General features: G+C 66.8%; 29 protein-coding genes (2 of these 29 cut by a window edge). 5 read left to right on the plus strand and 24 right to left on the minus strand.

Annotated features, from left to right (window positions below; genetic code table 11):
* The 6 genes from ACIBK2_RS16495 to ACIBK2_RS16520 all read right to left on the minus strand — a co-directional run.
* On the minus strand, positions 1–26951 hold the 5' portion of the coding sequence (locus tag ACIBK2_RS16495; protein ID WP_396967996.1) for a C2 family cysteine protease. It extends 1765 nt beyond the left edge of the window; only the first 26951 of its 28716 coding nucleotides appear in the window; it begins with the start codon at positions 26949–26951; its stop codon lies beyond the left edge, outside the window.
* Positions 26951–28153 (minus strand): hypothetical protein, encoded by a 1203-nt coding sequence (locus ACIBK2_RS16500; RefSeq protein WP_396967998.1) that lies wholly within the window; start codon positions 28151–28153, stop codon positions 26951–26953. The genes ACIBK2_RS16495 and ACIBK2_RS16500 overlap by 1 nt, the downstream gene beginning before the upstream one ends.
* A 655-nt stretch (positions 28154–28808) precedes the next feature.
* Positions 28809–30224: a sensor histidine kinase gene (locus tag ACIBK2_RS16505; RefSeq protein WP_396968000.1), complete on the minus strand. Its 1416-nt coding sequence runs from the start codon at positions 30222–30224 to the stop codon at positions 28809–28811.
* A 9-nt stretch (positions 30225–30233) separates the two neighbouring features.
* Complete coding sequence (locus ACIBK2_RS16510; RefSeq protein WP_396968002.1) at positions 30234–30893, minus strand: response regulator transcription factor; 660 nt, start codon at positions 30891–30893, stop codon at positions 30234–30236.
* A 102-nt stretch (positions 30894–30995) separates the two neighbouring features.
* Entirely contained in the window at positions 30996–31283 is a 288-nt protein-coding gene (locus ACIBK2_RS16515; protein ID WP_396968004.1) for a hypothetical protein, read from the minus strand.
* Positions 31284–31722: 439 nt separating this feature from the next.
* On the minus strand, positions 31723–33306 hold the full coding sequence (locus tag ACIBK2_RS16520; protein WP_396968006.1) for an MFS transporter: 1584 nt from the start codon (positions 33304–33306) through the stop codon (positions 31723–31725).
* Between the two features lie 285 nt (positions 33307–33591).
* Between ACIBK2_RS16520 and ACIBK2_RS16525 the strand changes: the two genes are divergently transcribed.
* Genes ACIBK2_RS16525 through ACIBK2_RS16535 form a run of 3 tightly spaced genes read left to right on the plus strand, consistent with a single transcriptional unit; the run spans position 33592 to position 38282 of the window.
* Entirely contained in the window at positions 33592–33930 is a 339-nt protein-coding gene (locus ACIBK2_RS16525; protein ID WP_396968008.1) for a hypothetical protein, read from the plus strand.
* A 6-nt stretch (positions 33931–33936) separates the two neighbouring features.
* Complete coding sequence (locus ACIBK2_RS16530; RefSeq protein ID WP_396968010.1) at positions 33937–37104, plus strand: hypothetical protein; 3168 nt, start codon at positions 33937–33939, stop codon at positions 37102–37104.
* Entirely contained in the window at positions 37101–38282 is a 1182-nt protein-coding gene (locus ACIBK2_RS16535) for a hypothetical protein (protein ID WP_396968012.1), read from the plus strand. The genes ACIBK2_RS16530 and ACIBK2_RS16535 overlap by 4 nt, the downstream gene beginning before the upstream one ends.
* A 6-nt stretch (positions 38283–38288) precedes the next feature.
* Here ACIBK2_RS16535 and ACIBK2_RS16540 read toward each other — a convergent pair whose 3' ends face one another.
* From ACIBK2_RS16540 to eccB, 4 genes are all read right to left on the minus strand, one after another.
* Positions 38289–38660 (minus strand): YbaB/EbfC family nucleoid-associated protein, encoded by a 372-nt coding sequence (locus tag ACIBK2_RS16540; protein ID WP_396968014.1) that lies wholly within the window; start codon positions 38658–38660, stop codon positions 38289–38291.
* Positions 38653–39117, minus strand: coding sequence for a YbaB/EbfC family nucleoid-associated protein (locus ACIBK2_RS16545; RefSeq protein WP_396968016.1), 465 nt, complete (start codon positions 39115–39117; stop codon positions 38653–38655). Before ACIBK2_RS16545 ends, ACIBK2_RS16540 begins: the two co-directional genes overlap by 8 nt.
* Positions 39114–40208: a hypothetical protein gene (locus ACIBK2_RS16550; protein WP_396968018.1), complete on the minus strand. Its 1095-nt coding sequence runs from the start codon at positions 40206–40208 to the stop codon at positions 39114–39116. Before ACIBK2_RS16550 ends, ACIBK2_RS16545 begins: the two co-directional genes overlap by 4 nt.
* A 164-nt stretch (positions 40209–40372) precedes the next feature.
* On the minus strand, positions 40373–41794 hold the full coding sequence (gene eccB / locus ACIBK2_RS16555) for a type VII secretion protein EccB (protein ID WP_396968020.1): 1422 nt from the start codon (positions 41792–41794) through the stop codon (positions 40373–40375).
* Between the two features lie 62 nt (positions 41795–41856).
* On the opposite strand from eccB, the gene eccE reads away from it, so the two are divergent.
* Complete coding sequence (eccE, locus tag ACIBK2_RS16560) at positions 41857–43593, plus strand: type VII secretion protein EccE (protein WP_396968022.1); 1737 nt, start codon at positions 41857–41859, stop codon at positions 43591–43593.
* Positions 43594–43652: 59 nt separating this feature from the next.
* On the opposite strand, the gene ACIBK2_RS16565 is transcribed toward eccE, so the two are convergent.
* The 14 genes from ACIBK2_RS16565 to ACIBK2_RS16630 all read right to left on the minus strand — a co-directional run bounded on the left by ACIBK2_RS16565 (position 43653) and on the right by ACIBK2_RS16630 (position 55335).
* On the minus strand, positions 43653–43949 hold the full coding sequence (locus ACIBK2_RS16565; RefSeq protein WP_357391615.1) for a WXG100 family type VII secretion target: 297 nt from the start codon (positions 43947–43949) through the stop codon (positions 43653–43655).
* A 42-nt stretch (positions 43950–43991) separates the two neighbouring features.
* The gene (locus tag ACIBK2_RS16570; protein ID WP_357391614.1) at positions 43992–44309 is read right to left on the minus strand and encodes a WXG100 family type VII secretion target; all 318 of its coding nucleotides are present in this window, start codon (positions 44307–44309) and stop codon (positions 43992–43994) included.
* A 93-nt stretch (positions 44310–44402) separates the two neighbouring features.
* Positions 44403–45227, minus strand: a complete 825-nt coding sequence (locus ACIBK2_RS16575; RefSeq protein WP_396968026.1) for an ESX secretion-associated protein EspG — start codon at positions 45225–45227, stop codon at positions 44403–44405.
* Between the two features lie 10 nt (positions 45228–45237).
* On the minus strand, positions 45238–46251 hold the full coding sequence (locus ACIBK2_RS16580; protein WP_396968028.1) for a PPE domain-containing protein: 1014 nt from the start codon (positions 46249–46251) through the stop codon (positions 45238–45240).
* Positions 46252–46294: 43 nt separating this feature from the next.
* Positions 46295–46594 carry a PE family protein gene (locus ACIBK2_RS16585; protein ID WP_396968030.1) on the minus strand — a complete coding sequence of 100 codons (300 nt, stop codon included), beginning with the start codon at positions 46592–46594 and terminating at the stop codon, positions 46295–46297.
* 10 nt (positions 46595–46604) lie between these two features.
* On the minus strand, positions 46605–47948 hold the full coding sequence (locus ACIBK2_RS16590; protein WP_396968032.1) for a hypothetical protein: 1344 nt from the start codon (positions 47946–47948) through the stop codon (positions 46605–46607).
* A complete protein-coding gene (locus tag ACIBK2_RS16595) occupies positions 47948–48265 on the minus strand; it encodes a type VII secretion target (RefSeq protein WP_396968034.1) in 318 nt (105 codons plus the stop codon). The genes ACIBK2_RS16590 and ACIBK2_RS16595 overlap by 1 nt, the downstream gene beginning before the upstream one ends.
* Positions 48266–48503: 238 nt before the next feature.
* Complete coding sequence (locus ACIBK2_RS16600) at positions 48504–48800, minus strand: YbaB/EbfC family nucleoid-associated protein (RefSeq protein ID WP_396968036.1); 297 nt, start codon at positions 48798–48800, stop codon at positions 48504–48506.
* Positions 48797–49306 (minus strand): hypothetical protein, encoded by a 510-nt coding sequence (locus tag ACIBK2_RS16605; RefSeq protein ID WP_396968038.1) that lies wholly within the window; start codon positions 49304–49306, stop codon positions 48797–48799. Before ACIBK2_RS16605 ends, ACIBK2_RS16600 begins: the two co-directional genes overlap by 4 nt.
* Complete coding sequence (locus tag ACIBK2_RS16610) at positions 49290–50072, minus strand: ESX secretion-associated protein EspG (protein ID WP_396968040.1); 783 nt, start codon at positions 50070–50072, stop codon at positions 49290–49292. Before ACIBK2_RS16610 ends, ACIBK2_RS16605 begins: the two co-directional genes overlap by 17 nt.
* Complete coding sequence (locus tag ACIBK2_RS16615; protein WP_396968042.1) at positions 50069–51745, minus strand: hypothetical protein; 1677 nt, start codon at positions 51743–51745, stop codon at positions 50069–50071. The genes ACIBK2_RS16610 and ACIBK2_RS16615 overlap by 4 nt, the downstream gene beginning before the upstream one ends.
* A 42-nt stretch (positions 51746–51787) precedes the next feature.
* Positions 51788–52624, minus strand: a complete 837-nt coding sequence (locus ACIBK2_RS16620) for a YbaB/EbfC family nucleoid-associated protein (RefSeq protein ID WP_396968044.1) — start codon at positions 52622–52624, stop codon at positions 51788–51790.
* A gap of 42 nt (positions 52625–52666) precedes the next feature.
* The gene (locus ACIBK2_RS16625) at positions 52667–53488 is read right to left on the minus strand and encodes a hypothetical protein (protein ID WP_396968046.1); all 822 of its coding nucleotides are present in this window, start codon (positions 53486–53488) and stop codon (positions 52667–52669) included.
* Positions 53488–55335, minus strand: coding sequence for a hypothetical protein (locus ACIBK2_RS16630; protein WP_396968048.1), 1848 nt, complete (start codon positions 55333–55335; stop codon positions 53488–53490). The genes ACIBK2_RS16625 and ACIBK2_RS16630 overlap by 1 nt, the downstream gene beginning before the upstream one ends.
* A 459-nt stretch (positions 55336–55794) precedes the next feature.
* Between ACIBK2_RS16630 and ACIBK2_RS16635 the strand changes: the two genes are divergently transcribed.
* Positions 55795–57671, plus strand: partial view of a hypothetical protein gene (locus ACIBK2_RS16635; RefSeq protein ID WP_396968050.1) — the 5' portion only. The gene runs 46 nt beyond the window's last position; the window shows 1877 of its 1923 coding nt (coding positions 1–1877); the start codon lies at positions 55795–55797; its stop codon lies off the right edge, out of view.

Genomic DNA, 57671 nt, shown 5'->3' on the forward strand with positions numbered 1-57671 from the left:
CCGCGGTGTGGCCGCAGCAGCTGACTGACCCTGGCCAAGTTGCCACCGATGACCGCTCGAATGTCGATGATGGCCGGTCTCGGCAGCTGCCTCAGGTCGTTGATCAAGTCGTGGCCGGTCCGAGTGAGTCCGCCCCACAGGGGGCCGTCGAGCACCCGGGGACGCCGCACTCCCAATTCCACGGCCGCGCGCGGGTCTACCCATACCGACGCACCGTTTTCGCGGGACACCAGGATGGCACCGCGGATATTGACGCGGGGCTCGACGGTAACTCGTTCACCGACGTCGAATGTCACGGGGCCACTGAGGCCCGGCACCGTCACGGAATCGATGCTGGAGAGCTGATACCCCGAGACGGTAGTCGTTCCCAGGGTCGCGGTGGCCGGTCGATAACCGACCCGACTCAGTGTCTCCTCAGCCACATATCCGACGGCACCAGCTGCCCCCTGGACCAATCGATAGAATTTCATTTTCCCGTTGGACTCGAATTGCCGCCGAGAATCGTGCATATTTACCGGGTTCATGAAGAAGTTGCCAGGGTGCGGCTGTATGAGTCGATTGTTGTGGGCGACAACAGCTCCGGACGGCCGGATCTGTCGCTCCCACCGGCGTGACATCACGTCGTTGTCTTGCCACGAAAAAGCCTGCTCGAGCACGTTCAGCGGTCGTATTCCACCTTGCGGCTCGACCTGCGCTGGGCCACTCGAACCCGGAGCGGGACGCAACCCCACCGCAGCGGCGGCCTCGGCGGTCACCGACCACGCCAGGTCACCCTGACGCAACCACACCCATGTCCCACTCGAATCACCGTAAACCGGTTCGACGACGAACCGCATGCCCTCCTGTAGCACCAACTCTTGGTAGGCACCGCCATCCCGAGCACGGACAATCAACGTCGTCGGCGCACCGCCGGGCAATCGAACAACGTCTTCGGGATCGAGCACTGCCCGCGGCTCGGGCGCCTCGTCATGGACGAGCGCATCCAGCCTGAAGAAGTCCGGCTCGGTGGGCGATGCCTCCGCTCCTGACAAATCAATCCTGTGCGGGTCGGCGGCGCCGGCCCCAGCCGGTTCGTGCGACTCTGCCGCCGGAGTGACAGTCGCAGACACCGTTTTCTCTTCGCCGTAAGCGAACTGCGTACCGGTACCGCCCAGTCCGAGCAGAAAGAACTTGTTCAAGTGCTCGAAACCGACCCGCACAAGACCGCCGGGACCATACTCGACACCGGCTTCCGGACTCAGTACGACCGGATTTCGTCCCCATGGATTCTCCAGCTTCAAGGCGAGACTGCCATCGGCCCGGTTGTCGACACCGAGCAGCGAATACACATGATTTCCCACCAGACCCGGATAGGTGTCCACATCCTCCGACTCGGCCCCGAAGCGACGGGTGGTGATGGACAAGGTGTCACCGCGATCGAGGAGGAACCTGATCAAGTCCGCCAGGTGTCGCTGCACAGTGGTATCGGCAAGCGGAGTCGCGATATCGAAAACCCCGAAATAATAACCCTGCACCGCAGCTATTTCATGAATCCACAGCCGCTGCTCGACATCGGTGAGATTCTTGCTGAGGAATTTTTGGAACATGACCGGACTGTCGGTCACCCCGCGCTGTAGTTCCTGCTGCCATTGCGATTCCAGACCGCCCAACCGTACGGCGAACCCTGGATCCGCGGCAACAGCACCGGCGAGTACCGGATCCGCCGCGATACGGGCGGCAACCAGCTCGTGCAATGTGTCGGCACCGAACGTCATCGGATGCAGAAACTCCGAGCTGATACTGCGCACCGGCTGGTGCAGACTATCGAATCCACCCGGCTCGAAAGGCGGCAGCAACTCCGCCAATGCCCGCCCGGCATTGCCACCGTCGATATCGGCAAAGTTGCCGCCCTTCCATACGGCGTACGCTTTCTCGATCAGAGCGGGCCATGCCGCATGCGTCGCATCGTGAGCCGCGTAGATCATCGTGCCGTTCGCATTGATGTACAACTCCCGGGTGATCCGCACCCAGCGCGGCCTGCCATTCTCGAAGAATCGCACCGAAACCGTGCCGTCCGGATTCTCGCGGATCATCTCTCGAATCCTCGCGGGATTACGCGCGGCAATACTCCGCAACGGCGCAAGCAGATAACAATCGCCGGCCCGGCCCTGGGCCACGTCCTTCTGGACAGGCCCCTTCGGGCCGAACAATGGACCGGCCGCCCGACCGACCGTCGCGGTGGACACGTTCGATGCCGGCATCGTCGACACCGCAATCGAACCCGGATCAACCGGCGGTCCGAACGGGCGCACCGACACCACCGACTCGCCTCCGAGGCCCTCGGTCAGAATCGAATACGCCTTATGCACCAGTGCGGGCCACAGCGCCTCGCCTGCCGCGTGGCCGATGTACAACGGCTCCCCCGACACCTGATCGTGAACCAAATCGCGATCGACCCGCACCCACCTCGGCGCACCATCCACAAAGAACCGCACCCCGACCGTTCCGTCGGAGTACTCGTGCATCATCGCCACCAGAGTCTGCGGATCCTCCGCGGCGATGCCGCGCAAGGCGGACACCAGCGCGCCGTGCACCCCAGCAGCCCCAATCCTCGGATCATCCACGCTCGGCGTCGGCCGATCGTCCGTTGTCGAGAACAACGGGCCCGCGTGCGTTCGCACCGGCAGGCTCATACCAAGCGCGCGGCCAGCGGCCGCGGGGACGACGATCGAGCCCGTCTCGTACTCGATCTCCCACCTGTCGACGGCGATCGGACGGATAAACACCCCGGTGCTCTCGAACAGCTGTTTCGCGTTTCCGCTCGCGTCGGCGAACAACAGCTGACTGAGCACCGGTTCGGATTCCTGATCTTCGGATTCCTGATCTTCGAGATCACGCGCCGGTGTGCCGACCCGCGAGCCATCCGGCTGAACTTCCCAATCGAAGAAGGCGACGAGACTCGCATTCACCCGGTGCACGGGGCCCGAACCCGAACTCAGTTGGAGCGAGTACCCCTGCGCACCATCGGAATCCGGGTTCAGCCACCGCACGGTGTGACCGGGCTCGATCACCAGGGCCGCACCGACCTCATCGATCACCACGATATTCTCGGTGGCACCGATCATGCTCGGACGTTGTTCCACTCTCGTGTACTGCACCACCAGGTCGGCGGGCACCGCCGAAGAGAACCTCATACGCCCGGCATAAGGATCTCCCGTGTGCACCGGCACTGTCGCATCGTCGAACAAAGAACGCAGTCCGCTCTCATGCCACGGTTCCCCGTTGCCATCGAGCTCGGCGAAATACCCAGGACCGGCGCCGTCGTCGTCCAGAGTATGCAGGTCACCGCCCTCGAAACTCTCGGCGAATACCTGCCCGGCCAAAGCCTCCATGGCGGCTCGCGAGTCATAGATGAACGTCGGGTCACCGGCTAGTTCGGCAAAGCGCGCCAAACCGGCGAAATCCACCACGACCGAATCCCGGCCCGGATCCGTGTCGGCCAGATCCGGATCGTGAACACGGAACATGCCACCCGGCAACACTATTGCGGCATATATGCGCGCCCTGCCCAATAGCCAAACCCGCATTCCGTGCGGATAGTCCGGTCCCTCGAGACCGAAAGCTGCCAGGTCATCGGCGACGTGCGCGGCGACCCCCAGCGAGCGCCGCATCAGCGCTACCTGTCTAGGCCGCAGTTGCCGCTCAGCGGCCAACCGCATTCCTTGCACCACCCGCTCGTCATCGGGTGCCATGGGGTACATCGAGGGAATCCCAGAACTCTGGTCACGCAACCAACGCCACGCTGCCGCGAACTGCCGAGCCGGGCCGGGCAGCAAGGACTGCGCTGTCTCCGCGCCGCCGGGCACCTGATGCTCCGAGCCCGGAGGAACCTGCGCCGACACCGGCCCGAGCTCGCGACCATCCGACGCACTCGCGCCATCGATCAGCTGCGGCCGATCAGCCCACGAACGTCCGGTAGTACGGGCCTGGTTCCCGCTGGAAGCACCGGTCGTCGGCTGCCCGCGGTCGAGCTGAACCGGGCGGTGCCCGCGTGCGGGTCGCAGGATCCGGCGTCCGAAGATTCTGTCGACGAGCCGCGACCCCGCGGCCCGTGCTGCGCGCGGCCTCGCCCAATGGCGGAATACCGTCAGCTCACGCGCTTGGAGCAGATCATGTAATGCCTGCTCCCCCACCGCGATTCGACCACCGCCGACTGTTTCGAGCAGTAGCCGATGCTCGAGCACTACGGAGAACAGGTGGCGGGCTGGGTCACCGAGCAGCACCGGCTGCCCGAGGTGCCCGGCCAGCCAGCGCAGCAGAGCGGGCACGCCGTCGATCTGGTCCGCGATATCGACCAGCACCGAATCCGGCCGGAGTCCGCGTGTGTCCGCCCAGCTCCGCCCTTCTGCCGCAGCGTAATTCGGTGGGTTGCCGACCTGATCTTCGTTGCCCGCAGGCTCGATGTGTGCGAGCTCGTCCGCGGGCTCGATGTGCGCGAACTCCTCGCCCGCAGGCTCGATGTGCGCCGACTGCTCGACGTCCGTCTCCGGCACCGGCGGTTCGTAGTGCGGCACCGCATCCTCGTCCGGCACGATCTCGGGCCGAGCGTCCATTCGACTGGCCCGATACTCGGTCAGCCGAAGCCGTCGGTACAGATCGACAATTCGGCCATTTTCTTGGTAGACAACGCGATTGTTCGAATCCACTACCCAAGTCCGGCCGTCCTCGCCCACGAACGCCGTGAGCCAGTGCTGACCGTCCGCTCCGAGCAGCAGCGCGCCGTCGACGGAATTCCACCTCAACCAGTCATCGAACCCGTCCGGATCGGTGGGACCGTCGAATTCCCGATGGAATCGCAACGACTGTTCCGCACGGTGCCACTCCACGCCCGCCACCGGGGGTTGGCCTGATTCGGCATCGGCCGATCGCGGCGCACCCACCACATACTCGGTCACGCCCTCGGTCCCGATCAGGTCGAGAAGGGTCCGACCCGTCATATCGACCGGTGCACCGGCGACATCGACGACTCGCAGGCTGCCATCCAATTCGTGTGCGGCCGTGTACAAATGGAGTTCTGTCGTCCCGAGCAACAACACTTCCGACCCGCGCAGATCCAACCAATCCGCCACCGGCGCGGTGTTGTACGCGACGGCGGAGGTGTCGGATATCGTCAGATCCCGGAAGTTCCCTTGCCGGTGCACCGTGCTCAGCAGCGACCAAGCGGATTCCCGCCACGACCGCCCGGTCGCCGGATAAGGCGTCAGGTCGAATTCCCCGAACGTGCTGTACGGGTCCGCCGCGTCGGCTCGCTCGGTATTGAAGTCGTCGCCGATCCGGAAGCCGCTGCCCGGGATCATGCCCCGGCCGAGCAGATGGGAAAGCACCACATCGGTCCGTGCGGCGCCGTTGAACGTGCCGGTATAACCATCGGCCCACACCCGCACCGCGCCCCGGCGGATCTCGGCGTAACCACTGGCCATGATCGGCCCGCCGCCGGCCAGCATGCCGAAGGTGACGGGGCCGGCCACGTCATCGACGATGCGCAGTTCGCCCGCACCGGTGAGCACCCAGAAACAACGGTCGAAATCGATGTGCCGGTTATCGACCGGTTCGAGCCATTCCGCGTCACGAAGCGGGTAGTACAACCCGCCGTTCGCGTGCACCCCGATGGCATATCGGCGCAGCCGGGCAACGTCGGGATGCGGCGCCGAGCCGCCCTCGAAGAGTATCGAGAACTGTTGCGGCACAAAATTTATCGGCTGGAAATCCGCCGAGCGGGGAACCGGCCAGAAGTCGTCGGAGATGTCCGCGCCGCCCTCGTCGAAAGGCCGGAACACGGTCGGGTTCGACGTCTCGATCAGCTCGCGCAGTCGCTGGCTGTCCACCTCGACCCGATGATCGATGATCCCCACGTCACCGGGTTCGATGTTCGCGACGAGGAGTCGGCCCCGGTGCCACGTCGCGGCGAACTGCCACCCGTCCTCGTCGCCGAGCAACAGCTCCCGGCTGGGCACGGCCAGCAGCCAAGCCTCGACAGCGGGGTGACCGTCGGCGTCCGGCGGGACGACGACCGGCCGTCCGACGGTGTCGCCCAGCATCGACCATTCGGATCTGGTCACCGTGGGACGCGCCAGCCCGGCACCCTCGGCAACGGACCGTGCCATTGCCCACGTCGTCACGCCGTCGGTGACGATCACGCCAGCCTCGTGGTCGGGATCCGTTCGGACGGTATAACTCTGTCCGGGAAGCAGATACCGCGTGCCGGTCGGCAGCTCGACCGCCATCGCACGCACCAAGCTGTCCGCCGCCCGATGTCCGGTGTGCTCGCCGATCGGTTCGAGGCTGCCGTCCGCCTGCCGCACGACGAATCCTTCTTCGCGCAGCACCTCGAAATCGAAACGCACCCAGCCGTACTCGCTGTCGCCGGTGGGTTCGTCGAGTCCGCTGACCAGAATGGAATCGTCGCTCCTGGAACCCTCGACGACACCCAGGCTCCGCCCGGCGTGCACCATCACCTCGCCGTCCCGGGTGGGCAGCCAACTTTCCGGCGCACTCAGCAATACCGAATACGGCGGGTCGAGGTCCGCCTGCACACCGTCGGTGGCGACTGCCTCGACAACGCCGACGGTTTCGGTGGTGGCGTCCGCCAACGGTACGGATTCGACCGTGGTCGCGACGGGCGGTGCGACCGGCGCCACGAGGTCGGGCCCCGGGGGGCGGAGGCGGGCGTCGCCGACCGGCAGCCGCTCGCCGCGCATGATCACCCGCGGCTGCCGGTTCGGAATCAGCTCCTGCCAATCCCTGGCATCGGCGGTCAGCCCGAGCTGGAAACGGCCGTCCGCCAGTTCGGTTGCCACCACCCAATCGCTGGGGCCGTAGAGGAATACGGCCATGTCCCCGGGCCGTATGTCCCGCGTGGCGAAGGCGTCGGGCGCGAAGGCTCGCGAGCGCTCGAACATCAACTGCAACCGATCGATCGACTGGCCGACCATCGATCGAATGCCTTCCGGCATCGGGATATTCGGATCCACCACATGCGATGGGCCGTCCGCCACCACGGTATTCGCGAGATTGTCGCCGGGTTGTGCCTGCGCGTCAGGGACGGTCTCGATCGGTGCGGCGTAGGTGCGGAAAACGGACAGGTTCGCACGCCGGATCAGGTCGCTCAGCTGCTGTCTGTCCACTTCGATCCAGCGATTGTCCAGCGCGGCGATCAGGGTTCGGTGCCCATCCCGCCGCACGACGAACATGCCGAGGGCAGTGTCGCCGAGGACCAGACGCTGTCCTGGATTGGTATTCAGCCAGCCCTCGATATTCGGACGGCGCAGCGGTCCATCGCCGATGGCCAGTTCCGACCCGAGGCCCAATTGACCTGCGGCGACCGGCCATTCGAGGCCCGGCGGAGTGGTGAGCCATTGTTCGACGACAGCGGCGGGATTCGACAAGCCCGCGGCCATGGCGGCGGATCGGTGCACTGTCCACCGCATGCCACCGTGCTCGACACGCACGAAGGACCGACTGCCCGGCTCCGGTGCGACGGTGTATTCCACGTCCGGCAGCAGGAACAGCGTCGGACCGTCCTCGGTCACCACCGGCACCGCGCGCACCAGGGTGTCGCCGACTCGGGGCCCGATCGTGGCGTTGAACTCCGCGAATCGCCCGTCCGGGTGCCGCACGACGAAACCACTCGATGCGAGTTCGTGCACGTCGACCCGGACCGGGCGGGCGGCGATTCCGGTGACCACGACGGAGCTGCCACGACGGGCGTCCTCGACGACCCGCAGCCGCCGGTCCGGCGCTAGGTGCACGGTCGAATCCCATGTCACGAGGGCGGTATCCGCCATGGCCACGGTCACCGAATACGGCTCGTCGACGACGTCCGGCGCGGCATCGTCCGGATGGTCGGAAACCACGCTGTACACAGATCCCCTCGGCGACGCCGGGATCATCGTCATCGGCTCGGCGAATTCGAGCATCTGCTCCGAGTCCGGATCCGAGTAGGGACCCGACTGAACATCCGGACTGTGCGAAAGTTCCTGGTACACCTCATTCCACGTGTGTGTCCTGGTCAGGCCCCTGGCGGTGACCAGCGCCGTCAACCGCTCGGCGTCCACCTCGTTCCATGGACCGTCGACGGTGCGCGCCAGCATTCGATCCGAGTGCGACACCACGGTGAACAACTGCTCTGTCTCGGTGCCGAGCAACAGCTCCCGGCCGGGGTTTTCGGCAAGCCAACGCAGGACGTTCGGGCGGCCATCCGGATGCGACCGGGAGATGCCGTCCAGTTGGTGGCCGACTCGTGGGGGCAGTTCGTCCCATGGCAGGCCAACCATCGGGCCGGCGCTGATCCAGCGGTGGTAGCCGGTCTCGGCGGGCACCAGTCCGAACCGCGCCGCCTCGGCCCGGTCAAGCGTCAATACTTGGCCCTGGTAGCCGATTTCGAGCAGTTCGGTGCTGTCGGCCACCGGTCGAACGGTGTACTCGAAGCCGCGCGGCAGATACCACCGGCCCTGGTTCACGGAGGTCACCGCCACGTCCAGGATCAGTCGATCACCGGCCGACGGTTCCTCTTGCCCGAAGGGCATCATGTGGCCGTCCGCACGTACCAGCGCGAAACCGTGCCGCAACAGCTCCGTTTCACCGATGACCGCGGCGCTGTCGCCGGCGAATCCGGAGATGGTGAACAGAGTCCCGTTCACCGCGTCGATCGTCAGGTCTGATTCCGTGGGCGCCGTGAATTGCCGACCGTCCACCGCGGTTACCCGTACCTCCGGTGCCAGCGGCACGACCGTGTACGACCCGTCTGCCTCCGACGGCACAGCACCGACCATGTCCTGCGGGGACACCGCGTCGGACTCCTGCGGACTCGCCTCGGTCGACAGCACCGCCGGTGCCGGAATCCCGTCCGCCAGTTGCACTTCCCGAGTTCGCACGACCGACAGGTTCCGGTCGATGATCAGCCGCCGCAGCTGGCTTTCGTCCAGCACGATCCAGCGGTCACCGGCCGAACGGGCCAGCATTCGATTCGCCTCGAGCACCACGCTGAACAGATACTCCGCCGAGTTGCCGAACAAGACCTCCTCGCCGCGGCTCAGCAATCCAAGCAGGCCGAAGCCGGTGAGGTCGTCGGTCACCGTGTCGTCGAACTCGACTGTCTGCCAGTCATTTCCGGCCATCGGCTGGGCACTGATCCAGTGCTGGTAGACGGCCTCGGGGGACAACAGCCCGGCCCGCGCGGCCTCGGCCGTGTCGAGCGTCCAGGACTGATCGCCGTGCTCGACCACCAGCAGGTCCGCGTTCGCCGCTGCCGGTCGAACGGCGTACCGCACGCCACGCACCGCGTAGAACACGCCACCGTCTTGCGTCCGCGCTGGCACCGCCTGCACCAAGGTGTCACCAGACCGGGCCGTTTCCTGGCCGAGGTCCGCGAAACCTCCGTCGGGCCGCCGCAGCACGAAACCGCTCTGCCGCAGCACATTCCGGTGCACGAACGCGCTCGCACCGCTGGCGAATCCGGCCACCAGGAGCGATTGGCCGCTCGCGGATACCGGGCCCACGCGCAGCGGCACGTTATCGAGCACCATGAAGTGCCGGTCGTCCAGCGCGGTGACCTCGATATCGAACGCGACCAACGCCACTCGGTATCGCGGCTCGTAGGTTCCCTCCCGTGCGACGCCGCCTCTGGCCTGCAACAGACCGTAGTCGCGAGCCAAACCCGGCAACCCGCGACCATCCATCTCGACCGGTCCGGACGCGGCGTCGACGACCTGGAGTCGATCGTCGCCATCGACAAACGCGGTGAACCAATGGTGGGTTGGGTTGCCGAGCAACAGGACTCGGCCGGAGTGGTCGGCCAGCCAGCTCGCGGCGGATCCGAGCGAGACCCGCTCCGTGCTCCGGTACGCCAATAGCGCGGTCTCGGCGTCCTGCCACAGCTCCCCTTGCGCGTGGGCCGGGGTGGTCTCGGCGAGATCGGGTTCGATCTCCGGCAGCACCTCGTCGTCGGCGGACAGCAGCGGCGACTCCACCATCGGCAGCACCGGCTCAGCACCGTGCGTGCTCTCCGATCGGAGCCTGCCGATCCGGAATTCGGTCAATTCGTTCCGGGCGATCAAGTGCTGTAGAAAACCGGAGTCCCAGTGCACCGGGAGACCGGTGTCGGAGCGAACGATCAGAATCGGCCCATAGGTCCCGAGAGACGCGGTATACCGATGGGTTCCGTCACTTCCGAGCAGCAACACCTCGTTGGGATCATTGATTTCCATCCACATGTTCCACGGGTGAACCTCGAACCTACCGTGCTGATCCAACGGGAAATGCCGCATGGCTCCTGGAACCAGCAACGTCCCCTCGGCTTCATCCCAGGTATGCCGATTTTCCGGAACCGCGACCCAGAAATGACCGTTGCCTGCCTCGTCCACCGAACGGAAGATTGTCCGCGCGGGCAGGTTCCCGCCGTAGCGCAGCTCGACCGACGTCCCGTTATGGAAATGAACGTTCACGTTCATATTCAGCATCCGCGCCGCCGCGGGCAACAGCCGATCCGCCGCTCGCTGGCTGTGCTGTCCGGGTTCCAGCAACTCAGCGAGTTCCAGCCGGAATTGCGCCTCTCGGTCCGATCCTGCGGCTTCCGGTTGATAGTCGCCCATATACGTCTGGATATCGGGCCCTTCCGGATCCGGATTCAAGATCCCGTTCACCACGCCACGCCGGAAGTCCAGGTGCGCTGCCTCATCCTCGACCGGCACATACAGCGCCCGCGCCAACGCGTACCACAGACAGTTGTTCCCGGTCCCGGGCTGTGACTCCCACACCGTGCCCGGCTGCAGCGCGGGCGCCCCCGGCAGCGTCGACTGGCGCTCACGACCATCCGACGGATGCACCCCGCCGCTCATCGGCAGTCGCGCGCCCTCGGAATCATCGGACTGATGCCCGGTGCCGGCGTGGAAGAATTCCCCTGCCCCCTCGAGATCATCGGCCACGGCTTGAATGAACTGCCCGTTGCCGTTCCCGACGTACCCTTCGCCAACCAATGCGTGCGATGAAACCCAGCCGGTCCCGAGTTCCCCTTCGACCTCGATATATAGCGGGCCGTTCGGAAGGAAGCGACGCGGGGTGGAGCCGAGGATCTGGCCCAGCGTGCCGCGCAGCGTCAAATCTTCCGGCTCAGCGGTGAGCAAGTTGTGATAGAGCATGTCGGTCAACGCATCAGCATTGAAGCCGTTTTCGATCTGATATTCCCCACCCTGGTCGAGGAGCCGCATCAACGCGCCCTGATGCACCACGATCTCGGCCGCCGCCGTCGCGCGACCACCGCCGAGCAACGACGCGTGCGTAATCGGCGCCTGAGTACTCGGCAGACGGTCCTCGTGAACAATCGCGAACATATTGCCGAACTCGTCCATCGCCAGCAGCGCAGGCCGGGTCGTCGAATTTCGACGCGAGTCGAAAAGGCCACCGTCATGAGCCCGATACAACAGCAGGTCCGGCCCCACGACTACGCGGAAAGCCGCACGATCCGCGTCGGACATGCGAGCAAAACGGTGCGCGCCACGCCACTCGGTAAATGGTGACCCGGAAAGGACATCCCTCGGCTCCGGCACCGCCACACCGGTACTTCCCATCATCGGCCGACCGCCGGGCACCGCGACCCCTGCGCCGGGCCGAAGGTGCCCCACCTCGTCAAAACGGCCGTTGTAGTCCTGGTGATCCACGGTGTGGTCGTATCCCTCGGCGGGAATACCGTCCTGCCACCGCTCGACCCGGCGCGCCAACTCGTCCTGCTGGGCCGCGGACCGGAACATCCGGTAGCTGCGCATGGTGATATTCGGGTCGTCGAAATCGGCGATGGCCAGCTGATCGGCGTTGGCCATATTCGGCGCCTGCGTCGCGGTGTACGCCTCGAGGACCAGGGCGGGCCAGATCGGATGGTCACCCCACCCCGAATCACCCAGCGGGCCAGGCAAATCGGTGTACCGCTCCACCCGTAGCCACTGCGGCCTGCCGTTCATCATGAGGTGCACATCGATGGCGCCGTCGGCGTTGCGACGCACCATATTCGTGATCGCACTCGCATCGTCGGCGACCAGGTTGCGCAGCTGTTCGACAGCGGGCGAATCAGGCAGATGAGCCAGGTCGGCGAGGACCGGGCCGGACGGTTCCGCCCACAACCGGTCACCGAGCGGGTTCGGGCGGCGCAGCCCCAACGCGGCGGCGGTCGCATCCTCGAATACCCGCACCTGATCCGTACCGCCGCGGCGATGCACCAGCACTGTCCCCGAACCTGCCCCGCCCCTGTCCACAACGACGCGTTCGTGTTCGAACAACTTCACGGTGCCGTCCGGACCTTGCACGGTCACCGACCGGACGAGCCGCCCGACATCCGACCTGACCTCGTACCCCGCGACAGCCAGTAGATCCTGGGAAACCCAGCCGACCCCGTTCGCGCCGGTCACCCGCAGGTAAGTAACACCGCCCACCTCGCGCTGAGTCGCGTTACTGCGCACGTAGTTCAAAACACCACCTGGCAGCGGTGTCAAAACCCAACCGCCGTCGGTGATCAGGTCCGGATCCGGCAAAGTTATCCGCGAACCCAAACGCCCCTGTACCCGAGCCGACCCCTTGTTCCGAGTGCCGGTCGGGACCACCGGAATCGGACCACCGACCGGCACCGGAGCAGCCGCACGCAGCGCAAGAAGGGTCGGCGCGACATCTTGCCTGTCCAGTAGCGCTGAAGTCCGATCGATATCCAGGTCGGGATTGGCTACAGCGGGCGTCACATGCCGGAAGTCGCGGTGTAGCGCCAGTCCGGCGGTCAGCAGATGGGCAAGAGCGCCGTCATTGAATCCTGGCCCGAGCCCATATTCCCCACCCCGGTCCGAGATGATCCGCAACGCGCCCTGATACACCTCGATCTCCGCCGCGGCGACCGCCGGGCCACCATGCAGGAGGGACGCATGCGTTATGCGCGAACCAGCTCGTTGGGCACTCTCCGGAATCGCGAACATGTTGCCGGACTGGTCCATAACCAGCAAGGCGCGCCGATTGCCCGGGTTTTGGTGCCACTGCCCCGCCGAATTCAGGTCCGGGTTGCCCGACCCCATCGGCGCGCCCCAGGTGGTGTCGAAAAGACCACCGTTTCGATACAACAGCCCGCCCGGCCCGACGACTATCCGGTAACGCTCGCGCCGGTCATCGGATAGTCGAACGAAAATCTGCTCGCCGGACAGGTGCGCGGTCGGCAGTGCCGAAAGGCCAGTTGTACCAATGGAACCCGACGCCTCGGACGGCTGCTCACGGGTGGACGGTGTGACCTCGACCTGAGCAACGCGCATCCGCCGAGTGCCGTGCCCATCCGCCGAGAAAACGACGAATTGGTTGAAATATCGCTGCGGCACTTCGACGGTGCGGCCGCGCGGATCGATCAGGTGCACGGCGGTCACCTCGCGGGTAGTCCCGTCGACCGTCACCTCCGACACTTCGTACCCGTAGTCGCCGAGCAATCCGGTATCCGATGGGCTCGTCACCCAGGTCGGGCGGGTTCCTACGATCAACCTTGCGCTGCGCTCCCACAGGTCCCCGATGTGCCTGCCAACCCATCGGGTGTGCGGGGAATCCTGCGCCGGTTGATCGGATTCCCACTGGGACATGGCATCGAACATCGGGCGCAACGAGTCCGCGAGTTCGTTGAATCGAGTCTCGCCCAACCGCTGCCGCAGGAACATCTTGAAGCCGTGGGCCGTGGCCACGTCGTGGCGCCGCAGCCATTCGGCGAAGTACGGCTGGGGATGGGGATCGGAGTTAGCCGCCTCAATGGCTTCGATGACCTCGGAAACGGTGCGCGACGCACCCCAATTCAACTCGATCAGGCGGACCCGCAGCCGCCGCAGCGGTTGGCTGAGATCGCGGTACCGTTCGCCGAACGCCTGCCACAGCATGGTGGCGAAACGCCCGTTGTCCTCGATGTTTCCGGCCTCGAGCCACCGCTGGAACTGCGCGACGGCCGCGCCGGGGTCGCGCGCACCGGCAAAGGCGGCGCGCGCGTCCTCCCAGAACCTGCGATCGTTCGACAGCCGCATCCGAACCTGCCAGGCGTTCGCGCAATTCGCCAACGCGTCCACGGCGGCCTGGTCAGCCAGCCAGCGATGCCAAACGTCGCGGCCCATCTTCATGGGGTGCGCGAAATTGCGGTCTCCGCCGCCACGGGTCGGCAGGAGTCGTCCCGATGGATTCCACAACCCCGCAGGCCGCAGCGCGGCGACAGCGCCGACGGGCTCGGGCTCACCCGCGTTGGTGCCGCGTTCACTGTCGGCACCGATATTCTCGCCGCGATATATCGCCCAAGCCTTTTCGATGACCGCGGGCCACAACGGCTGGCCCGGTATATGCGCTCCATACGCCATCGCACCGGCATAGGCATAGAACTGCCGGTCCACCGCGACCCGCACCACACCGCCATCCGGCTCGGTGAACCGCACCTCGAAATTGCCGTCCGAACGCTCGCGCACCAGCCGGCGGATCCACCCCGGCCGCTCGCCGGCCAAGGAGAGCAGATCGGCGTGCAGGTAATGGGTTCCGGCGCCGTCGACCGCATCGGCCCATGTCACATCCTCGACGCGGGGGATGCCATCGAGGCCGAACAAGTCGCCGTCGACCCGCTCGAGGGTCGGCAGCACCGCACCGAGACGCGCGGATCCCACTGCGTGCCAGCCCGTTTCGGTGTTCCGGTCGGCGAGATCGCGCACCCACACGTGGTCGGGCTTCGACTCGTGCGGGCGGATCGCGACGGTCACGCCGCGCGGCAGCGTTATCCGCTTGCCCTTGGATCTCGGCTCCTGGGAAGGGAACTCGATCCCGTCCTTGGTTATCAGCACCGAGGCGCGCGGCTGCGCCAGCTGCTGATTCAGCGGCTGGTCCAGGCGATGCCTACGCGGGCGGTCGAGCCTGTTGATCTCGGACTCCGTGTGCCACATAGCGTCGAACACCCCGACCCGGCGGACCCGCCCGCCGGCCGCGGCCCGATCGTGCGCGGCGTCGAACGCGCGCAACGCATCACGCAACCGGTGCGCGCCCGAGCGCCGTGGCGAGGGCAGCCAGCGGGTCGCCTTCGTCAGCGTCCCCGATTCGCTCGAGACGTCGTAGTCCAGCCACACCACGGCCGCCGTTGCCGCGTCCAGGTCCTCCTGCTTGGCCGCGGCATACAGATCCATGCCGCTGACCAGGCCGCTTCGCAGGGACGACGGCGACAGCTCGGCCGAGGGCACGTGCCAGGCCACCGAACCCGCGGTATCGGCATTCCCGAAACTCAGCACCGTCGAACCGCGCCCGTCGAACGCACCCGGCTCGAATTTCAACAGATAGACCGGTGGCACCGCGATCGCGGACAAATCCGCGACCAACCGGGCCTCGTCCGCGGCGGTGCGTAGCTCTCTGGTCAGCTGTCGCACGACGGAGAGCCGCTGCAGCTCACGGGAGTTCAGCGTTCGACCGCCCGCCTGGGCCGCCTCGAGCCTGGTCAGTTCGGCTCGGAGATAACTGCGATTCAACGTATCGCGAACCTCGGCGGGGATACCGTCGACCTTACGCAGCCGGTGGAATTTCGTCGTCAGCTGATATTGCGCTTCCGGTGCGAGACTCTCGAATCGGAGGTCGTGCCACCACTGCCGACCGGAGTCGCGCCACCACTGCGCCACCACACTGGCTCTTGCGGCGGAATCCACCGATGAGCCGGGTGTCGTCAATGTCTTCGGGAAATGTGGTGGAGTGAGCTGATCGGGCAATGCGAAAGTAGGGGCGATCGGCTCTCCGTGCCCGTTATCCGCGCCGCCGCGCAACGCCGGATGTCCCGAACCCACCACCTCGGAAACCCGCAACCGAGGCCGATAACCAGCGACCTCCCCATCCTTACCAACCGCAACCCAGTAGTGCCCATCATCATCACCAACACCCGCACGGAACACCGCGAACGCCTGCTGCCCCGGCCCACCGAAAGGAAAATGCTCAACAGATCCATTCTCGAAATAAACGTCCAGATTCAACGCCCAAGCCTCCGCCGCCACCGGCAACAACCGATCCGCAGCGGGAAGCAAATTATCAACCGCGGGGCGATCCGCCTCGCCGACAACCAACAATCTGTTCAACTGCCCGACAAACGCGGCAACACGCACATCCATCGACGGTTCCGCACCCATGAACCCGCCGATATATTTCTCCGGAGCCGCGAGCATCGCCCGCACCACACCATCACGGAAATCCCGATGCGCCCCACCATCATCGACACCGATATCAAGGACACGCGCCAACGCATGCCACAGACAATTGTTCCCCACCCCCGGCTGCGACTCCCACAGCGCACCCGCCACCGGCGGACGCATCCCCGCCAACAACTCCCGCACCTCACGACCATCCGACGCACCCGAACCAGCGTTCATCAACGGCCGATCAGCCGCCGAATCACTGGACGTCTCCTCGGATATCGCCGCTTCGAGCGATGGGCTGATTTCCCCGAAATCGACGGACCGACGCCAGGCTTCGATGCGGCCGAGCTGTGCCGCGGCCACGATTTCGTCGCCCCGCATAAAGGGATAGCGAGCGGTGTCGTAGGCGCGCTTGATCAGGAAGGGCCAAATCGGCTGATTCGCGCCGATCGTCGGGTGACCGTCCGGTCCCGGATAGCTCCGGCGGTCGACCTCGAACCAGGCGGGGCCTTCGTCGTCGACCAGCAATACGAAGTACTGTTCGGCGTCGTACCAGGGTCGTCCGTCGACGATGTTCCGGATCATGCCGGTCACCGCGGCCGGCTCCCGAATCACCAGGTTGCGCAGTGCCGCAACCAATTCGGGATCGCCGAGGTCGTCCGGAACGTCCTCCGGCTTCGGTGCGCCGGACCACGGCGGCCCCGCCATGCGCGACGGCAGGTGTAATCCCGCGGCAGCGGCGTGCTCCGGGCTCGCGAACCGAACGTCGTCACCGTGGTGAACGCGTACCTCCCCGGAGGCGTCCAGCACGACGTCGTAACGCTCGCCGTCGATCAGATCGAGCGGCTCCTGCGCGGCCATCGGCATCCGGCGAACCCGGATGAACTCGGCGGGGATGTCCGCGGCCGCGTCGATCGGCTGATAGCCGTTCATCGCTCGGTCCCAGTACCTGAACTCGGCCGCCGTCAACGCTGCCGCGCTCACCACGCCGGTGATGCCCTCCGCTCCCAGCACCTCGAAGAGCCCGGGTGCCGGGGAACGGAGCACCCGCAGCACCCGGTCGGCGAAGGCGCGGATCCGCTGCCCGGCCACGTCCGTGACTTCGGCTGGGCCCAACCGCAATCGGTGCGGAATCGGCCATGTTCGCTCCACCCTGGCGGCTCGTGTTCCGGCCGGGGCCAGGAAATCGAGCAGCGGATCCGACGCGACCATGTCGTCGTGCGCGGCCGAGGCGATCGCTGTCGGCGGCAACGACCTCGGCACCGTGACATCGTCGGCCCGGCCGGTTTCGACCGGCGCACCGTCGGCGCCGTACCACCGCCCGTCGGCGCCGATGATGATCTCGGCCGCCCGGAGGTCGATTTCGGGGCTCGACGGTACTGCCACGGTCGCCGCGCCGCGATCGTCTTCGACTCCGTGCTCGCCCTGGAACTTGAACGTGGACAAGCCATGTCGAGCAATCAGCTGCCCCCATTGCGCAATGTCCAGCCCGATCCAATGATCGGCCTCGGTCCGGACCAGGATCCGGTCCGCCTGCGCCACAGCGGTGAACCGGTGTTGCAACGCGTCTCCGAGCAACAACTCGCGCCCGGGATTGTCAATCAACCATCGCCATGCCTCGAGCGAACCGGTGGCCTCCCCCGGATCCGAACTGTCCACGGTGCCAACATCACTGAGCGCAGCCGCGGCTCCCGCCAGATGATGGGTCTCGCCCATCTCACCCCACTCGGGCCCGTCGATCCGCGACGACTCCATCCAGCGTGCGTAGAGCTCGCCCGGGTGCGCCAGACCAGCCCGCTCCGCGTCGGCGCGGGCCACCTGCCAGGACACCGAGTCGTACTCGACCTCGAGCAGACCCGGATTCTCGGGCACCGGACGGACCAAGTATTCGACGCCACGAACCACGTACCGCTGCGTGCCACCGGTGTCGAGCACCGGCACCGCCTGAACGACGTTGTCGCCCAAGGTGGCCCGTGTTTTCCGATCGATCCGCTGGTAGGTACCGTTCGACCGCCGCAGCACATAACCGCTGGCGACGAGCGCCTCCCGTCGCGCGAATACCGCTGCGGTGTCACGGAATCCGGTGACCTGGAGCGGGAGCCCGGCCGCCGAGGCCGACATGATGCGCAGGGCCCGGTCCGCCGGCGCGACAAACCTGTTCCCCGCCGAGCGGACCTCGACATCCGGCGCGGGCACCACGACCGAGTACGCGCTCTCGACGGGTTCGGTCAGCGCGGCGAAGAAGGCGGCGTGGTCGGCCGGAATCTCCGGGCTGGTCGCGTCGGCCCGGAACACCTTCCATGGAATGCCGACGTCACGCAGGGCGGACACCAGATCCGGTCCCGGGTTATCCGGGAACACCACATGGTCGATGTCGGCAAGTCCGACACCACCGTGAATCTGCACCTGAACTGTTCCGCCACGCCGGAATTCCGGTCCGGACAGATCGCGGTTGGTCCCCCGATACACGGCACGCTGCGCATCGTCCGGCGAGAACAGGCCGAACGACTCCGCGCGCGGCTGTTCCAGCGACGACGGGAAGGTGTTCGTCGGGTCTTCGATGCCATCGCCCACGCATGCGGTGGCCCGTGTCCGCGTCGCGGTTTTCAGAACTACCTGCACATTCTCGTCGAATTGCGCGAGATAGTCGTCGGCGGCGGGACGGTCACCGCCTACCCGCAGATAGCCGTAGATCGGCCGATCCTCGGGTCGCACGCCGGTCAGCGGGATATCGAACATCCGCGCTTCATCCTCGGCAAGATCTCGCAGATCGGAGTCGCCATCGATCGAACCGTGCTCGAACAGCGTCGTGAATCGGCCCGAATCCAGCACGTCCGCGAGGGCGGCCTCGGTGGTCCGCAGGGCGATATCCTGCCCGGCGAACGCGACCGCCAACTCGGACTCGAGTTGCTGACGCACCTCGTCCACCGGCCGGTTCAGCTCATCGGCAAGAGCCGCGATGCGCCGGTCGATCTGCTCGCGTCCGGTCGCCCGCGCGACCGCCGCCGCGCGCATGGATTCCGACAACTCGGCGCTTCCCGATACCTCGGTATCCCCCTGCCAAGTCCACGGCACGGCGTCCTCGGCCACCTCGGTATCGGAGTATGACGCGGCACCGAGCATCACGTCGGCTGACTCGTGCTGCGCCAGCACATTTCGCGGCGCCTCGACCGACATTCCAGCGCGCGCCCGGACCGCCCGGTGCGCCTCGATGATCATGTGGGGCCAGATCGGCAGTCCACTGCTGTAGGGCAACAGGGTGAGGCAATCCACCGACGCCCATTGGCCATCGACGAGGACCTCGACGCTACTGAATCCCCGACGTTCGACACCGTGCTCGTCGAATAGTTCGGCCGCGGTCGCCGACGCTTCCGCGTGACCAGCGGCCCGGTCGCCGCGGTTTATCCGCAGCATGCCGGTAACCCGGGTCAGGTCATCACCGATAATGGTTCGAAGCTCCGCCGCGGCCGCCGGTGGCACGTCGCCGATCGCCGGGCCGGATCGCCGCCACAGGGGTCCATCGAGCCGACGCGGGCTCAACACGCCCAATTCGGCGGCGGCGAATGGGTCGACCCACACCGACTTGTGGTGCTCCCGATGCACCAGCAACTCACCGATCAGGTGGACGCGCGGCTCGACGAAAACTCGTTCGCCTACGGCGAATTCGACGGGGCCCGCACGGCCGGGCACCGTCACGGATGCGCTGCCGGTGAACCTATAGCCCGTGTATTCGACTCCCCCGCGGGACTCTGTGACGAAAGAATAGCCGACCCGAGCCAATGCCTCCTCGGAAACATATCCTTCGACACCGCCCGCTCCCGACACCCAGCGATGCCGCTTCGCCTTCTCCGCGAATACGAATTCCTGCCGAGACCCGAAAATCCTCGGGTCGTGTGCTAGGAAGCCGTCCGGGTACGGCTTGATAAGCCTGCGGTCATTGGTATATAGACCGCCGTCCGGCTGAACTCGCTGTGCCCAATTCCGAGTTACCGGGATTACCTCTTCGTCTTGCCATGAAAATGGGGCCATCAACTGTTCGGGTGTGCGTATCTGATCCATCAGCGCGGGCTCGATGTACTCGGGGGTGCGCTGAACTCCCAGATAATGGTTGTTCGTGGTCGAGCGGCGATCGGCGGGCACGAACGCGACGTATATCGGCTCGGTATGGTCGAGTGAGCCGTCGGGCGGAAAGGTATGTTGCTGACCGTCGGCAAGTACGATGATGCGCCGCTGTTTTACCAGCGCGAGGGCATGCATAACCATGTCGTGGTAGTTGTCGGACCACGAATCCAACGTACGAATGGTGTCGGCTGCCGCGTGCGCGAGTACCGGGAGCCGCTCCCGATCCGCGCGCGAAAGGGGCTCGTCCACACCGAACCAGCGGAGAAATTCGGCCGGATGGTCGGCGATATAGTCGGCGGCGGCCGCCCGATCGCGGGCAGCCTCCGCATCCAAACCCAGCAGGCCGGGCACGTCGACTTCCCAGGGGCCCGGATATTCGGATCGCAGCACCGCGCGGAACGCACAGTTTCCGTCACCGGGGCCGTTGACCAGCCGGGTGCGCAGACCGGCGGCCAGATACCACCGTTGCGCGAGACGTTGCAAGAACTCGGGGTAGCCCGCGAGTCCGTCCCAGCCCGGAATCGATTGCTGCACACCGCTGTTCACCAGCCGACCGGCATGGGAAAGCGGTGCCAGATGAGCCAGCAACGCACCCCGGGTATCGGCGGCGACCACCGCGCCGTTCTTGTCCACGGTGATCACCCGTTCCGCACCATCGAGGCCGACGACGCGGTGTTGCGCACCTTCCGTCTCGATGATGAGATCGGCCTGCGACGCAAGGTCGGACGCACCGAGCGGCCGAACCCAGACGTGGGTGCCGTCGGCGTCTGTCGCGATCTGCTGGATCAGCTGCGGACCGCTGTGGCGCGTGGTCAGTAAGCCGTCGAGAACCGCGGTCCGGATCGTGCCACCGTGATTGGTGGTCACCGTGTTCCCGTGCATGTCGGTAGTGGTCACCGCTCGGCTCGACTCGGTCACCACGCGGCCATCGTCGAAGTAGCGGGTTTCGGTGTACTCACCGGACGGCAGCACCCGGCCCACCACATCGACCACACCGCGTTGGCCTTCGACGAAATAGTGGAACGACGTGCCATGTTCGTCCACCCGCATCGCCGGACCGTCCGGAATCGGCTGCTGGACATCGTCGTTCGATGGTTGTTGCTCGGATACCGGTTGTGGCGTACCCACCGGCTGCGACATCGGCTGCGGCACTGGGCTGTTCATCGGCCCGCTGGTGTCGGGCAGCACCACACCGTGCGCGGCCATGCGCTGTACGGCGTTGTGCGCCTGCAGAACCGGCGCCAACCGCAGCACCGCGTCGGCGGCGACCTGACGCTCCGCCGCCGCGGCGTCACGAATGTCCAGCGCGACATTACGCGCCGCCTCGGCGTCATTACGCGCGGACTCGGTCCGGTCGAGAGTGACCTGAGCGTCGGCGCGGGCGCTGGAATCGGCGGCCTGGAATGCGGTTTCGGCGGCGCGATGGTCGGCCTCGGCCGTCTGACGCGCGGTTTCGGCGAGTTGAAATTCCTGCGCCGCGGCCCGGTAGCGGGTCTCGGCCTCCTGGAAGAGGGTGATGGTCACGCCGTGCGACGACGGCGCGTGGGCATACAGTTCGTCGTCGATGGCCTCGTAATAGGTAACGCTACCCGGCTTACCATTACGCGCGGTCCGATTCTCGGCCTGGATATCGATATCGCGCAGCTGCGACTTACTGGTGATGGCTACCTGCAAGCCACCCATTTCGCTGTTGACCCTGTCCTCGACCGGGATGTCGACACCACGCGCACCCTGTCGGTTGATGACCAGCACCTTGCCCGTTCGACCGGCCTCGGCGAAAATATCGAGCAGCCGCGCCTCCGCGTGGATACCGTTGTCGTAGAACCAGTCCGCGTCGATGGCGATATGCTCGATATTCTGGCTTTTCAGCAAACCCGACAGCACCGCGACCTCGCTGTTGCGGTTCGCGATCACCAATTGCGGCGGACCGGCGCCGTCGTTATGGGTGTCGACGATGGCGGCAGCGATCTTCGCGTGCTTTTCCGACTGCGTCAGCGACATCTCGGCGTTATGCGTGAGCAATGCCAACTTCGCGAGCCGCGGCACCACCACGACCTCCGACATGCCCATCAGCTGTAGCTCCAGTGACACCCCCTTCGCCGTACCCGACGCACCGGACAGCTCGCCGACGTGCCCGTGCTTGGTGTTGAAGAATTCGTCCGCGGTTTTACTCGTCGAGCTCGTGGTGTCCTGCCGAATGTTCAGCCCGTGCAAGGCCTCGACGGCCTGCGCCAGACCGCTGTTCCACCGACTTTCGGTCGACGTGGCCGCGTTGTGCATCAGCTTGTGCGCGGTCTGCTCGAGAATAAGAGCCTTGCCGTCACGCACGATGTAGTGGTCGCCCTTGACGAACTCCCACCGTGCCGAGGCCGCCATGGTCACCCGCGCCACCGTGGCATCGAGTTCGGCGTCCGACAGCACCCGGCCCGCGTCGGCGGCGTGATCGGTCAGCAGCTCCCTGACCTTGAGCGCTCCCGCCTCGGTCAGCTTCGTGCCGCCGCCGGCCTGCCCGGCCTGCCGACCGAAATCGGCCTCGCTGAGCACCTTCGATTCCACCTGGGTCTTCAGGAAATTGTGCGCGTACTCGACCTGGACCTTCACCTCATCGGACGCCAGATCGGCCGCACCGTTCGAAATAGTCCAGTTCTGTTCACCATGGATGAGCATGTCGATCTCATCGACGACGACCTTGTGGACCGGCGCCTCGAAGCCGCGCAAATTCGCGAAGACCGCCTGGTCTACGGTCCCGAGATAGATCGTCGGCGCACCATCTTCCACCTTCGCGTAAGGCTTGTCCGGGTCCATCCGATGAACCTTGAAACCGTAGGGGCTCACCGATTCCGAAGATTCCGAAGACGTCACCTCCGGAAACTTCAGGACCTTCCGATACAGGTTTTCGGCGGTCTCCACCAAATGGTCCATGGTGGTCAACACCTGCACCGGCTCACCGGACGCCGCCCGCAACAACGCATCCGCCAGGAACACCAGTGTCTTACCCTCGCCGGCATCCATATTGATGGGACCGTGCCGCATGGCCAATGCGCCCTGCACCTGGGTATGCCGCAAGACCTTGCCGCCGGGGACCTCGTCGACGGTCCCCCGCCGCACCACCTCGATCGCGGCGAGCACCGAATCCCGATACTTGGCTACCGACTCGGGCCGGAACGGATCATCCGCGTACCGGGTATCGCCCGCGTCGAAATGGCGACTGCCCCGCAGGGTTTCGGCCAGCTGCCGCTCCGTCAGATTCTTCCAGTCTCCGGCCGCGTACAGCTCGAGCAGGTGCTTCGCCTCGGCCTCGTAGATCCCCTCCGGCTGATGCTCCCCTTGCCCCGTCCCCTCGGCCTCCGCAAGGTCGCCATGCTTCGCCCCGATCGACGAATCATCCTGCGCCCGCCAACTTTCCGGCTCGTTCGGCGGTGGTACGTCCTTCGATCCCGAATGACCCGCCCCGGCCGCCTCCGCATCACCCGGTGGGCGCGTGCCGTGCGCGGGCAACTCCACCTTCGCGTCGCCGGGCACCCGAATTCGAGTCATGCTCGGATCGGCGAAGATTTTCGCCACGTCACCGGACGACAGATCTGTTCCGTCGTCGGCCCGCCGCCAGCCGGTGGTCCGCTCGTCGCCGGAACCCGGCCGAACGTTCTCGCTCCGCCAAACGTAGTACGCGTGCTTCTCGTCGCCGAGTACGACCAGGGCGGCATCCTCTACCCTGGCTTTTCCGTAGTCGTCCTTGGCGAACAGTCTGGGGTCGTCGAGGCCTGGGATCGACTCCCATTCCTTAGGAGCCGCCGGTACTTTCTCGTCATCGTGCTGAATGGTGTCGGTATCGTCGCGGTCCTTGCCGGGCTTCTTGTCGGTCTCGTCGGTCTTCGTCGCGTCGTCGGTGTTCTTCCCGTCCTTCGGCGCCGGGTCGTTCCGGTCGGCCGCCGGCGGCCACCCTTCCCGCTGCTCCTCGGTGTATTTCCGCCCGTGCTGGTCATAGTGGTCGAGTCCGGCGTACAGGTCTTTCAATGCGTCCCGGACTCGCGCCGGGGCCGGCTGATAGGCGCCGGCGTCGTCGAAGATGGCCGTCATCCGCCCGTCCTCGAACGCGGCCTTGAACGCCACGTACACCCCGGCGTTGTGAAACGACTCGTGCGGCAAATCGCTGATGTACCAGTTGCCTTCGTGGTCACCGACGACCGTCCGCATGACCGGCGCGGTCTGATTCGCCCACCGCTTCAACAGCGGCCCCGTCCGCGGCAGCGGGATCTCCGGGGTTCCGCCCCCTTCCCCGACGACGGTCTTACCCGACGGAGCCTTACCGCTGCCTGCCTCGGACTTACTCGACTCCGGCTTACCCGCGTCCTTCGCCGCGTCGTCGGACTTATGCGACACCGACGTGGACTTGCTCGACACCGACGCGGCATCGTCGGACCCCGGCTTACTCGACACCGACGCGGTGTCGTCGGCTCGGCCCGAGACCTTGGACCAATTCCCCGCCGAGTCGACCTGGTACAGATGCTCGGGCCGCTCGTCCGCGGTCAGCCAATTCGTATTCCGCGAAAGCGGTTTGACCTTTCCGTTCTCCTGGCCGAAGTGGGGACGCAACGGTAGATCGCTGCCCTCGGGCGCCCGGTACGGCTCACGAGGCTCATGCGGAGTCTTGAATCCCTTGAGCAATGCCCACGTCTGCTGCAGTGGCAGCAGTTCCTTCAGGAACGCACCGGTCCCCGGCCACACCGGCCCCAACAGGCTCGCGTCGATCCGGCGCCACCGGGGTTCGGTCCACGACTTCGCGGTGTCGGCAGTCTTCCCATCATGGGAATCACCGCCCTTCACCTTCGTATCCGGTGTCGGCGGCTTCTCGCCGGCGCCATCGGTATGCGGTTTCGCGTTCGCCGAACTGTGCTGCGATGCGTTATCCGCGTCCTTCCGCGAGGACGCGTCGCTGCGTGCCGAACTCGCGGTCGATTTCTCCGCTACCGGGGACTCGGACACCACCACCGACTTGTTGTCCGCGCCCGGTGCCTTGTCCCGGGCGGTGGCCGCGGTCGACTGATTCTCCGCATGAACGTTGTCGGGGACGCGGCCGCCGCCGGTGCCCTTCGGATCCGTCCCGAGCGCACGCGACCCACCGGATGTGCTGGCGTCGGACGGCCGCGACACCGAGTCCGTGACGGGCCTCGACGTCGGCCCGGCCCCCGCCCCGGCCGCACGGGGATTCTGGCCCGCCGGTGGTGGTGCGCCGTCGCCGCGTCCGAGACCCGACTTAGGCGACTGTGTTGTCGTCGTCCCATCGGACTGGCCCGAATGTGGAGTCGCGCCATTGCGATTCGACTGTCCGAGGTCGCCCTCCGAAGCGGTGCGCGGTGATCCCGCACTATGGTTCGACGCTTCATTCCGGGTAGGTGACCCATCGGTGCGGACCGAATCGTCGCTATGGACCGATCCGTTGCCGCGGTTCGATTCGTTGGTATTGCTCGAGTCGTTCGCGCGACTCGACCCGTTCGTACTGCCCGAATCGTTCGCGCGACTCGACCCGTTCGTACTACCCGAATCGTTCGCGCGGCTCGACCCGCTGGTACTGCCCGAATCGTTGGCCCGGCTCGGATCACCGGCCTTGACCGAGGAGGCCGGGCTGTTCTGCGGCGATTTCGGATTCTGTTCTGGGTTCCCGAGGTCTTTACCCACCGCACCAACGGGCGGACCACCCGGCCGGTCTTTGAGGCTCGACATCGGCAGATTGTCGATATGAACCTTGACACTCGAATTACGCCAACCCCGGGCGCCACCGGTGAACGCGCCTGCGGCACCGGCGCCGAGCATTCTCGGGTCGAGCACGAAAGGGCCACCGTTGGCGATCTGGTTGGCGAGACCACCACCGATCATGCCGCCGACACCACCGGCCCCGCCCTGCACGAGGCCGGCCGCAATGTGCTCGAACTTCTGGCCGAACCCCATTTTGCCGCCGAGGAGACGGGTCAGATCCCCGCCCAATTTGCCGAACAGGTGACCGAATGCGCCACCCAACGCGCCGCCGAGCGCGAACTGTCCCAATTCCTTGACATCGAAACTCTCGCGGTGGTGCGCGGCCATCTGGCCCAATTGGATCAGGATATCCTGGATAGCTTGCAGCCCCGCGGCGCGCAAAGCGGCGACCACGATTTCGTACAGCATTTTTTTCAGCCACTGGAAAACCAGCTTGGTCCAGGCGATCTCCGCCGCGATCGTCGGCCCGGCCGTCGGCGGCCAAAACAACGCGTACAGAATCTCGGCCAGCAATTGAATCAAGCCGAGGATGATCATGATCTTGTTTTCCTGGATCGCGCAACCGACCTTGTCGCACGAACCCGCCAGCTGCTTCAACGATCCCGCGATCGACTGCAGAGAAGAGTTGTCCGACTCCTTGGTCAAATCCTTCAGCGTCTGCACCATCGCCGCGTTATCGGCATCCGCCGACGCATACGCGTGCAAGACGTCGGTGACCGCCTCTTTGATTTCGTCGACCAGCCCCGTCAAATCACCCGAAGCCTCCGACCACGCGTCGGCCAGCGCGAACATGCCGTTCTCGCTGCCCTCGGGCCACGCGCCACCGGCGACCCAACTCAACCAGTGCAAGTCGGACGGCAGTGTGATGTCGGACTGCGCGATCGCATCGGGAACAGACATCACCGACCACCGCCCGGCCAGCCGGACCGCTGCCACGGATCATCCGCCCCCGACTCATCCTCGACTTCGTCCGAGGTCGGCGGCTTGCGACGCTCACCGCGCCCCTTCTTCTTCCCCTCGGCAGCGCCGCCACCCGCGGCGCCGCTACCAGGCGTGCTCGGCATGCCGGGAGTCATTCCGCTGCCGGGCATGCCAGCTCGGGTCGGTATGCCCGCACCGACGTTCTTCGACGCCAATTTCTCACCATCGAACGCGGACCCCGGCAGCGGTGCCCGCGGGCTACCGGCGGCATTACCACCGGCCCCTTCGCCGCCACCGACCTTGCTGCTCGCGATCGGCGCACCCGTCTTGTCCACCGGCAAACCGGTGACCGGATCGATGGCAGGCCCGGATGCGTTCAGTCCGAGCGCACCGGGCGGGAGGGACATGCCGGTCAGGGGCGACCCCGAGGCGGTAGTCGAGTCGAGCGGGCCGTCGGAAGTGTCGATGCCGGAATCCGGCGTGCGGGACGACGGCGAACCGGACAGTGCGTAATTCGACGGCGGCGGGGCGCTCTGACCATCGGTGTCGTCGGTGTTCGGTCCCTTCGGATTCAATCCACCGGCATTCGGACCACCGGCATTCGGACCGCCCGCACTCGGGCCACCGGCATTCGGACCAGCCGAATTGGGACCGCCGGCGTTCGGGCCGCCCTGCGACGATCCGCCCGGACCCTGGCCACCGCCACCTGGACCCTGATATTGATTGCCGGGAGGCGGCGCCTGATTGTTCTTGTCGTCTTTCTTGCCGAAGTTCGGATCGGAACTGAGCGGTCCTCTGTACGGGCCCGGATTGCCCTTCGCGTTTTCGTTGACATAGTTGCCGAGCATCCACTGGGCGTAGAGATCCTCACCGAGGGAGAACGCTTTGCCCGCTTCCTCGATCGTCTTGCCGTAATTGACCAGTATCTGGCCGTAGACCGGAATCGCACCCTTTGCATCCGGACCGGGGGTGGCATTACCCACCAGCGAATCCACTGCCGCCAGATAACCCGACGCACCCTCCGAGAATTGCTTTCCGAGTTCGTCATCACCCCACGGGGTCCCCAACGACTGGATGCTGTTGTTCAATTTCTTGAGAATGTCGAACAGGCCATTCGCCGCACTAGGCAGATCCGCCAGCTTCTTGCCCTTGGCGATCAGTTCCGTCGGATTGACCTGCACGGCTTTCCCGCCGCCGCTCGAGTTGCCACCGCCGGTATTGCCGCCACCCGGGTTGCCACCGCTCGGCTTACCGCCACCCGGGTTACCACCACTCGGGTTGCCGCCGCCGTCACCGCTCGGCTTGCCGCCGCCAGAGTCGCCGCCATTCGGCTCGCCACCGCCGGAGTCGTCACCTTTCGGCTTGTCCCCACCCGAGTCGCCGGCATTCGGCTTACCGCCACCCGAGTCATCACCGGATCCGGTCGACCCATCCGCGCCCGTAGCACCATGACCCGGACCATGCGGCCCAGTCGCCCCCGAAGGACCATGATGACCAGGATCATGTGGTCCAGTCCCACCATGCGGCCCGGTCCCACCATGTGGCCCAGTCCCACCATGCGGATGACCCTTGTGCGGATGCGGATGACGCCCGTGCCCACCGTGTTCGGGATGACGAGGGTCGTGCGAATGACCGTTGGTGTCAGGCGTGGGTGTCGTCACGGTTCCTTCTCATCTCCCGCCGAGCGCACCGCCCGTCGGCCTCGTCAGCTGCCGCACTGCCGGTAGGCCCCGCTGCCACCGAGCCATCGTTGCGCCATCGGCACGGCTTGACGTGGCTGGAGATACAGAGTTCACCCGCCCGTAAGCAGTTCACCGGGCCGTAAGGTTGCGCGGATCAGCGAAGGCGGGCTGATTCTGCGGGGCCGGACGCGGCGGGAAAACTCACCGTCACCGCCAGACCGTGCGGCTCGACGGCCTCTACGAAGAACAAGCCGCCGTGCTGAGCGGCCAGGGTCGCGGCGATCGGCAGGCCGAGCCCGGAACCTCCCGCGGCGGCCCGCGCGCCGCGAAAGAATCGGGTGGTGATCAGGTCGATCTCGTCCGGCGCCACACCGATTCCGGTGTCCTGCACCGAGATCACCACCGACTCGCATTCATGGTTCACGATGACCGTCGCCGCCGCGCCGCGCCCGGCGTAGCGCGCCGCGTTGCTCAACGCGACGTCGAGGATCTGCGTCAGAACCTGGTGCGGCACTACCGATTCCGCGACGGCGACCAGTGGTCGCATGGTCAAGGTCAGACCGGCCTCGGTGACTGCGTCGTGCCACGCCTCGACCCGCTCGCCGGCCACCCGCACCGCGTCGCAGCCGGCCGCGGCGACCGTCTTCCCGGCGCGTCCTGGCTCGGCTTCGGCTACCGCCGAGGCGAGCAGCCCGTCCAGCAACCCGGTCAGCCGGTCCACCTCGCCGACGACACTGACGAAGGCCGAAGCCGCCCGGTCCGCGGCCATCATGGGCTGCAGCGCTTGGAGTCTGACCGCCAGCGCGGTGAGGGGATTGCGCATGGAATGCGCGGTGTCGGCCACGAGTCGCCGCTCGGCGGCGGCCAATTCGGCCACCGCCTGGGTCAAGGCCCGGACCCCGACCGCCAATTCCACGATCTCCGGCGGGCCCTCGTCCTTGGGCCCGTGCCCGCGCGGCTCGGCGCTGCGCACCGGCATTGTCGAGGTCAGCGCGTCGACATTGCGCAGCAGCTCGGACACCGGTCGCAGAATCCAGCCGGACATCACCAGCGCGAGGCCGCCGACCAAGAGCACTCCGGTCGCGGTGACGCAGCCGAGTTGGATCCAGGCGTCGCCGACTTCCGTGCGAGTCGCGAAGGTGGACACCACGATCACGACGACGCCTTGCGCCTGCGGCGGCGTTCCGATCGGTTCCGCGACGAGCAGCGGTTGGGTGCTCCACGGATACAGCCACGGCGGCGGCGCCTCGGGCACGAAATGCTGTGCCCGGCCGGCGATCTCGACGATCGCCGGATCGTGGCGGTCCACCCCGATATTGCACAGGGCGGTGCCGTCCGCCCCGATCACCAGGACATTGTTGCCGGTTCGGTCGTGATAGCGCTGCGCTTCGTCGCGAAGATTCGACGGCGTATCCGCCGACAGCGCCACGAACCGTTCGGCGTCATGGATCCGATCGATGAGCAGTCCCCGCGTACGGCTGCACGTGATCTGGAAGCCGATCCCGATGGCAAGACAGGTCATGCAGATCGCCGCGAGCAGGGTGAACGCCGTCAGCAAACGGACGCGCATCGAGCGATCTCACCGAGCCCAGCGGTAGCCGAAACCGTGGATCGTGCTGATCAGGCCCGGCCTGTTCAACTTGCCCCGCAGCGCGCCCATATGGACATCGAGTGAACGCGAGATGGCGGGGGTCTTCTCGCCCCAGATCTCGTCCATGATCTTTTCGCGACCGACCGCAATGCCCGCCTGCGTGACCAACATTCGCGCCACGGCGAATTCCTTCACGGTCAGCGACACCGGCTGGCCCGCCACCTCGACGGTGCGCGCCACCAGGTCGACGGTGACGTCACCGGTGACCACGACAGCCGGGCAGTAGTCGGTGGCCTGCCAGCGCCGCACGATCGCTTCGAGGCGGGCCGCCAGCTCGCCGACCCGCGGCGGTTTGACCATGTAGTCGTCCGCGCCGGCCCGCAGGCACGACACCACCGCGAGCTCGTCGCCCTCGGCGGTGAGCACCATCACCGGGACGGAGCTGACCTTACGTAACTGACGAAGAACCAAGTACCCGTTGACATCCGGCAGACCGAGATCCAGGATTACCGCGTCATAACCGGAGTGCGAGGTCAGTAGATCGAGTCCATAGGACAGATGATCGACGGACTGGAATCCGTGGGCGCGTAGTCCGTCGACAACGGCCGCGACCACACCTTGGTCATCCTCCACAAGCACCACACGCACGTCTGTCCGATCCGTCGACCTCAGGCAGCCTGAATGGTAGCGGACCGTGGAAGTGACCGTTGACCGGGCGCGATCTGCCGAGCGAGCACGCCGAGCCGATCGTCACGCGGTGGCGGAACCTCGGCGCGGACCGGCGGACTGCACCGACGACACGGCCACCGGAGGGTAGCCAACCGTTCGCGGGACCGGCGGCAGCGTCGGGAATCGGCGGCGCATGGTGCTCAGATGGCGATAGACCTCACGCAGCTCGGCGTGCAACTCCCGCAACTCATCCTGTAACTGCTCCGCCTCGGTGATGAGCATGGCCTGGAACACCCGCGCCTGTTCGCACTGCGCCCGTTCGGCGCGCGATCGCATCAGCGTCTCCTCGGCCGACGTCCGGGCAGGCATCGATCTGCTCCCGGTACCCGGACGTGCCGTGCGGCGGCTGACGCGTGTGCCGCCCTCGAAGTCCTGCATGCAACCTCAGCCTTTCAGTAGCACTGACACGCCGTGTCGAATGGCTGGATCAGCTCATTACGGGGTGCCTTACGTGATGATTATGCACATTTCAGGAGCCGTCAACTTTCAATTGAAATATTTGCATCAGCTTGACGTATGTTGATATTCCCAATAATTTCCCATTGATCTTTAGAAAAACTTTGCATATTGATATTTATTTAACAAACTACCAGGTACAGCGGTTTTCTGTTACCGTCCAGATTCGAAACACGACCCCTTGCAGCAGCTGCAACGTGCACGAAGAATTCAGGCCGGCTCCGGCAGGCTCGTGTCCACCGACTCGGACAACTTATTCATCGTGCACTATTATTCCGACGGGCAAGTAGATTCAAATATTTTCCGCATTTACCACACGAGCAATGGGCCCTTGTCCACGCCGCCGCTTCGAAGCGGTGGACTTCACGACGATCGTGACCATCGTGGCGACGATGACGCCGATGATGGCGAGCAACCCGTGCCGATAACCGGCCAGGAATGCGTGCTGCACGGCGGCGGCCAGCGGTGCGGCGGACTGGTCGACCGTCGAGGCGGCCACCGCCACCGCCTTACCCAGCGAGTCACGGCTGACGACGGTGCCGCCCTGCTGTATCGGCACCGCGGCCGGAACCCGCAGATGCTCGTGGTAACCGCTGTCCACCAGGCTGCTCACGATCGCGAGCCCCAGCAGTCCGCTGAGCTGTGCGAAGGTCATTCGCGCCGCGCAACTGATGCCGCGACTCGATGAGGGCGGCGCGCCGATCACCGTGTCCATTCCGACGCTGATGACGACGGCGAAACCCGCGCTCGCCAGCGTCACCATGGCCACGATCGGGGGCAGATCTCCGGTCGCGTCGGCGGTCAGGCCGATGGCGAGGCCGTCCAAGACGACCGCCAATCCGACGATCAGCGCGGCGGCCGGCCCGAGTTGGCGCCGCAGCATCGGCCCCAGCTTCGCGCCGATCACCATCGCGGCCACCGTCGGCAGGAACGACAGCCAACCCGCGACGATCGGCGAGTAGCCGCGTACCGCCTGGAGATATTGGATGACCAGGAACACGATCCCGAACACCGCCAGGAACACCGCGGCCATCGCGATCACCGCCCGGCGAATCCGCGGATCCGAGCGAAAAAGGTAGTCCTGCAACGGCTCGTTGCCGCGACGCCGGACTATCGCGAGGATCGCCGGTGGCAGGATGCCAGCGGCCAGCGGCACCGCGATCGAGGGGTTCGCCCATCCCCACTCCGGCCCTTGGATCAGGGCGAACGTCACCAGCCCGACGCCGAGCACGACCACCGTCGTCGCGGACCAGTCCACCGGGCGCGGCGGATCCGGTGGCATGGCGGGCACCACCGTCACGACGCCGAACAATGAGGTCACCGCGATGAGCCCGAGTACCGCGACGATCCGCGGCCACCAGAGATTATCGAGAACCAGGCCGCTGACGAGTTGCACGATCGTCACCCCCGCGGCGAAGCAACCGAGCCACACCGTGAACGCCTTCACCCGCCCGGCGTCGGTGTCACTGACCGCACCGACGATCGACATGGCGGCCGGGACCATCAGCGCGGAGCCGACGCCCATGACCGCGCGCAACCCGATCAGCGGCACCGATGTCATCGCCAGTGGGTAATTCGCCAAGGCACCGGCGAGGTAGGTCAGCAGGCCGACGATCAGCACACGCTTGGCGCCGAACCGGTCCGCGAGCACGCCGCCGACGATGAGCAGCGCGACCGCCACCACCACGAAAACCTTGGGAATCCACTGCGACGTCTGCAGCACCGGCCGATCCCCCAACTGCTGCAACAGGGTTGGCACCGCGATGGCGTGGATGGCGGTATCGAAGCTGAGCAGAAAGGCGAGGCCGCACATCACCAGCAGCACCGCCGCACGGTGCCGTCGGCCGAGCCGCGCGGGCAGCGTCTGTGTGCTCATCCGGCCCGCCGCAGCGGGGGCCGAGTGGGTTGTCCCATGGTCTTCTCTCACCTCTGCCGAGCCGTGAAACGAGTCCGCTGTCCAATCGCGGTCACCGCAGTGTCGTTTATTGGACACCCTCCCGCCAATCGGCGCGAGGCGGGGCAGTTCGGAAATTAACACTCGATCGGCGTCGGTCCGATCCACCGGCAGATACCGCCGTCCTGTGATAGATCCAGTGGGGATACCGAGTGCGGCATGTCGTTCGATCGAATGATGCTGCGGGACAGAGCCGGAGGCACCACCATGACGGAGAGCATCATCATCAACCCGAGTGATGTGCGGGCCGCCGGACAGGAACTGCTCGACCTGAGCTCCGGCTCCGGGGGCGGCCCCGTCTCGTTCCACACGATCATGCGGGAGCTCACCGACGCGGTCGGCGGCGCCGGAGCGGAGACCTGGGGCGACGATTCGTTCGGCAAGCAGTTCGCCGAGGGCACCAACGGCTACCGCGCCTCCAGGTCCAACCTGCTGCAAGGCGGCAACGACATGCTGAACACGCTGCGGGACTTCGGCACCGGATTGACCACCGCGGCGAACAGCACGTCGAACGGAGAGTCGGGCAACGTCGACAACTTCCGCTAGCCGCGCATGTCGCTACATTGGCCCTCGGACCTGGCCTGGCTGACCTATGTGGTCGGCTCGGAATGGCCGGAGGGCGACGAGGACAAGATGTTCGCCATGGCCCAGGCCTGGCTGAACGCCGCCGACGCGATGGAAAAACAGCTGATTCCCGCGCTCGGCGAGGTGCACAACCGCGCGCTGCTCGGCTATCAGGCCGGGCAGGGCCATGACGCCATCAGCCTGGAACTGCGGAAACTGATCTCCGGCGACAGCTCGATAGACCAGCTGGCCAAGGACTTTCAGCAGGTCGGCACCTCTACCCGGCACGCGGCGACCACGCTCGAAGAGACCAAGCTGATGATCATCGTGGCGATCAGCATGCTGGCCGCGCAGATCATCGGCGCTTGGTTGTGGCCACCGACCGCCCCTGCCGTCGAGGCCGCGGCGATCGGCGCCACTCGGGCCGCGGTCTATCGGGTAACCAACCGCGCCCTCGACCTCATCGCGGAAATCCCGGGTATCGGTGAATTCTTGGTCAAAGTCCTGCGGTATCTGCCGAAGGTGTCCGACGGTCCGGGAAAGATCGCCGGGCTGGTGGCCAAACCGGTGACGAGTTTCGCGGGGCGAGCCGCACCGGGATTGACCCGGGCGGCGCTCGATTGGGGGTTCACGGACGCCACCGCACTCGCGGTCGGCCGGATGCCCGCCGCGGTAACCAAATTCATGATCGAGAAGGCGGTCAACAACGTCATCTGGGCCGGCGGTGGCGACCTGCTGATTCAGGAGATCCAGATCGCCAAGGGGCATCGCGACGGCATCGACGGCAAGGAAGTCGCCCTGTCGATCACCGCGTCGATCGGCGCCTGGTACGCCGGGGCTTTGGTGGCCACCAATGTCGAGAAGTACGGCGGCAAGCTGCTGACCCGACTGGGCAAGGACCCCACCGCAGGCGTCTGGGGCGCCGGACTCGGGCTGCTGTCGGGTACCGTCCCGACCGTCGTCGCCACCCTCGTCGGCGCGGGCATCGGCGAGCTGTTCACCGGAACCTTCGACCCGAGAATGGCGCTGATCGGCGCGGTCTCCGCGAACTCGCTGATGGGCGCGCAGCGCGGCTACATCGGGATGCTCGGCGATGCGCCGCAACAGTTCCACGCGAGACCCGAAGCCGAGCACGGCCCGATCGGGCGCGCCGGATCCACCGAGCACATCCCGATGACGGAGTGGACCGAGCAGGCGCGACCGCCCTCGCTGCGTTCGGTGGGCAGCGGCAGCACCGGCGGGCGCGTCAAATCCTATGACGAACTGCTGCAAGAGATCCGGCAGCGCGATGTCCCCGGCTACCACGCTGCCCGCGTCGCGGACCGCGAAGCACGCTCCGGCGGCCGCGCCGATGCGCCGGAATTCGATCCGCGCCAGCACCGCAACGCCTTTCAGGCCGAGCAGCGCAAAGCTCTGAACGATCTCACTACCGCGCAGCGCGAGGTGAAGGCCCGCGAACTCGAACTCGTCCGTGCCCGCGGCGTGGCCCGAGCCGGGCGGGCCGATGCCTCGCCCGATCAGGCCGGCGACCCCATCGTCCATGCGACGCAGCGGCTGGGGGAAGCACAGCATCACGCGGTCGAGGAGCGCGCGCGGATCCAGCGAATGCTGGCGGGAGAGCCGGAACCCCAGGTCACCGGTGTCGGTCACCCGACGGTCGAGGCCGCCGGGCCGATCGACGCATCCATCGACCACACAACCCACCGGTCCACCGCCGCTGTGGACATCACCGAAACGGTGACGTACCACGACGATGCCTCCGCCACGCATTCAGTAGTCGGCGAACTCCCGCCCAACGCACCCCACACCAACAACCAGACACCCGACCGGTCACGACCGGTCCTGGAAATCATCGAAACCGAGAGCTACCACGACTACGCCTCCGCTACCCATTCGACGGATCGCGTCGACCACCCCGCCGACACCCCCGGACCCCAGCCACCGCGGCTCAGCACCCGGTCGGCCGACCGGACCATCACCGACCTCGACCGGAAGCTCAGCGCCCTCGAACAGCGAAGCCGCTCGCTGGCCGCCGCAGACGAACGGGTGCAGCGAACCCACGAGGAAGTGCATGACGCGAACTCTCGGCTGGCCGGCCTCAATGACCGGCGCAACACACTTCAGCGCGAGAAGGACACGGCCGAAGCTGATCTCAGCGCGGCACAAACTCGCCTCGACCACTGGCGCGCGCAACTCGACGAACCCACGGTGACCGGCCCGGCACGAGCGCGGGCCACCGAGGAGTTCACGCAGGCCGAAGCGGACGTGAACACGCAGCAGCACAACATCGTTCGCGCCACCACCCACCTCGAGCTGACCAAACAGGAGCAGAGCCGCGCGCACGGCAAGTTGGACGACCCGGTGCGCGATCAGGACAAGGCCGTCGCCGCCACGGACAAGGCCGACCGCGCCGCCGAGGACGCCTTGGACGCGGCGACCAGAGCCCACGAGACACATCGCGCCGAACTCGATCGACTCACCGCGCGCCGCGACGTCAACGAGGCCGAGCTCCAGCAGGCGCAGCGCGAGCACCGGACCGCCGAGGAGAACCTGGCCGCGCACAACCGGGAGTTGGCGCGGGCCGAGCAGGACTACCGTGACCTCGCCGCGCGTGAACGTGTGCACAAGCAAAGCGAAGCTCGTGCCGCACAGCATGATTCGTCCGCGGCGGCAGAGCGTCGAGCGGAGCATCGCGCCCTCGGCGCCAGGATCCGCGAGCTGGAGGGCCGGCAGGAACAGCTTGCCGAGCGGGCCGCCGCCACCCGAACCCGAGTCGAGACCGAACAACAACGGCTCGACGCCGTCGACGCGAATATCCGCCGGACGCAACGACAACTCGCCGGTTTCGGCAGGCTGCCCGAACTCCAGGACCAGTTCGCCGCACAACGCGGGAACATCGCCGAAATGCGGGCCGTGCGCGAAGAACAACTGCTGACCACCGGCATCACCCAGGCCAAACTCGAGGCCGAGCTGGCGCAGATCGCCAAGGACGGCCAGACCGATCGAACGCAGATCGAACGGACGCTGTCGGACGGCGGCTACTTCAGCGGCAAACCCAAGGGCCGTAAACTCCCGCTGAATCACGATATGCCGGACCCGTTCAGCGCGCTGCTGCCGCCGCCCGGCCCCGGATTCTGGCTGACAGGAGTGGCGTGAGCACCGACGAAAGCCCGGATTTCGCCCTCTCGTTGGCCACCGAGTACGGCGCGGCGGTCACCGAGGCGGCACCCGTCGCGCCGCCCGATCAACGCGGCGAGGTCCGCCGCTACGCCGACGAACTCGCCGCGGACATCACCGAGCTACTGGTACCGGCTGGCCCACCGCGATGGCGGCAGCTGTATCTGACCTGCTCGGCCACGGTCGCGGCGGTCCACGCCGACGCCGTATTCATCACCGAGACAGGCGATTCCGAAGCGGTGGCGGTACCTGCGACGGCCACCGAGCTGATCCAGCTGCTGCGGACGGTAACCGTCGCGCTGGAGGATCGGGCTTGGTGGCAGGTCGAGCTTCGCCGGGACCGCGGCGGCACGACGGTCACCGAATTCGGCTACGGCGACCTACCGTTCCCGCCGAGTCTGCTGCAACCGGCCGCCGCCTACCGCGCCGATCTGGAACGCTTTCCGCGCGAACGCCTTCCGGTGTGGCTTGCGGCCTACCTTGCTGTCGAGGACGGGCGGGTACGACTCGCCGAACTGCTGACCCGTGCCCACCTCGACAGCGAAACGGCCGCGATACCGGTCGAATTCCTCGAGCCACGCCTGGTCTGGGCGCGGTGGGCCACCGTGGCAGCTGCTGCGGTAGCGGCCGAAAGCGATTGGGGCCCGCGAATTATCGGCTCCGCGGCCGCGTTCGAATCCACCGACGGCAGTGGCTCGACGCTGCACCTGCTGCCAGGCGGGCGCGCCGTGCTCTCCGGCGGGTTATGGGACGCTCCGGAACTCGACGCCGCCTACAACGACGGTGCGCCGATGCCGGAATACTATGGCGGCCTGCCGGATTGGGTCGATGCCCCGGTGCTGAACCACCGGGCCGTCGCGGGCCTGCTTTCGTTCTGCTATTGGTGGGACGGCACCGGCTGGTATCGCGGGCAGTCCCCCGGACCGGCCGGGATCGGTGCGGCGATCCCGGGAATGTGGACACCGGAAACGGTGACCGGCATCGTCTGCGCGGTGCTCGGCGACGCGACGTCCCGATCGGCGGTCGCCGACCTGGTGGCGGCCGCCGAATCGGGTGCGGTCACCCGCGATTCGGCACGGGCGGCCTTCGGCGGCGCGGATAGCACCGCCGCGGCCGCCGGTTTCACCCAGCTTGCTCTGGCCGGTCTCACTCGTTGATCCGGTTCAGCTGAGTTGATCTTTCAAGGAATCGACGGCGGCGAGCATGTCGCCGACCTTCGGTGCCTCGCCGTAGTCGACCATGACCGGGGCCATCAGTTCCTTCCGGCGCCGGGCAACATCGACAACGGCCTTGCCGGACGCCTCGGTGATCGCCTCGGCGATCTCGTCGTACTCCAAATCGCCGATGCTGGAGGCGAATTTGATGTCGATGGCGATGCCGTCGGCGTTCACCACGACGGTCACCCGTCGACGCGCGGCCGTTCCGGTACCCATCAGCTCCGCGGCTTCGGCCTGCAGCCGACCGATTACGGCCACCTGCTCGGTGAAATCATCGACAGCCCTGGCGAATTCGTCGTCCATCCGTGCCTCACTCATCGCGATCCAGTATTCGGTGGCCGGTGGCGGGCCGCTCGTTCCGCTCACTCGGCGGGGTGAGTGGCGCGGGCACCGCCTTCGGCATCTTCTTGCGAAGTTCGGCCAGTTCGCTGAACATGTCCTCCAGCCGGGGCATCGCCGACTGCCGCTCGATGAGCGGAGCACGCAACTCCGCCTCCTTGCGCGTGATCTTCGCCGCCGCGCGCTGGGCCGCCTGCAATGTCGCGCGGGCGATCTGGCTGTAGCTGAGATCGTCGACGGCTCCGGCGAACTTCGTCGCGATGATCGAGCCGGAAGCGTTGACCGTCACGGTGATTCGGCCACGCTCCGCCGACGCCGATGCCGTGAGCTCGGCTCGGCTGCGCGCCAGTTCGGCCAGATGCCCGAAGGTTTGGCCGAAGGCGTCCAGTAATCCGCTGGCGTCCTCGGCCAGCCGTCGATTTTCCGGATTGATCATGACGCCGCCATTTCGGTCAGGGCCTCCCGCAGGCCTTCGGTCTCCACCCGCAAACCCGCGTATCGCGCCAGGTACGCGATCACCTCGGCGCTGTCGCGCTGGTCGGCGTGCGCGGGCAGCAGCAGCACGAACTGCGCCGGATCCGGTTCCTCGTCGCCGACCAGCGCCACCATCCGGCCATCGCGCAGCCGCAGCACCAGCATCGGCGGCTCGTCGGCGACAACGTCACCGAACGGCGCCTTCACCGCCCATTCCAGATCATCGATAGCGATGTCCACCCAGCCGATCGGCACGCTCGATCCCATCGAGGGCCACGTCGCCGGGTCCACGGAAACCAGCGCCGGCTCCGGCCACGGCCGCAGCCGGTCCAACTCGGTCACCAGCCGTGCGAAGAAGTCGAGGATCTGCGCCGTGTCGAAGCCCCCGGCCAGCTGAAGGACCTCGTCGGGCAGGGTTCCGGCGGCGACCGCCGCCACCAGCGCCGGATAGAACTCCGAAACCGTTGCCGCGTAACTGATTCGGTCGATCAAGTCCTGTGCCGCGTCCGCCACGATCTCGGCGCCGGACAGATCGTCGAGGTAGGCCATGGACGCACACAGCTGGGTCACCAGCGGTGGCTCGCCGAACTCGTCGTCGACCCCGCCCACCGCGCCGGCGCGTTGCGGCGTCGCGGCCTGCTCGATCCTCGGTCCGGCACGCAGCTCGAGGGCGAAGGCGACGTCCGCCGACCGTGCCACCGAATCGGGATAGGCGTCACCCGTGTCAGGGCGATAGCGCAGATACAGTTCGGCCTCATTGCCGCTGAGGCCCGGCCGCTCCGCATCGCCCTCGACGCCCTCGACGAAACCGACCTCCCACGCCAGGATCGCCGCGATCTGGTCGGCCGAGAGCAAGCCGTCCGGCATCGGCCCGTCGGCCGCGCGGAAACCGGGTTCGACCGCGGCGATATTCACCAGCGTCACCTCGAGCGCGGTCGCGGCGACCCCGTAGCGTCCGCTCGCGTCGACCGAGTCCGGTTCGACGATCACGCAGGCGCCGCCGACCGCGACGATCGCCGCCCCGTCGGTACGCCTGCTCACTATCCGCGGCATCAGTCCTCATCTCTCACTGGGGAATACATCAGACCGATCCGGCGTATCGGGCGGCCGACGGCGCTCGTTCGGGTTCTCGTCACGGTGAACATCTGGTGAACGCGGCAGCTTCGGCTCGCTGGGCACCCGTACGCGGTAGCGTCCAGCGGAATCGCGGTCGGGCATTATCGAGCGGGGCCGTCGCCGCGCACGGTGTCGCGGGCGATCAAGGCCGACTGCCGGTCGAGCATGGGCCCGGGCGGCAGCTGGCTGAGCAGCTGCCACGGCACGAGTTTCGGTTCGGACAGGCCGAGCATGGCGGCGGTGGCCGCGTCGGGGATGCCGAATCGGATCCCGGTGTCGGTCACATAGAACAGGCCGTCGCGTCGGGTGCTGTCCGGTTCGATCCCCGTCACCTGCACGAATTCGCCACTGGCAGGCGGGATGTAGCTGGCGTCGGCGTGGCCGTCGAGACCGCCGCCGACCAGCGTCAGTGCACGCGCGTCCACCGGCAGCGGCAGTTGTTTACCGGCGAGCAGCTGCAACCGCGCGGTCGGGTCGGCCTTGCCGCGTGACCAGGTCGCGCACGCGATCGGCTGGTCGTCGGCCGACACGATGGTGGGGCGTTCCGCGGGGAACTGGTCCACCGGCAACGTGTCGAGCACCGGCACGCCGCTGATCGCGTCCGGCGAGACGAGCGGAATCGCCGCCATGCCCATCGAATTCGCGGTACGCAACACCTCCGCGGTGAACGCGGACACCTTCTGTACACCGTCGGACAGCACCACGTAGAGCGTGGTGTCGTGCGAGTTGTCAACCCGAATCACCGATCCCACAACGAGTTTGTCCATCCTGGCCGGGCCGGGGGCACCCGCGTTCGCGATCCCCGGCACCGTGAGTTCGGGCGCGGCGACGGTGGCGTTCAGCAGTCCGGTCCCCATCGGGCGTGAACGCAGCCCACGCACCCGTAGTGCGGACACGATCGCGGGGTTGTTCATGTCGACGCGAGCATGTTTGCCGTTGTAGATCAGATAGGTCCCGTCACCCAGCGTCGCCAGCAGCGCCTGGTCGTCGGCGACCGCGCGCACCTGCGCACTCACCCGAGGCGTGCCGTCCAGCAGGGTGGTCTTGACGCCGGAGGTCGTGTCATCGCACAACGTCCATTCCGAACGGTCGGCCGCGTCCGGGCCGAGCAGCGCCGCCGGGGCGCCGGGGATACCGAGCAGCGGGCCACGCGACAGCGAGTTGAGCTTGGCATCCTTTATCTGCGTTGGTGCTTCGGCACTACCGGTGACCAGTCGCGCCGAGGCCAGATTGAGCACCGGGTGCAGCGTCGTCTTGTCCATCACCACGTACAGCGCACCGCTGACCGAGCCCATGACGATCTTGGACTCGCCGATCTTGGTGTCCGGCTTCAGGTACGACATGACCATGCAGCCGCCGGTGAACAGCACGGCGAGCACCAGCCCGGTGATCAAGGACCGGAATTGAATGCGCATCGGATCGTGCAACATGCGGACATCGCGGCGCACCAGCGCGTGTTCGAAACGCTGCAGCAGGAATCGATAACCATTGACCTGCGCTCGGGTAGTCAACTGTGCCGGCATTACATCTCCTCCACCATGCCCGCGAACACGCGAATTCGAAGGGCTCGTGAGATGCTACCGCAATGAGTGAAGTGTCCGGCCTGCCGATCAACAGAAATCCGTTATCCCCAGGTATTCCCGCGTTGCGTTCCGGGCCCCGCGGACTTTTCGATCTGCTACCGCTTTCGGTAGTGCTGCCCGCGGCCGCTGCCGGTGCCGCCGCCGGAACTGCCGCGGTCGCGTTGCACGCACAACTCTGGGTGTCACTTGCCATCGGTTTCGGAATTGCACTGCTCGGCACGATCAAAATTGAACAGACAAATATTTGGCAAATTCTGGGAATGCGAATCGCCCTCCGGTGGCGCAATCGGCGCGGCTCTGCTATTCAGCCGGCGGCGGCCGCCTTCGACGTGCCCGTCCCGGAGTCCGGTGGCGTCCACTGCGGAATGCGCTGGGACGGCCGTTACATGATCACCATGCTCGAGGTGGGCCAGGCCACCGTCGCACCGACGCTGCTCGGCCCGGCGCAGATCCGCACCGACGACGCGGTGCCGCTGACCGAGGCGGCCCGCTGCCTGTCCCAGTTCGATATCCGGCTCGCCGCCATCGACGTCGTCACCCAGGGCGTGCGCACCCAGGGCGATCAGGAGGTGGTGCGGATCTACGAGCAGCTGCTCGGGCCGCTGCCCGCCTCGGCGGCCCGCACCGTCCGGCTCGCGCTGCGCTTCGATCCGCTCGACAACACCGAGGCCATCGACAATCGCGGCGGCGGCGACGAGGGCACCATCCGCACAGCGCTGGTCGCGACCCGCCGGGTGGTCAGCCGCCTGGCTACCGACGGGGTCCGGGTGCGCATGCTGACCGCCGCCGAGCTGACCGCCGCGGACGCGGACGCGCTGTACGACACCGCGCCGCAGGACTGGACCGAGCAGTGGCACACGGTGCGCAACGACGCCGTCGAGATGTCGGGCTACACCGTCCGATCCGGGCGGCTGACCTCCGAACTGCTGGCCGGAATCTGGGCGGTACCCGGGCTGTCGACCCTGGTACGACTGCGATTGACACCGGTCGCCCGATCGGCCGGACCCGGCCGCGCCGCCGACGAGGTGGCGGTGACCGCGCTGGTGCGGCACGACACGAACGCGACGATGCCGGGCGATCGACCGGAGATGCCTGCCGAGCTGGGGCTACGGCGGCTGACCGGACGACAGCGGCGAATCCTGTTGGACGGCGGGCACATCGACCCGGCCACCGCGTCCAGCGGTCCGCCCGCGGCACTGGCTCGACTCGCCGTCCCGGCCGCCGGATCCGGCCAGGTGATCGGCGCGACCAGCGACGGATTCGGCGTCGCGGTGCCCTTGTTCGGACCCGCGGTGCGGCGCGTGGAGATCGTCGGGCAGCTGCGCCTGACCCAGCTGATGGTGCTGCGCGCGATCGCGGTGGGCGCCAAGGTGATCGTGCACAGCACCCGGCCGGACGCCTGGTCACACCTGGCGGCCGAAGTCGGCGAGCCGACGGCGTTGTCGGTGTCCTCGCCAGGTGGCGGCGCCCAGCATGCCGCGGCCGCCACGATGATCGTCTACGACGGGGTCGGCTCGGCCGGGCAGGTCGCGGAGGCGACCGTGTTGCATGTCCGAGCGCCGGGCGAGGTGTCCGCGGCCGTGCCGGGGGCCGATGTCGTGCTCGTCGAATCCGCGACCGATCCGCACGAGGTGACCATCCGCACCGCACGTGGCGTGCTCACGGTGCGGGCGGTGACGATTCCGGAGGAGTCGCGCTACCTCGATGCCGCGCCGGACTCGGTGCCACAACCGGCCTGACACCGAAACGCGGGCCCGGCACCCTCGGGGGTACCGGGCCCGCGTCGCGTATAGGCGGGCTACTCGAAGGTGGCGGCGACCTTGCCGTCGGTGGTGAAGGCATGGTCGGAGGCGGCCTGCACGCCGTCGATCGCGTGCTTCAGCACGGTCTCGGTGAGCTGGGTCAGGTCGTCCATCAGCGTCTTGTGCTTGGCGTCGAAGCTGACGTTGCCCTGGCCCTGCCAGTTCGCGTCCAGCACCTTGCGCTGCTCCTCGGCATCGTTGTGCTGGCCCTGCAGTTGCTGCTGGTAGGTGCGCAGATCGGCGACCAGTGCGGACATCGCACCGGCGTTGTACACCATGGGGGAATCGGTCATCAGAATGCCTTTCTTATCGAGTACGAACGGGGGCGCGGTGCATCAGGTGAATTTGGTGCCGAGGCTGGTGAAGCTTTCCGCGTTGTCGTATTCGGTGTTGGCGATGACCTTCTGCCCCTGATCCAGGGCATCCGACACCGCGTTCAGGTCACCGTTCAACTTGATGATCTGCGCGTGCAGATCGTCGGCGAATTTGCAGAAAGCCACGTACGCCTGCCCCTGCCAGCCGGACTTCGCGCCTTGCACGGTGCCGTCGAGATTCCCGGCGATCTTCCGGATCGCGGGAATCACCGCCGCGTAATTGCTCTGCGCTGTTTTGAACGCCTGGGGATCAATACTGGTTGTTGGTGCTCCGGACATAGAAAGCCTCCTGAGTGAATAAGGGGGTTGCAGATGAATAATTCTTGAACAGGCCGGGATCACATGTCGCCGACGGCCGTTCCGATCTATTGATTAGGGCATCCACCTGCCTTCCGGCAGCGACTCGATTTGCGCGGCGATCACGTGCGCCAACCGGCGATCGCTGCCAGGGGCGAAGGTGGTCCAGGCCTGTCCGTCCGCGGCGACACTGCCGCCGCCGATGACGCGCCCGTCCGCCGTGTCGTAGACCGCTGCGGTGGCGGCGGAACGGACGGCGCTGCCGTCCCGGTGGCTGTAGCAGACCAGCTCGGCAACCGAATGACAGTGCCGCAGCACCATTCCGAGGGTGATCGCCGCCGCCTCCGGCATGCCGAGGCCGTAGGCGACCGCCGCGTAATCCGAACCGGCGTCGTCGAACCGCCGGCGCAGTTCGGCGGTCGGGGCACTCAATGTCGCGATGTCGGCGGGCTGGCACCGGCCGAGCGTGGCGAGCAACGGGGCAGCCAGCGCGACGGGATCCTCGTCGCCCCACACCGTGCGCACCTCCAGCTCGTCGCCGGTACGGACCGCGACCGCGTGGTCGAGGCCGCGGCGCGCCAGGCAGAGCCGAATCAGCTTGCCGTCGCGACGGATTCGCATGATCAGCGCGCGATCCGGGCGTGCGAGGGTGCGCAGCGCGGCGGTCAGCTCATCGTCGAGCACGTCGCCGCCGGCGTCGAGCACACCACGATCGAGCAGCTCGGCGACCGTGCCCGCCCTGGCCGCTTCGAGCCGGTCGTGGTCGCGATGGCCCGGGCGCAGCGCGAGCACGGTCGGGAAGGTCTGCACGCCGAGTGCGTCGGCGACGGCCAGGAAGCCGTCGCTGGTCAGTGTCGTCATCCGTGCCTCGCCGTCGAATTCGCCACCGGACGGGAACAAGCGGTACTCATCAGTCCTCCGCAGTGACGGCCGGCACTGGACGGTGGTCGACCGTTCTGCCCAATACCGCTGGCGCAGTGGCGAATCCGGCCTCGACCAGGATCGAGTCACCGAGGTCGTCGGTCTCGGCGGCCACCGCACGGGACACCGGCGGCTTGGCCTGCGTTCGACTGTCCGCGACCGGCGGCAGGATCGGCGGCGCGGCCGCCATGGGCTGGGTGGCGAGCTGCACGGTCGCCGGGGTCGGCACCGATGCCATCGTCACGGCGGGCGACAGCACCGGGGTCAGCAGCATCGGCTCGGACCCGACCGGGACGGTCGGCACCTGAGTGAGGTCCAACGCGGACAGGTCCACCCCCTGCGGCAGCTGCAGCGCGGGCTGCGTCACCGACGACGCGCCGGCCGCCGGACCTTGCGACGGAGTACCAGTGGTGGGCGACTCTTCCTCGGCGAGCAGCGCGGCACCGTCGGAGACCGCGGGTGCCGGATCCGGCTGCCACGGCGTCGCCAGCTGCTCGCTCGCCGCCTCGTACGTGCGCATCACCTGGGCGGCTTGTTCGCGCAGCGCGTCGAGCTGCTGTTCGGCCGAGTCCAGCACCCCGGCCAGCGGTCCGCCGAGCAGGCTGCCCTTGATCAGATCCTCGGCCGTGTGCAGTGCCTGCGACACCTCGGCGACGTGCGGCATGGCGAGCTGCGCGATCTCGTAGGCGGCCGCCTGCTGCGCGCCCGTCGCCGCGTTGCTCCGAGCGGCCGCGGCGCTCGCGTCCAGCCAGGCACCGAGCTGAGCCAGCTGGGCCAGCGCGTCCTGGCTGGAGTGCGAGCCCCAGGCGTTGCCGACGACGGACAGAATGCCGTGGTATTCCATGGCCGCGTCGCTGAGCCGCGCGGACAGCGCGGTGTAGGCGAAGCCCGCCTCGGCCATCGGGACGACGCCCAGCCCCGTGGTCAGCTCGTGCGCGAGCTGCTCGGCCGGGACGGCGTCCCAGACCGTGCCGGTGAATCCGTGCTGTGCCGGTTCGGCCATCGCGTCCATCCTTGTCTCGGTGCGTGCGCGCACCCGTGGTGCGTCAGAGGTGGAACAACTGGGCGTTGCTGCTCTCGGCGCCCTCGGCCAGATCCGCGTGTGAGCGCAGGTTCGCGGCGATCTTGCGCAGTTCGCGCACCCCGCTCAGATACGACTCCCGGAACGATCCGCCGACCTCACCAAAGGTCTGTGCCGTCCGGATCGACACCGGATCCAGGCCGGCCGCGGCCGGGCGCAACGCGGCGTAGGAATCCTGCATGCCGCCCTCGAGGCCGTCGGCCAGGCTGTCGAGCCGACCGGCCGCCAGCCTGGCCAGTTCGTGATCTATCGCGACGTGACTCATGGTGTGCTCCTTAGGGGTTGAGCGGGGTGTCGGGGCCGCTGGTCATGTGGTCGCCGATGACCGGTGTGGTGGTGTCGGCGGGCTCCCCGCCCACCAGTTCGTCGCCGTGGCGGGCGGTGACCAGCGCCGAGTCGGTGCCGTTGGCGGCGCCCGCCCGGTTGGCGCCGAGCAGCGCTCCGGTCGCGGGCAGGATCGGTGGCATCGCCTCTTCGGTCATCGTCACCGCTGCTCCCGGCACCACCGATGCCGTGGTCACCGCGGGCACGGGCGTCGCGAACGCGGTCTGCGACTGCCATTGACCGAGCGGTGCGGACGCGAGACTGGTTGCGCCACCGACGATTCCGACGTCTTGGAGCGCGGCGCCCCGCGATTCGGTGCCGGCGGCCGACCCGGTCGGCGTGCGCGGCACCGACCCGCTCGGGACCGGGCTCGGTTCGTGACCGAGCTGGCGCGCGGTGGACAGCAACGGCTGCACCACCTGCTGTAGCTGCGAAATCAGTTGCGTCAGTTGCGATTCGATGGACTTGTTCGGCGCGGTCGTAGCCGCCGCGGTGCCCGGTTTCGCGGTCTTGACCTGCGTGCCCACCCTCGGCGCCGGCTTCGCCTGAACCCCTTTGGCCGACGAGGTCACAGAATTCAGGCTCGCGCGGCGCAGGTGGTGCGTCGGCACCTTCTGCCCGGTGGCGCTCATGTGCCCGGAGTGCGCGATCAGATGCGCCTTGGTAGTGGCGGTGATCGCGAGCGCCTCGGTGGCGGCCTCCAGCGCGGACGCCAGCAGCGCCACCTGCCCCGCCGGGGTGGCCAGCGTGAGACCGAGCGCAGCGGTGGTGAGCGCGAATCGCGCTGCCACCGCGCCCATCTGGGCGTATCCAACGGCCACGGTCCCAGCGGCCGCACCCATCGACATATGCATCTGTCCGGCCTGCTGGGTCAGCACGCCCGAGGTGAGCTGCGCGGTGGCCGCCGAGGTGGCGGCCGACCGCGGGCCCGCGCCCTCCAGCGATTGCAGCAGCTGGATACCCTGCGAGGCCCACTGCATCGCCGTCTGGACGGCCTGAATCACGTTGGTCAGCAACGTCTGCGGATTGACCGCCCCGGTGCCGCCGATATTGCCGTCGCCGAAACCACTGAACAGATCGGTGATCGGCTTGGCGAGGGCGGCCACGTCGAGCGGCGGCAACACCGGCAGGCCCGGCAACGGCGCGAGCGCGGGCAGTTGCGGAAACGCGGGCAGTCCGAGCCCGGCCAGCACCTGCTCGACCGGCTGGCCGAGCATCGGCCCCACCGGAGTGTTGCGCAGGGCGTCGAGGACCGTGGGATGCAAAGGGTCCGTTGCTGTTTCGGCGGTCGCCATCACTCGGTGACCGACGGGACGACGAAGGTGTCGGCGCTGTGCTGATCGGCCTGCTCGTAGGCCGCGGCCGCGGTGTGCGAGTTCGCGGCGGTGGTGCCGAAGATCTCGGCCAGTTCGGCCACCGAGCCGAGGTGGTTGGCCTGGGCGTAGGCGAAACTAGCGAGGAACTCCTGGCCGATCAGCCCGAACACGGGCACTACAGCCGCCACCCCGGCGGCCTGGTCGGCGGCACCTACCAGTGCGACCGTCGCTGCCATCGCCGCAGAAATGTCGCCGTAGTGTCGGAAGGTCTCCGGCTGCACATGGAGGACGTTCATCGCGGTAGCTCCTAGGGCTGTTATTACGAACTCGATACCTACACGGTTCACGGTGAAATCTATTGAGCCCCTGACGATCGGCAAGTTCTGCGCGGATGCCGCGCCTACTGTTCACCTGGCTGTCGATTGCCCTGATCAGCGGGCGGAGCGGGCTCGATTGTGCTGTCCTGCGCAGTTGTACCGGGGGGCAATTCAGGTGCCCACCGCCGAAACCGGCTGGGCCGCGCGAGCACCGATGCTATTCGTTCACCTGGCCGTTGAAATCTTCGATCAGCGTGGCGCGCAGGCCGAGCGCCCGCTGCGCGGCCGCCCCGGCGGTGGCCACCACGGCGCGCTCGAACTCGGCCGACGAGAGCTGCGAAACAGCCTCGGAGACACGGAGATCCAGCAGTCTCGCGGCTCCGTCGACAGTGATGGTGATCGCCCCGCTGTCGTGCGTGTGGGCGACCCGTACAGCAGCCAGCTCATCGGACAGTTGTTGCATCCGAGTCAGCCGCGCCCTAGCGGCGGCCTCGAGCGCAGCGAAGTCGGTCACCACTGGTCCCCATCCTGTTCTAGCCAGCTGCGTGGCTCGTAACTACGTTCGGCCTCGTCGACCAGTTCCGAGCGTTCCACCGCCGCCGGTGTCGGCAGGCCGAGCAAGTTCATCGTCCGTTCATCGAATCCGAGTTCGGCCAGATAGGTTCGGCGGCTCAGGCCCGCGCGATCGGCCGCCAGCCGGCACAGCCGCAGCACATCGTCGCCGAGATCGTTCGGATCGCGGCGCAACTGAGCCTGGGTGACCCGCACCGACAGCGGAATACCGGAATCGGTTGCGGTCACCACGATCTCGCCGCCGCGCAGCGAGGCCTCGCCGACCGAATAGGCGGCGAACTCCGAGTCTTTCTCGGCCACTTCAGGATCGAGGTCGCCGCTCGGTGATTCGGCCGGATGGTTCGCGGCACCGGCGTCTTCATCGAACCGGCCCGTGCCGTCGTCATCGGCACCTTCGAAAACACCGGTCTCGTGCACGATCCCGAACCGCTCAGACACAGCGCTCATCCTCCAAAGTTTGCGACACCTTCGTGATGTCGGCGGTAATCATCGCCGCCAGCCGCCGGGTATCCACCGCCGTGGCGACCGGAGCGCCGGACTCGGCGATGGCGTAGCGGCCGTCGCCGACCAGATCGCGCCAGGAAATGCGGTGCGCGATAACCCCTCTGGGGCCGAAGATCGAACTGCCCAGGCTGGTTTCGATCAGCCCGTCACGTTCGACCGGATGCTCCAGCCAGGCCGCACTGCGGCGTTCGGCATCCAGATCGCTGTCGTACACGAGAGACCGGCCGTAGTGGTGATCGGTGTCGTCGTCCGGTACGAACACCAGCGGAGTATCCGGCAGCCGCCCCGCGCCGCAGGCCGGAAGGGCGGCCGCCAGCAGCCGCGCCAGCCCTTCCGCCGCCAGCAGGGAGATCGCGAATCCAGAGCTGTGCCAGCGGGTTTCGCCGGGCAGCTGGCGGATCAGGGTGGCCATCGCGCCCTGCTGCGCGCCCAGCATCCGTATCGCGGCGCACGGGTCGTCCGGGTTCCGTGGATCGAAGGCATACACCCCCACCTGGATGTCGGCACGCGCCACCCGGTCGAGCGCACCGTGCAGCACCCCGTCTTCCTTGGCACGCAGGCTGTTACGAGCATCGGCGGCCAATTGCTCCCACTCGGCACCGTCGGCGCCGCGATACAGCGCGAACAACGGCAGCGGTAGCCGATCGGTGAACAGCCGGTGCCACAACACGATCAGCTCGACATCGGTGACATGCCAGGTGCGAATCACCGCTCCAACACCGGCCGGACACCGCGGCCAGGCGTGCCGAGCGCCTCGTCGAGATGTTCGGTGGAGTTCAGCAGCTCCGAACGCTTCTTCTGCTTCTCCTCGTCCCGGCGCGCGCCGGGAGCGCCGCCGATCGGGAAGCCGGGCTCGCGGCCACCGGCCGGCCCGGACCGGCCGAGCGGGACCTCCTTGGGCGCAACGCTCGCGCGCGGAAACAGTTTCGACTCCCTCGCGAGCAATTCCTCCGCGGTGAGCAGACCCTTGCCTGCGACGCTCTTGCCGCCGATACCGCCGAGCGGGCCACGGCCGCCCGGACCAGTCGACGAATTCAACCCCAGCGGCGGCCGCCCCGGCGAGGTGACCGACAGTGCGCCGGGCTTGTTGGTCGTCGATGGCAGCACACCAGTCGGCAGGTGCTCGGTCGGCGCCGGTTTACCGGGGTTGTTACCGCCCGGCTGACTGCCACCGGGGTTACTACCACCCGGATTGCTGCCCCCGGGTTCGTTGCCACCCGGCTCGCTACCGCCCGGCTCCGTGCCGCCCGGATGGCTACCGCCCGGTTTATTGCCACCGGGTTCATTGCCGCCCGGCTCGCTACCACCCGGGTCACCCTCACCCGGATTGTCACCGTCCGGTCCCGGTTCGCCGTTGGTGTCCGGGTCGTGTGCCGGTGGGCCCTGCTCCCCTTCGGGGTCGGGTGCGGGGCTGTCGAGCGGGGGCACCTCGGCCACCTGGTTGGGCTGCGGCAGCGCCACGATGGTGCTGGCGGTGGTCGGGAAATTGGTGGTGTAGTAGGTCTGGAAATTGGCCTGGTAGTGGAACAGCTGAATTTGGAGTCGATACTGTTCGGCCGCATTGGGCGACGACGGCAGGTCAGGGGTCGGCGGTGTGGCGTTCTGCTTGGTCTGCTGCAGCCAGCCCGAGGTGTTCAGCATGTTGTCACCGAGCAGGTTCATGTCGCCGGTCAATTGGAGCGAGGCGCCGACATATTGGGCGGTGGCCTCCGTCGCGGACTGTGCTCCCGCCCCCTGCCAATCGACCCCCGCCGAATAGATATTGGACCGAAGGGTGGTGAACCCGGTGTCCAGGGTCTTGGACAACCAGTACCAGACCCCGGCGGCGTCGGCGACGGCCTGCGGATTGATCGAGTTGCCAATCGTGTACAGCTGTGACCAGCTGAACTGGGATCCTGGCTCGGGAACGACGTCCAAGGGCTCGTACACGGTGGACTGAGAACTGTTCTTGCGCGGACGCTTCGGTATCGCCCCAGGCTTCGGCGATCCGCTCGGCGGGGTGCCCGGCTGATTGCACTGGAAGCTCACCGTGTTGTCGTGCTCGGTCGTTTGATAGTTCTTGGCCGCCGCAACGAATGTATTGCCCATGTCGGTGAGGATGGTGCGGTGCCGGTCCATTCGTTCGGTCAGTTCGGTCGCGATCTTCTCGTTGTACTTGTTGTACAACGCCGAACCCGAAGTGGTACTGGCGATAGGCGGACTCGCCCGCATGAAATTCTGAAAAATCCAGGTGTGCACGCCGACAATCACATTGAGCATTTCCTCGACGTGCTCGGCGCACTTCTCGGCTGTCCCCGGCCGCAGCGCCAGATGCCCATTGGCGGCCTCGCCTGGCAAACCCGCCCACTTCGTGTTGTCCGAGATATCCGGATCAAGTGCCATGTCCACCACTCCAAGGTGCTGATGTATGAATTACTTTGCGCGTCAGCGCAATTGGTCACGAAGCCGTTCGACACCGGTGAGTATCGCCGCCGGGCCGGGGAAGCCGGTGCGGTCGGCGGCGACCGGCGCGAACAGTGCCGTGGCCATCCGCGCCACCGCCAGCACGGCCTGCCGCGACGCCTCGGTGATCGCCTCCGCGATTTCGTCATAGTCGAGATCGCCTATGCCAGTGGAGAATTTGAGATCTATCAGGACGCAGTCGGCGTTCACCGCGACGCTGACGCGGCGCCCTTCGGCGGTGCCGGTCGCGATGAGCTTCGCGCGATGATCCTGCAACCGGACGATCTCGGCGGTCCGGTCCGCGACGGCCGAGATACCGGAAGCCGCAGCCGAATCGGCCGGGTCATCGGCAATGTGCGGCGCCGGTGCCGGACCGTCACGCTCGATATCGAACAGGTCTGTCGCGACCCGTTCACCCGGCGGTGTCAGCAGGGCGGGCGGCGGCGGTGGGATCCCGTCCTGCCGTGGCATCCAGTCCACCAGATCCGACAGCTGCGGCAGCCGCGCCTGCGCCGCGTGCAGGGGCGCCATGATCGCGTCGGAGCGACGCTTGACCCGCGCCGCCGCCTGCTGCGCCGCCGCGACGACAGCCCTGGCGAGCTGCTTGTAGTCCAGATCATCGACATCGTCGGCGAAGCTGACCTCGGCGACGGCACCGGAGGCGTCGACCACCACCAGGACCCGCCCGCGCTCCCCCTCCGCCGACGCCGTCAACGCCTGCAACCGCTGCCGCGCACCGGCCATTCCGGCGATCAGCTGCCCCACATCGTCGAGCACCTGCGCCACCTCGAACTTCAGCCGATCACTGGACCTGGTCACCGCTGCCCTCCATTTCCTCGCTGCCACCACGGCTTACGTCGTTCACCAGGCGTCGTCGTAGACACTTTCCCGCTCGACTCCACGCCGGGATTCGTCCTGGCCGACGAGCAGCAATTCGCCGCATTGCCGATCGATCAGCGCGCGCAGACCCGCGGTATCGGTCGCGACGGCGGCCGGTGTCGGATCCAGGTCGATGACATAGCCGCCGTCACCGACGTGCTCCTCCCAGAAGATCTGCTTGGTGACCTTGCCGCTCGGCCCGAACTTGGAATGGCCCTGCGTCATGACGACGCGGCCGACGGTGCCCTTCGGCGCCGCCTGCCACTGCCTGCAGTGGCTGTCGACCTTGTGGTCGTCGTCGTAGACGGAGCTGCGGCCGTGCCAGTGATCGACGGTCTCCTCCTGGTTGTGCCCGAGCAGCTCGACGCGTGGCAGCGAGCCCGCCGCCATGGGCGGCAGCTTGTCGACTATCAGGCGGGTCAGCGCGGCGGCATCGCACACCGTGATCTCGATGTCGTCGTGACTGTCCACGGTGTGCGTGTTACGCCCATGGATGAGCAGCGCTCTGTCACCGAAACGCTTGCCCGCCAGCACCATCCGCCCCGAGAGATCCGCCGGTGCGCCACGGTTGTACACGTGCACCGCCATCCGCACCTCCGCATCGAGCGACTGCACCAGTGCCGCGGCGAGTTCGGGTTCCCACCTACCTTGCAGTTCACCCCAGACCCGCGCCTTGCGGAACTGGAAGTCGTAGTAGCCGCGAATATCGGAGTAATAGTTCATCGGCCAGTTCTGCTGGCGACCGACGAGCCGCTCGCGCAGCACCAGATACTCCAGGCCGGTCAACCGCCAGGTGTGTGCCATTACCGCTGTCCTTCCACTTCGACACCGGCGGGCCTGTTCGCCTCGTCACCGGCGACAGGCTGCCCATCGGTGGTCGTGACCGTGAAGTCGGTGAGAACCGCAGGCTCCGGCGCGATGGCCCGGCCGGGCCCGGTGGGCAGCGGGTCCACCGCGAAGACGCCGGGGAGCAGCGAACGAGACTCGACGTGCGGGCCGGTGGGACCGGGTGGGAGGAACCGATCCCGCACGTCTTCCAGCCCGGACGCGATGCGGTCGGCGGCTTCTTTCGTGGCCTGCTGCACGGTCATCGCACCGTCCTGGACGGCCTTCGCCAATGCCTGCAGACCCGGCCCGAGCTGGGCGGCGAGCTGGGCACCCAGCTGTTGCAACATCGGGATGCCCGACGAGATGAGCTGCAGCACTTCGGAAAAGAGACTGAGTAGCTCCGCGCCGGACATGCCGGTGCCACCGCTGGCGCCGGTGCCGAAAGGGCCGGTCTGGCCGGGGCCGGTGGCTCCCGAGGGGCCGGTGCCCGGTGCCCCGGAGTGGCCGGAGCCGCCGTGCTGACCGCTGGCGCCGGAATGTCCACTGCCGCTGTTGGATCCGCCGCCGCTGCTACCACCGCTGCCACTGCCGGATCCGCTACCACTGCCACCACCGCTGCCGCTCCCACCACCGCTGCCGCCGCCTTTGCTGCTTCCACCGCCGCTGCCGCCGGTTGCGCCGCCGCCGGAGCCGCCGTTGTCGTTGCCGCCCCCTCCGGTTCCGCCGCCGCCCGTGCCGCCTCCGCCTGTGCCGCCTCCGGTTCCGCCGCCGCCGGAGCCGCCGTTGGCGCCGGCCAGGGTGTTGACGTCGGGGAACAGGGGGATCATTTTGGCGAGGATGGTCATGTCGTCTTTATAGGTTTTGCCGCCGGACCCGTCCCAAAAGGCTCGGGGGCCCGCCAGATCCTTGACGCTGCCGTTGAGTTTCCACTGCCATTGATTGTTGGTGGTGTTGAATTCGACGCTGCTGGATTGGTTGTCGTTCTTGCCGCTGCCCGCGTACCAGTAGCTGCCGCCGCCCGAGTGCGGAATGTTCGCCCAGACGTAGTAGTGGAGTTGGCGGGTGTGCGCGATGACATCGGCCATATCGACCATGGCGGTATGCAGGGTCGCGCACGCGGTGATGTAGGTAGTGATGAAACCCGATGCGGTATCGGCGCCCTCACCCTGCCAGTTCGAGAATTTGGGTCGGACGGCACTGACGAATTTTGTGTAGCAACCACTCCACTGGTCGGCCAGCCATTGCCAGTCAGTGGACAGGGTCTGCGCCGGAGTGCCGATGGCCTCGACGATGGCGGCGATGTTGGCGAAGTCGGGTTCGATGAGGCTCGCGCTGTTCTCGATCGCCCCGCCGATCAGACCTGGCGCGCTGGGATCGCCGGAAACCCCGGAACCGGCTCCGGTGGGAAACGAGGGGCCGGTCGCCCAGTTGCCGTAATTGACCGGTGCCGTGAACGCGGGCGGCGTGATCGCTATCGAGGTCGCCGTAGTAGGCGGGGTAAACATTTTCGCGCTGGTCAGCTCATTTTGCGCGTAGGCCTTGGCCGCGGCCGTGAACGTATAACCCATATCCGTGACGACCGCCTGATGATTCTGCAGCATGGGCACGATCGCGTTCGCCTTTTCGCCGAACGTGCTGAACAGCAGTTGCATGCTCCACCAGTTCGTCGACCTGGAGTGCGCGCCGTCCGAGGTTTTGAATTCTCTGGTGAACAGGGCCGGGTCCATCGTCTGGAAACTGCCGATGGCCTTGACCAGATTCATGATCGTCTGGATCATGTCCGCACAGGATTTGCTGATCGCGGTCAGCTCGGCGCTATTCACATTCAGGAGCTTGAGCCGACCGCCGTCGGCACTTTTCTTCAGGCCTGACCAGTCAGTCTTGTCATTTCCCGTCGCTCCCGACGTCATCGCACTCCTAGCCATCTACCCCAAATTGCGTCGCGCCATGTTTCTAGCACCCGGGGTCGTAACTCGACATTCGAGCAGATCCACCGACCGATCCGTACACCGACTGTTCACCGAGCCGGACGAACGAACGAGGACGGTCCAGCGGCATGCTCGGCCGAGTTCCTCCGCCGGTGCCGGCGATCGCAACCAGGGCAGATACACGCGAACGGCCGCGGGAAAGCCGCTGCGGGAGCGACGGTTCGGGTATCGCGGCGCCGCGGGGTCACGGTTAACGACGGATGTCCACTTGGTGCTTCGGATATTCCGAGGTCGAAAGCCACAACACACCATGGTTAAGTACCTTGGCAGCGGCGGGTGATGGCTAGGAGTGCGATGGCGTCGGGAGCGACGGGTAATGACAAGACCGGCTGGTCGGGCTTGCGTAACAGTGCCGCCGGTGGTCGACTCAAGCTCCTGAACGTGAATAGTGCCGCGCTGAGCGCGATCAGTAAATCCTGTGCCGACATGATCCAGACGATCATGGGTTTGGCCGATGCCGTCGGCACCTTTCCAACGATAGATCCGAACCTGTTCACCGCCACATACACCTCCGGTAATCAGGAGCGGTCGACGACCTGGTTGAGTATGCAACTGCTGTGCGACGCATTCGCGGGCAAGGCGAAAAACGAAATCGTGCCGATGCTGCAGAACCACCGAGCCGTCGTCACCGATATGGGTTACACGTTCACCGCCGCGGCCAAGGCCTACGCGCAGAACGAATTGACCAGTGCGCAAACCTTCACCCCACCCCTTACCGGGACCTCGATGACGGTCGCGCCGCCCCCGTTCACGGCACCGATCAATTACGGGAACTGGGCGACCGGCCCTTCCTTTCCCACCGGAGCCGGTTCCGGAGTTTCCGCCGATCCCGCGGCTAAAGGCCTGATCGGCGGGGCGATCGAAAACAGCGCCGGCCTCATCGAACCCGACTTCGCCAACATCGCCGCCATGGTGGTCACCAGCGCCGCTCCGATCCAGACCCTGTCCAGCGATTGGCAATGGCTGGCCGACCAATGGAGCCGTTGCTACACGAAATTCGTCAGCGCCGTCCAACCGAGCTTCGCCAACTGGCAGGGCGAAGGCGCCGACACCGCGTCCGGGTTCCTCACCACCTACATCACCGCCTGCTCGACCCTGCATACCGCCATGCTCGACATGGCCAACGTCATCGCCCACACCCGCCAACTCCACTACTACATCTGGGCCAACATCCCGCACGGTGAAGGCACCTTCTTCTACGGCGGAACCAACAACAAATCCAGCAGCGTCGGATACAACACCAGCACCGGCCAATGGGAATGGAAATTCGGCGGCACCGTCACCGACCTGACCGGCCCCCGCGCTTTCTGGGACGGAACCGGCGGCAAAACGTATAAGGACGACATCAACATCCTCACCGGCATGATCCCCCTCTTCCCCGACGTCAACACCCTCGCGGGCGGCACCGGCAGTGGAACCGGACCCGGCGGCGGAACCGGCGGAGGAGGCACCGGTGGCGGCGGGACAGGGGGCGGCGGGACAGGCGGCGGCAACAACAACGGCGGAACTGGTAACGGCGGCACCGGCACTGGCAGCGGCGGATCCAGCAGCGGCGGAGGCAAACCCAGCGGCAGCAGCAGCGGAAGCAGCAAACCCAGCGGCGGCGCCGGCAAATCCAGCGGCGGTAGCGCCGACCCGCTCGGCGGCATGCCGACCGGAAGTCCTCGATCTGCCACTCCCCCAGGCTCATCCGCCTTCAATCCGGCCGCCCTCGGTGCCAACCCGCTGAGCGCCGCCTCCGGCCCCCTGTCGAAGCTGTCGAACATGCTGCAGCAGTTAGCATCCGGCGTACCGTCCGGCGCGTCCGGCGCCTGGCTGCCGTCTGGCCCGTTGGACATGTTCGGCTCGGGCCCTTCCGGCCCTTACGGATTCACCATGCCCGCGAGTTCGGGCGGCGGCAGCTCGTCGCCCGGCGGGGCGCTCGGACCGAACCCGATGAGGAATCCCGCCGAGGACAAGCTGTTTCCCCGGGCCAGTAAAGGCGGCACCGGGGCGGTCACGACGGAAACCGTTGTCCCCCGGGCCGGTATCGCGGACGCGGCGGCGATGCCGATGGGCGGCATGCCGATGGGCGGTATGCCCATGGGCGGCATGGGCGGAGCGCAGGCCGGTCAGCAGAAGGAACGCAAACGCGCGTCCTATCTCGACGGCAAGGAACACCTCGAGGAGGC

The sequence above is a fragment of the Nocardia sp. NPDC050175 genome (assembly GCF_044459885.1).
Taxonomy (GTDB): domain Bacteria; phylum Actinomycetota; class Actinomycetes; order Mycobacteriales; family Mycobacteriaceae; genus Nocardia.

What these genes read in the sequence shown, in the direction of transcription:
- ACIBK2_RS16505 (WP_396968000.1), bottom strand. Translation starts at nt 30,224, where the DNA reads ATGCGCGTCCGTTTGCTGACGGCGTTCACCCTGCTCGCGGCGATCTGC.
- ACIBK2_RS16515 (WP_396968004.1), bottom strand. Translation starts at nt 31,283, where the DNA reads ATGCCTGCCCGGACGTCGGCCGAGGAGACGCTGATGCGATCGCGCGCC.
- ACIBK2_RS16520 (WP_396968006.1), bottom strand. Translation starts at nt 33,306, where the DNA reads ATGAGCACACAGACGCTGCCCGCGCGGCTCGGCCGACGGCACCGTGCG.
- ACIBK2_RS16525 (WP_396968008.1), top strand. Translation starts at nt 33,592, where the DNA reads ATGACGGAGAGCATCATCATCAACCCGAGTGATGTGCGGGCCGCCGGA.
- ACIBK2_RS16530 (WP_396968010.1), top strand. Translation starts at nt 33,937, where the DNA reads ATGTCGCTACATTGGCCCTCGGACCTGGCCTGGCTGACCTATGTGGTC.
- ACIBK2_RS16540 (WP_396968014.1), bottom strand. Translation starts at nt 38,660, where the DNA reads ATGAGTGAGGCACGGATGGACGACGAATTCGCCAGGGCTGTCGATGAT.
- ACIBK2_RS16545 (WP_396968016.1), bottom strand. Translation starts at nt 39,117, where the DNA reads ATGATCAATCCGGAAAATCGACGGCTGGCCGAGGACGCCAGCGGATTA.
- ACIBK2_RS16550 (WP_396968018.1), bottom strand. Translation starts at nt 40,208, where the DNA reads ATGCCGCGGATAGTGAGCAGGCGTACCGACGGGGCGGCGATCGTCGCG.
- eccB (WP_396968020.1), bottom strand. Translation starts at nt 41,794, where the DNA reads ATGCCGGCACAGTTGACTACCCGAGCGCAGGTCAATGGTTATCGATTC.
- eccE (WP_396968022.1), top strand. Translation starts at nt 41,857, where the DNA reads ATGAGTGAAGTGTCCGGCCTGCCGATCAACAGAAATCCGTTATCCCCA.
- ACIBK2_RS16565 (WP_357391615.1), bottom strand. Translation starts at nt 43,949, where the DNA reads ATGACCGATTCCCCCATGGTGTACAACGCCGGTGCGATGTCCGCACTG.
- ACIBK2_RS16570 (WP_357391614.1), bottom strand. Translation starts at nt 44,309, where the DNA reads ATGTCCGGAGCACCAACAACCAGTATTGATCCCCAGGCGTTCAAAACA.
- ACIBK2_RS16580 (WP_396968028.1), bottom strand. Translation starts at nt 46,251, where the DNA reads ATGGCCGAACCGGCACAGCACGGATTCACCGGCACGGTCTGGGACGCC.
- ACIBK2_RS16585 (WP_396968030.1), bottom strand. Translation starts at nt 46,594, where the DNA reads ATGAGTCACGTCGCGATAGATCACGAACTGGCCAGGCTGGCGGCCGGT.
- ACIBK2_RS16590 (WP_396968032.1), bottom strand. Translation starts at nt 47,948, where the DNA reads ATGGCGACCGCCGAAACAGCAACGGACCCTTTGCATCCCACGGTCCTC.
- ACIBK2_RS16595 (WP_396968034.1), bottom strand. Translation starts at nt 48,265, where the DNA reads ATGAACGTCCTCCATGTGCAGCCGGAGACCTTCCGACACTACGGCGAC.
- ACIBK2_RS16605 (WP_396968038.1), bottom strand. Translation starts at nt 49,306, where the DNA reads ATGAGCGCTGTGTCTGAGCGGTTCGGGATCGTGCACGAGACCGGTGTT.
- ACIBK2_RS16615 (WP_396968042.1), bottom strand. Translation starts at nt 51,745, where the DNA reads ATGGCACTTGATCCGGATATCTCGGACAACACGAAGTGGGCGGGTTTG.
- ACIBK2_RS16625 (WP_396968046.1), bottom strand. Translation starts at nt 53,488, where the DNA reads ATGGCACACACCTGGCGGTTGACCGGCCTGGAGTATCTGGTGCTGCGC.